Origin of the sequence: Pseudomonas sp. NPDC090592 (genome assembly GCF_044769185.1) — a bacterium.
In the GTDB taxonomy this organism is placed as follows: Bacteria; Pseudomonadota; Gammaproteobacteria; order Pseudomonadales; family Pseudomonadaceae; genus Aquipseudomonas.
In genome coordinates this window covers 168,547-226,217 of sequence record NZ_JBIVXJ010000002.1, presented here as the reverse complement: position 1 = coordinate 226,217, position 57,671 = coordinate 168,547, and the positions used below count along the sequence as shown (strand labels likewise).

The following is a 57,671-nucleotide window of genomic DNA, read 5'->3' as shown; positions in this document are numbered from 1 at the left end:
CCGCCAAACACCACCCGGTGCTCGAGCTGTTCCACCCCGCCGTCAGCACCTGGTTCCGCCGCCACTTCGCCACGGTCACCGAAGCCCAGGCCCAGGCCTGGCCGTTGATTCATTCCGGCCAGTCGATGCTGTTGGCCGCCCCGACCGGCTCGGGCAAAACCCTCAGTGCGTTCCTCGCCGTGCTCGACGAGCTGTTCCGCCAGGGCCTCGAGCACCAGGGCGAACTGCCCGCACAAACCCAGGTGATCTACGTTTCACCGCTGAAGGCCTTGTCCAACGACATACGCCTGAACCTGCAAGCCCCGCTCGAAGGCATCAGCCAGGCCCTCGCAGACCAGGGCCTGAACGCCCCACGCATCACCACGGCCGTGCGCACGGGCGATACGCCGCAGAAAGAACGCAGCGCCATGCGCAAACTGGCCCCGCACATCCTGGTGACAACGCCCGAATCGCTGTACGTGTTGATGGGCTCTGCTTCAGGCCGTGCAGGCCTGGGCAACGTGCACACGGTAATCATCGACGAAATCCACGCCCTGGCCGGCAACAAGCGTGGGGCCCACCTGGCGCTGACCCTAGAACGCCTGCAAGCCTTGTGCAAACGGCCACTGCGGCGTATCGGCCTTTCCGCCACACAACGCCCGGTCGAACGGGTGGCACGGTTTCTGACCGGTAGCGGGCGCCCCTGCGCCATCGTCGATGTCGGCCATGCGCGCCAACGCGACCTGGCCATTGAAGTACCGCCGGTGCCACTTGGCGCGGTGATGGCCAACGATGTCTGGGGCCTGGTCTACGACCGCCTGGCCAGCCTTGCCCGCGAACACCGCACCACGCTGATATTCGTCAACACCCGGCGCCTTGCCGAGCGCATCACCCGCCACCTCAGCGACCGGCTGGGCAAGGAGGCGGTCGCCGCGCACCATGGCAGCCTGTCCAAGGAGCTGCGCCTGGATGCCGAACAACGCTTGAAAAACGGCCAACTGCAAGTGCTGGTGGCCACCGCGTCGCTGGAACTAGGCATCGATATCGGCGATATCGACCTGGTGTGCCAGATCGCCTCGCCGGGTTCGATTGCCGCCTTCCTGCAACGGGTCGGCCGCGCCGGCCACCAGGTCGACGGTGTGCCCAAAGGGCGCCTGTTCCCCACCTCACGTGATGACCTGATCGAATGCGTGGCCCTGCTGGATTGCGTGCGCCAGGGCGAACTGGACGAACTGCACATCCCCCGGGCACCGCTGGACGTGCTGGCCCAACAGATCGTGGCCGAAGCCAGCAACCAGGACTGGCAGGAACAAGCCCTGTTCGACTGCCTGCGCCAGGCCACGCCCTATGCCGAGCTCGACCAGCGCCACTACCAGGCGCTGCTCAGCATGCTCGCCGAGGGCTATAACGGCCGCCAGGGTGTGCGCAGCGCCTATTTGCACCGCGATGCGGTCAGCGGCACCCTGCGTGGCCGGCGTGGCAGCCAGCTGACGGCGCTGACCAGCGGCGGCACCATCCCCGACAACGCCGACTACGCCGTAGTGTTGGAACCGCAGGCGCTGAACATCGGCAGCGTGAATGAAGACTTTGCCGTGGAGAGCATTGCCGGCGACATCTTCCAGCTGGGCAACGCCTCGTATCGCATCCTGCGCGTCGAGCCCGGCCGGGTACGGGTGGAAGATGCCCACGGCCTGCCGCCGACCATTCCGTTCTGGCTGGGTGAAGCGCCGGGGCGCAGTAACGAGCTGTCTGCCGCCGTGGCCCGGTTGCAGGCGCGAATCGACCAGCAACTGACCCAGACTGGCGGCGACATGCTCAAGGTACTGGCCTGGTTGCAGTCTACCTTTGAACTGGGCGAAGACAGCGCCAGCCAGTTGCTCGACTACCTGGCCCGCACCCGCGAGGTGCTTGGCGCCCTGCCCTCGCAGGACACGCTGGTGATGGAGCGCTTTTTCGATGAGTCCGGCGGTACCCAGCTGATCATCCATTCGCCCTACGGCAGCCGCATCAACCGTGCCTGGGGCCTGGCCCTGCGCAAGCGCTTCTGCCGCACCTTCAACTTCGAGCTGCAAGCTGCCGCCAGCGAAGATGCCATCGTCCTGTCGCTGTCGACCAGCCACAGTTTCGAGCTGGACGAAGTGTGGCGTTACCTGAATAGCCGCAGCGCCGAGCCAATTCTTGTTCAAGCCGTGCTCGATGCGCCGCTGTTTGGCGTGCGCTGGCGCTGGAATGCCAGCGTGGCCATGGCCTTGCCGCGCTTCGTGGGCGGGCGCAAGGTGGCACCGCAGATCCAGCGGATGAAGAGCGAGGACCTGGTTGCCGCGGTGTTCCCCGACCAGATCGCCTGCCTGGAAAACATCGCCGGCGAGCGGCAGATTCCCGATCACCCGCTGGTCGAACAAACCCTCGACGATTGCCTGCATGAAGCGATGGACAGCGAAGGTTGGCTGGCCCTGTTGCGGCGTATGGAAAGCGGCGCAGTGCGCCTGCTGAGCCGCGACCTGCCCGCGCCTTCGCCGCTGGCTGCGGCGATTCTGAATGCCCGGCCGTACGCCTTCCTCGACGATGCGCCTTTGGAGGAGCGGCGTACCCAGGCGGTGCTGAACCGGCGCTGGAACGAAGTGCAAAGCGGCGACGACCTGGGTGCACTGGACGCCGTTGCCATTGCCGCGGTCGCGGCCGAAGCCTGGCCACAGCCGGGCAATGCCGACGAAATGCACGAAGCGCTGATGAGCCTGGGCGCCATCAGCCAGGCGGAAGTCGAGGCTAATCCGGGCTGGGATCTGCTGCTGGGGCAATTGGCCAAGGCCGGGCGGGCCTTGCGCCTGGCCGATCACACACTGTGGTTGGCCCGCGAACGCCTGAACCTGATGCTGGCGCTTTACCCGGCAGCGCGCCTGGAACCTGCGCTGCAACTGCTGCCCGGTTTCGACCGGGCATTTGACCCGGACAATGCACTGAGCGAATTGCTGCGCGCCCGCCTGAGCGGTCACGGCCCGCAGTATCAGGCGCAAATCGCGGCGCCGCTGGGCAAGTCGGCAAGCTACATCGGGCAGGCCCTGGCCCGCCTGGAAACCGAAGGCTATGTGCTGCGCGGGCATTTCAGCCCCGGTGCAAGCGACCTGCAATGGTGCGAACGCCATCTGCTGGCGCGCATCCACCGCTACACGGTCAAACGCCTGCGCCGCGAGATCGAACCGGTCAGCTTGCAGGACTTCATGCGTTTCCTGTTCGACTGGCAGCATATGGCGCCCGACGAACGCCTGCGTGGCCCGCAAGCGGTGGCCGAGGTACTGGGCCAGTTGCAAGGCTTCCCCAGCGCGGCCGGGGCCTGGGAAGCCGAGTTGCTACCGGCGCGCATCAAGGACTACAGCCCGCACTGGCTCGATGATGCCTGCCGCAACGGGCAGTTCGCCTGGAGCCGGCTGGCCGCAACCGTGGCGAGCAGTACCTTGTCCAGCACACCGCTGGTGCTGCTGCCGCGTGAACACCTGAACTTGTGGCGCAGCCTTGCCTCTGTACCCGCCCCGGAAAGCCTCGGGGCGCGGGCGCAGCGCGTGCACGAGGTGCTGCAGGCACATGGCGCGCTGTTTTTTGACGAACTGACACAAGACGCACACCTGCTGCCCAGCGAGCTGGAAACAGCACTGCAGGAACTGGTAGGTGCCGGCCTTGCGGGCGCCGACAGCTTTACCGGCCTGCGCAGCCTGATTACCCCAGCGGCGAAGCGCACGTCACGCAACAGCCGACGCGGCCATGCGCCATTGTCCAGCAGCATGGCCCATGCCGGGCGCTGGGCATTGCTGCGCAGGGGCACAGTGGATGACAGCCAGCGCCTGGAACACATCGCCCGCACGCTGTTACGCCGCTATGGCGTGATCTGCTGGCGGCTGCTGGAGCGCGAGAGTGATGTGCTGCCGCCCTGGCGGGAACTGCTGCGCTGCTATCACCGGCTGGAGGCACGTGGCGAGATTCGTGGCGGGCGTTTCATTGCCGGGCTGGCAGGTGAGCAGTTCGCCTTGCCGGAGGCGGTGGGGTTGCTGCGCCAGGTGCGCCGCCGCGAGCCGGACGGGGCGTTGCTGGTGGTGAGTGCCAGTGACCCGCTGAACCTGATCGGCTCGCTGCTGCCGGGGGCCAAGGTGCCCGCGGTGAGTGGAAATCGCCTGCTGTACCGCGACGGGGTACCGGTGGCGGTGCGGGTGGCCGGGCGCTATTCGTATCTGGTCGAGGCGCCGGCACAAGAGCAGGAAAGCTGGCGGCAGAAACTGCTGCGCGACACGCTATAGGCATCTTTTGCTTTACCGGCCCTATCGCCGGCAAGCCAGCTCTCATAGAACTGCACATCACTTACTGATTTAGCAGGGACCTTGTGGGAGCGGGCATGCCCGCGAACACCGGCGCAGCCGGTGCCAAGCACCGCGCTGGACTCTTCGCGGCGGTTCGACGCCTCGACGCGCCCGCTCCCACAGAGTACGCGGTGCGCCCGGCATCAGTTCTCTGCGCGACAGCGCAGCCCAATGGGCTGGGCAATCTCCCACAGGAATATCACAAAGCCAGAAGGTGATGATGCACCTGTGGGAGCTGGCTTGCCGGCGATAGGGCCGGTAAGTCCGGCACATGACTTGGCGAGAATGATTTTCGCTACCCCGATTTTAATTTGCAGTGCCCGGCAACTTGGCTATGGTCGGGGTTTGCCCCCAGGCCCTGAGCCTGACCGCGCCATCGCAAGGACCCCGTATGAGCCTGTCACTTCTCAGCCGCTATGCCTTCTTCGCCGCCTGTGTACTGTTCACCCTGGCGAGCCTGCCCTTTACCCACCACGAATGGTTGTGGCCGTTCACCCTGACCACCGGCATCCTCAGCCTGCTCGGCCTGTTCGACCTGCTGCAGCAACGCCATGCGGTTCGTCGTAACTACCCGATCCTGGGTAACATCCGCTACCTGGTAGAGGCCATCCGCCCGGAAATCCGCCAGTACCTGCTGGAGTCGGACAGCGACGCCCTGCCGTTCTCCCGTGCCCAACGTTCGCTGGTGTATGCGCGGGCAAAGAACGAGGCGTCGGACAAACCGTTCGGCACCCTGATCGATGTGTATGAATCCGGCTTCGAATTCATCGGCCATTCCATGCGCCCTGCGCCGCTGGCCGACCCGGCCAGCTTCCGCATCATCGTCGGCGGGCCGCAGTGCAGCCAGCCGTACTCGGCATCGATATTCAATATTTCGGCCATGAGCTTCGGGTCGCTCAGCGCCAATGCCATCCGCGCCCTCAACCAGGGCGCCAAGCTGGGCAACTTCCACCATGACACCGGTGAAGGCAGTATCAGCCCCTATCACCGGGAGCACGGTGGCGACCTGGTCTGGGAACTGGGCAGTGGCTACTTCGGTTGCCGCACGCCGGACGGGCGCTTCGACCCCGAACGCTTCGCCACCCAGGCGCGCAGCCCGCAGGTGCGAATGATCGAAATCAAGATGAGCCAGGGTGCCAAACCCGGCCATGGCGGCATCCTGCCGAAACACAAGGTCACTCAGGAAATTGCCGAAACCCGCGGTGTGCTGATGGGTGAGGACTGCATCTCGCCTTCGCGCCACAGCGCATTCTCGACCCCGATCGAGATGATGCAGTTCATTGCCCGTTTGCGTGAGCTGTCCGGCGGCAAACCGGTTGGCTTCAAATTCTGCCTGGGCCACCCCTGGGAGTTCATGGGCATTGCCAAGGCCATGCTGGAAACCGGCATTCTGCCCGATTTCATCGTCGTCGATGGCAAGGAGGGTGGTACCGGCGCGGCACCGGTGGAGTTCACCGACCATATCGGTGTACCGCTGCGCGAAGGCCTGCTGTTCGTGCACAACACCCTGGTGGGCCTGAACCTGCGGGACAAGATCAAGCTTGGAGCCAGCGGCAAGATCGTCAGCGCCTTCGACATCGCCAGCGTACTGGCCATTGGCGCTGACTGGGCCAACTCGGCGCGCGGCTTCATGTTCGCCATCGGCTGCATTCAGTCGCAAAGCTGCCACACCAACAAGTGCCCGACCGGCGTGGCAACACAAGACCCGCTTCGCCAGCGTGCGCTGGTAGTGCCGGACAAGGCCCAGCGGGTGCTTAACTTCCACCACAACACGTTGCGAGCCTTGGCTGAAATGCTCGCTGCGGCAGGTCTGGAGCACCCGGCACAATTGGAAGCCAAGCACCTGGTGCGGCGTATCTCGGCCACCGAGATCAAGCTGTTCTCGCAGATGCATGTGTTCTTGAAACCGGGGGAATTGCTGACCGGCGAGGTGAATGGCCAGTTCTATTCGCGCATGTGGCAACTGGCGCGGGCGGACAGCTTTGAGCCGCACAGCGAAGTGGCAGGCTGATAGGGAGCCGGGGCTGCTTTGCAGCCCATCGCCGGCAAGCCAGCTCCCACAGGTACAGCGCAAGGTTCCAGGGAAATGCGGTCGGGGTGGGAGCTGGCTTGCCGGCGATGGGCCGCAAAGCGGCCCCGGCAATTTCAGGTCAGGAAGCGGTACTGGCCACGCCCTGCGCTTCTTTCGGCGCCAACCGGAACGCGTAATACAGCACCGTCAGCAGCACCAGGAACGCCGGGCCGATGTACAGGGCCACGCGGGTATCCTCGAAGTACGCCATCAGGCCGACCACCAGCACCAGGAACGCCAGGGCCAGGTAGGAGCTCAGCGGCCACAGCCACATGCGGTACTTCAGCGCCTTGCGCTCAGCGGTGGTAAGGCCTGCGCGGAACTTGAGCTGCGCCAGCAGAATCATTACCCAGGTCCAGATCGCGCCGAAGGTGGCGATCGAAGTGACCCAGACAAACACCTTTTCCGGCACCAGGTAGTTGGCCAGCACGCCCAACAGCAGTGCGCCAATCGACAACAGCAGCGCATTGCGCGGTACACCGTTCTTCGAGGTACGGGCGAAGGCCGCCGGCGCCTGGCCGTTCTGCGCCAGGCTGTAAAGCATGCGCCCGGTGCTGAAAATGCCACCGTTGCACGACGACAATGCCGCAGTGATGACCACGAAGTTGATGATGCCCGCGGCGGTCTTGATACCAAGGCGCTCGAAGGTCATGACAAACGGGCTACCTTGGCTGCCGATTTCGTTCCACGGGTAGATCGACAGGATCACGAACAATGCGCCGACGTAGAACAGCAGGATGCGCCAGAACACCGAGCCAATGGCCTGCGGGATGGTCTTTTGCGGGTTGCGTGCCTCGCCGGCCGTCAAACCAATCATTTCCACGCCCAGGTAGGCGAACATCACCATCTGCAGCGACATCAACACGCCGGTCATGCCATTAGGCATGAAGCCACCGTTGCTCCACAGGTTGGAAATGCCCAAAGCGACACCGTCATTGCCAAAGCCGAAGGCAATGACGCCGATACCGCCCAGCACCATGGCGATGATGGTGACGATCTTGATCAGCGCAAACCAGAACTCGAACTCACCAAAGGCCTTTACCGCCACCAGGTTGACCGCGCCCATGCTGCCCAGCGCCGCGAGGGCCCAGATCCAGCGTGGTACATCGGGGAACCAGATGCCCATATAGATGGCCACCGCGGTAATTTCGGCAACGCAGGTCACCAACCAGAGGAACCAGTAGTTCCAGCCGGTAAGGAAGCCAGCCAGCGGGCCGAGGTAGTCTTGTGCATAGCGGCTGAACGAGCCGGCGACCGGGTTGTGCACGGCCATTTCACCAAGGGCGCGCATGATGACCAGGATGGCCAGGCCGCCGATGATGTAGGAAAGCATGATGGCAGGGCCGGCCATTTCGATGGCCTTGGCCGAGCCCAGGAAGAGACCGACGCCGATACAGGCGCCCAGCGCCATCAGGCGGATGTGCCGTTCGCCCAGTTCACGCTTGAGCGGGCCGCCTTCAGTGGCAGGGCCGTGGGCAGGGTGGTTGCCGACTGGCATAGCAATACAACCTCATTTTGTTATTGGATTTGACCTTCGTGCAGCACCGGCCATGCCGATAGGCGTGGCGTTGGCTTGCCAGGCTGGCCTTGTGGGCCGGCCCGTATGCCGGGTTAGAGCGCCCGGCAGGGCGAAGGGGGCGAGCAGTATAGGAAGACCGTTGTAGGGGTTTTCACTGTATATGTGCAGAAATTTGGCGAGAAATCCGGGGGCGTGAAGCTGTCGCCCCGCTCGCCTGGGCACCATAGCAACATCGTTGCCCGAATAAACCCACACCAAAGCCGCATAGCCCTACGCTACTTTTCTCCGCGTCCTACAAATTTTTCACCTCAGCCGCTCAACGTCTAAGCTTCAGACAAGCAACACGAAAATACCTGGCCGGATAGAAGACTATGGGCGCACTGTGGCAATCGGAACCAAGCAGAACGGAAGCACCCGAGATACCTCCGGCCGAGACGCCACAACCCAAGTCACCCCGTCAGCGTCGGCTATGGTGGCGCCTGATCATTCTCATCCTGCTGGTGGCGCTGGTGGCTATCGGCTTTGCTGCGTATGACGAATTCCGCACGTCCGAACTGCAATCGCGAGAATTCAGCAAACTGGCCAGCACCCTGACGTATTCGCTGCAGCCCGGCCCCAGCGACGCCATCGTCTACCCCGGTGAAGGCCCCTTCGACAAACGCCTGGGCTACAGTGCCCTGGGCGAATTCCTGCCGCGCCTGCTCAAACGCGACTACATGATCAGCGAGCAGGTGAAGTTCTCACCTGCGTTGATGAACTACGTTGATCACGGGCTGTTCGTGCCCTACATCGAGAAAATCCAGGCCGGCCTGTCAATCACCGACTGCCGTGGCGACATGCTGTACCAGTACAACTACCCGCAGCACCTGTACCCGGACTTTGCGGCGATTCCGCCAGTGATGGTCAACAGCCTGCTGTTCATCGAGAACCGCGACCTGCTCGATACCCAGGACCCTCGCAACAACCCGGCAGTGGACTGGCCACGCTTTGCCAAGGCCGCCTACAGCCAGGTGGCCAAGTACCTCGCCCTGCCTGGCCAGTCCGCCGGGGGCAGTACCTTGGCCACGCAGCTGGAAAAGTACCGCCACTCACCGGACGGCCTGACCGTTTCGGGCGCCGAGAAAATACGGCAGATGATTTCTGCCAGTGTACGCGCCTACCGGGGGGGGCCTGACACCACTGAAGCGCGCCAGCGCATCGTGCGTGACTACCTCAACAGCGTGCCGCTGTCTGCGGTGCCTGGGCATGGCGAAGTGCACGGCATGGCGGAAGGTTTGCGGGTGTGGTACGGCGCCGATTTCGACCAGGTCAACCAGGCCCTGACCTCCACTGCCAGCGACCCGGAGAGCATGGCGGCACGCGGCCTGGCCCTGCGCCAGGTACTGTCGCTGATGATCGCCCAGCGCCGCCCCTCACATTACCTGTCCAAGGGCCGCGTCGAGTTGGCCGAACTCACCGACTCGCACATCCGCGTGCTCGCCGCCAACAAGGTGATCGAGCAGCCGCTGGCCGATGCCGCGCTGGCCAGCAAGGCGGTGTACCGCGACTGGGTGGCACAACCGACCATCGTGCCAATTGTCACCAACAAGGGCATCAGCCTGGCGCGCAACCGCATGGCGGCCATGCTCAACCGCCCACTGTACGACCTCGACCGCCTTGACGTGTCTGCCACCAGCACCCTGCAGGCGGACTTGCAGTTGCAGGTGAGCCAGTACCTGAAGAACCTTGCCGACCCCGCGTTCGCTGCGCAAATGGGCCTGATCGGCGAGCGCCTGCTGACCAGCAAGACCACCGACCAGGTGAGCTACAGCTTTACCCTGTTCGAGCGCACTGCCGACGGCTCCCGGGTGCGGGTACAGACCGATAGCACCAACCAGCCCTTCGACATCAATGAGGGCAGCAAGCTGGAGTTGGGCTCCACCGCCAAACTGCGGGTACTCACCACGTATCTGGAGATCATCGCCGAACTGCACGACAAATACGCCGGCAAGCCCGCTGCCGAACTGAAAAAGGTCGAGGTGGCGGAGCTGGACCGCATCACCCAGTGGTCGCTGGAATGGCTGGCGCAAAACAGCAAGAACCAAAGCCTGGATGCCATGCTCGACGCCGCGCTGGAACGCAAGTATTCCGCCAACACCGGCGAAGCCTTCTTCACCGGCGGTGGCATGCATGTGTTCAACAACTTCCGCAAGGAAGACAACAACCGCAACCCAACGCTCAAGGATGCCCTGCGCGAATCGATCAACCTGCCGTTCATCCGCCTGATGCGCGACCTGGTGCGTTACGTGACCTACCAGCAGCCGTTCAACCGCGTGCCGCTGCTCAAGGACGACGCCGACCCGCGCCGCCAGGAATACCTGGCCCGTTTCGCCGACAAGGAAGGCACCAATTATCTGATGCGCTTCTGGAAGAAATACCAGCGCAAGACCTCGCAACAACGCCTGGACACGTTCCTCGACAGCATGCGCGTGACCCCGCAGCGGCTGGCTGCGGTGCATCGCTACCTGTTCCCGGATGCCGGGCAGGAAACCTTCAATGCCTTCGTGCGCGCCCACCTCAAGGGTGACAAGGTTGCCTTGCGCAAGCTGACCGATGGGCGCCTGTCGGAGATGTACGACGCTTACGGCCCAGGCAAGTACGACCTGCCCGACCAGGGCTACATCGCCAAGGTTCACCCGCTGGACCTGTGGCTGCTCGGCTACCTGCTGAAGAACCCCAGTTCAAGCCTGACCGAAATGGTCAACGCCAGCCGCTTCGAGCGCCAGGAGGTCTACGGCTGGCTGTTCAAGAGCCGCTACCAAGGCGCCCGCGACAGCCGTATCCGGACCATGGTCGAAATCGAAGCCTTCCTCGACATCCACCAACGCTGGAAACGCGTGGGCTATCCATTCGACCACCTGGTGCCCTCGCTCGCCACCGCCATCGGCAGCTCGGGCGACCGCCCTGCCGCCCTCTCGGAGCTGGTCGGCATCATCCAGAACGACGGCATTCGCCTGCCAACCCTGCGTATCGACACCCTGCACTTTGCTGCCGACACACCTTACGAAACCAAGTTGATCAGCGACCCGGACCGGGGTGTGCGGATTCTTCCGGTTGAAGTGGCGCGTGCGCTCAAAGGCGCCATGTCGCAAGTGGTAGATGCAGGCACAGCGCGGCGCATTTCCGGCAGCTTCAAGCTGCAAGACGGCACCCCACTGGTGATGGGCGGCAAGACCGGTACCGGTGACAACCGCATCGAGAGCTTCGGCGCCGGCGGTCGGCTTATCGGTTCGCGCTCGCTCAACCGTACCGCCACGTTCGTGTTCTTCCTGGGCGACAACCACTTCGGCACCCTCACCGCCTTTGTGCCGGGGCGCTCGGCAGAGGCATTCAAATTCACCTCGGCACTGCCGGTACAGGTGCTCAAAGGCATGGCCCCGATACTCATGCCGTACCTGCAGCCGGGCAATCCGAATGAATGCAAGCCGCCGCAGGTAGCGGTGAACACCACCGCACCAAAAGGGGATGCATCGAAAGACTAGATGATAATCATTCGCATAAAAGGGCTTGTCTTTAGATATATCTTGAGTAATATCTTACGATATATCGCAAACGACGGAGCCCTGCCCCCATGCGCGAACACACCCCCCATGACCCCTTTGAGCGGCGCCCCGGCCGCGGCGAACGCGGCCCACGCGTGTTTGCCCCCGGAGACCTCAAGCTGCTGATGCTGGCCATGCTTGCCGAGCAGCCTGGCCACGGCTATGACCTGATCCGCCAGATCGAAAACCTGTTCGACGGCAGCTACAGCCCAAGCCCCGGGGTGATCTACCCCACGCTGAATTTTCTTGAAGAAGCCGAGTTGATCAGCGGCCAGGTGCAGGGCAGCAAACGCCTTTACGCCATTACCGATGCCGGCCGCACAGCCCTGGCTGAACAGGCCGTCGCGCTGGACGGCGTGCGCATGCGCATTGAAGTCAGCAAACGCGCCCTGCGCGGCCATGACCGCCCACCAGAAATTCATGAAGCCGTCGGCAACCTGCGCCACGCGCTGCACATGCACAGCGGCCGCTGGACGCCGGAGGAAATCGAACGGGTTCGCGACTTGCTCAACCAAACTGCCAAGGCCATCGCCTCAGGGCCGGCTGAACCTGCAAGGGAGACCTCCCATGAGTGACACCATCCACCGCGTCAACCACGAGATCCGCCAGCGCCGCCTGCAGGTACTGCGGGTCACCGACCTCACCCCGCGCATGCGCCGCATCACCCTCGGCGGTGCCGAATTGCAAGGCTTCACCAGCGTAGGCAGCGACGACCATATCAAACTGCTGTTCGCCGAAACGCCGGAGCAACAGCAGGCCATCGAGGCCCGGAACATGGGCCGGGACGGTGGTGCACGGCCCACCATGCGCGAGTACACGCCACGGCGCATCGACCTGGTGGCCAATGAGCTGGATATCGATTTTGTACTGCACGGCGATGGCCCCGCCTCCACCTGGGCTGCGCAGGCCGCGCCGGGGCAAACCTTGAACATCGCCGGGCCACGGGCATCGCTGGTGGTGCCGGATATGTTCGACAGCTACCTGCTGATCGGTGACGAAACGGCCATTCCGGCGATTGGTCGTCGACTGGAAGAACTGCCGGCAGGCCGCCAGGTGCTGGCGGTGATCCAGGTCGAAGACGAACAGGAGCGCCAGCCACTGCCGAGCAAGGCCCAGGTGGAAGTGATCTGGGTACGCCGCCAGCAGGAAGATTTGCTGGCGCTGGTGAAAAACCTGACGTTGCCGCAAGGCCGGTTGTACGGTTGGGTGGCGCTGGAAAAGGCACTCACCCGCCAGGCCAAGGCGTTGTTGCTTGAGAAAGGCGTGCCGGAAGATGCGCTGAAGGCTGCGGCCTACTGGCGGGCCGACGGGACTGCGGACGACGAGTGATTGTTTTTTGCCTGTTCCGGCCTCTTCGCGGGCACGCCCGCTCCCACAGGTACTCCACTGCCCTCGGGATAAGTGCAGTACCTGTGGGAGCGGGCATGCCCGCGAAGAGGCCAGCACAGGCTAAGCAAATTTCCGCACCCCGCGCCACCGGTCCAGCCCCAGCAACACCAGCCCTATCCCCCAGAACCCCGCCAGCACCCCAAGGGCATTGAGCATCACCTGCCCATACCCCAGGCTCGCCACATCGATGAACGGGTAGGCATACACGCCAATCTCGCTCCCCCGCCACAGCGCATAGCCGAAGTACACCGCCGGGTATATCGCCCAGACCGCCAGGTGCCATAGCCGCAACCTGCCCTTGGGCACCGCGCACCACCAGTACAAGGCATACAGCACCGGCATCACATCGTGCAGCAGTTCATCCGCCAGCCACTGCCAGCCTTGCGGCTGCCACAAATGGCGCAACAACACGCTATAGGCCAACCCAACCAGCAGGATGCTGGCAGCAATTGCCGAACTCACCGAGGGCGACAGGAAGAAACGCTTGCCACGCCCTTCCCGCCCAAATGCCGCATAGCTGAGCACCGTCGCCACCAGGGTATTGCTCAGTACGGTGAAATAGCCGAACACATTGATCAGGCCGCCAATCAGGCTGGCCTGCTCCTGCCAGCGAGCCACCAGCACCAGGTAGACCTGAACGGTCAAACCGAACCAGCCCAGCACGGCCATGCCAGTCAGCCAGGGACGTTGCGGCATTTCAGGCCTGACGCTGCAGCTTCACATACAGCTGCTCGACCTTTTCCCGCGCCCACGGTGTTTTACGCAAGAAGGTCAGGCTCGACTTGATGGTCGGGTTGCTCTTGAAGCAGCGCACATCGACGCGCTCGGCCAGGCCCTGCCATTGGTAGTGCGTTACCAGCTCAGTGAGGATCTGTTCAAGGGTCTTGCCGTGCAGCGCGTTGTGGTGGGCCGTGCTCATGCTGTGCTCCGTAGGAAAGATGCGCACCTTACACGAGTGTAGTGGTGGGTGGGATCAGTGCTGTCGACAGAAAAACCACTGGCCATGGGCAAAACCTCTGTGCTGAAATAGATATGTTATGTTGTAACATTACAAAAGCATCTGCCAAGGAACGCCCCATCCCATGTTGTACGCACCGCTTCGCCTCTCCCCCCTTGCCGTCGCGCTCTGGCTGGCTGCCTCACCCAGCCAGGCCGTGGAACTCGAACCCCAGGTCATCACTGCCAACCCGCTGGGCAACCATCAGCTGGCCGCTCCCAGTACCGTGCTTGAAGGCGACAACCTGTTGCAGCAACAGCACGGCAGCCTCGGTGAAACCCTGAACAAGCAGCCCGGTGTCAGCTCCACCTGGTTCGGCCCTGGTGCCAGCCGCCCGGTAATCCGCGGCCTGGACGGCGACCGTATTCGCATTCTGCGCAATGGCGTCGGCGCCCTGGATGCCTCGTCGCTGTCCTACGACCACGCCGTGCCGCTGGACCCGGTCACTGTCGACCGCGTCGAGATCGTTCGCGGCCCGGCCGCCCTGCTGTACGGCGGCAACGCCATCGGTGGCGTGGTCAATACCTTCGACAACCGCATCCCGGATGCGCCCATCGACGGCATCCACGGTGCCGGCGAACTGCGCTACGGCGGCGCCGACACCACCCGCAGCAGTGCCGGCAAGCTCGAGGCCGGTAACGGCACCTTCGCCCTGCACCTGGATGCCAACAGCCGCCAGTTCAACGACCTGCGCATCCCCGGTTACGCGCGCAGCGCCAAGGTACGTGACGCCGATGAGCCCGGCCGCAAACACCGCCTGGAAAACAGCGACGGTCGCCAGGACGGTGGTGCAATCGGTGGCGCCTACCATTGGGATCACGGTTACGCCGGCCTGTCGTACAGCGGCTACGACAGCAACTACGGCTCGGTGGCCGAATCCGGTGTGCGCCTGGACATGAAACAGGACCATTACGCCTTCGCCTCCGAGGTGCGTGACCTCGACGGCCCGTTCAGCTCGGTCAAGGTCGATGCCGGCTATACCGATTACGAACACAGTGAGATCGAAGAAGGCGAGGTGCACACCACCTTCAAGAACAAGGGCTACGAAGCCCGCATCGAAGCCCGCCATCAACCGCTCGGGCCAGTGGAAGGGGTGATCGGTGCGCAGGTCAGCCGCAACGAATTCTCCGCCCTGGGCGAGGAAGCTTTCGTCCCGCACACCAATACCGACAGCCTGGCCCTGTTCATGCTGGAGCAGTGGCAGGCCACCGAGCGCCTGAACCTGAGCCTGGGTGCACGCCTGGAGCACACGCGGGTCGACCCGGATGCCAAAGGCAACGAGAATTTCGTCGATGCCGACAGCGCCAGCAGCTTCAACGCCTTCAGCCTGTCTTCCGGAGCGGTGTACCAACTCGACCCGGTCTGGTCGCTGGCTGCCAACCTCGGCTACACCGAACGCGCCCCGACCTTCTACGAGCTGTACGCCAATGGTGCCCATGTGGCTACCGGTGCATTTGAAGTCGGTGATGCCAGCCTGAACAAGGAAAAAGCCATTTCCGCCGACCTGGCGCTGCGCTTCGACAATGGCACCCACAAAGGCAGTGTCGGAGTGTTCTACAGCCACTTCCGCAACTACATCGGGCTGATTGGCACCGGCAACATCCGAGAAGGCGGGCATGACCACGACCATGACGAAGAAGACCACGACCACGATCATGACCACGACGGATTCCCGGAGTACCAGTACCAGGGCGTCCGGGCGCGCTTCTACGGCATCGAAGCCCAGGACCGCTGGCAGCTGGTCGAGAACCGTTACGGCAGCTTTGCGCTGGAACTGTCCGGTGACTACACCCGCGCCAAGAACCTCGACAGTGGCGAGCCGCTGCCACGCATTGCCCCGCTGCGCCTTAACAGCGGCCTGGTGTGGGAGCTGGACCGCTGGCAGGCACGGGTCGATGTGCAGCATGCAGCATCGCAGCACCGCAAGCCGGCCAACGAAACCAGCACCGATGGCTACACCACACTGGGGGCGAGCGTTGGCTACCGCTTCGACATCGGCCAAAGCCAGTGGCTGGCGTTTGTCCGCGGCGAGAACCTGACCGACCAGACCGTACGCTACGCCAGCTCGATCCTGCGCGATATCGCACCGGCGCCGGGGCGTAGTGTGGAAGTGGGCCTGCGTACCACCTTCTGATTGCGAACGAGCATCTGTGGGAGCGGGCATGCCCGCGAAGAATCCAACGCGGTGGATGGCACGGGCTTCGCCCGTGTTCGCGGGCAAGCCCGCTCCCACAGGGATTCGCGCCAGCCTTTAGAAGTTGAGCAAGACAATTGCTCCCACAGAGCACTGGCAAACTTTCAGGTTTGAGCGCCGGTATTGACTGTTGCCCAATCCGCAACAATCAACTGCGACAATTTGTCTTTTTTTCTTACAACTTCCGCTATATCCTCCTCGCCTCAAGCTGAAACGCTTCACCGAAACCATCTTGTCGCCATATCCATTGAAGGGCCTGCCCTTCGATGCGCTTGTCGTTTTTTCAATAATCAAAAGATAGCGCTATCTCATGCTCCAACTGCCCAAAACCTGCTACATCGGCCTTGCCCTCAGTGCCCTGGCAACCTCAACCGCCGCCAGCGAAATGTTCGCCAGCGACTCCCCATGGATGCTCGGCGACTGGGGCGGCACCCGCAGCGAATTGCTGGAAAAAGGCTACGACTTCACCCTCGGCTACACCGGCGAGATGGGCAGCAACCTGCACGGCGGCTACGACCACGACCGCACTGCACGCTACAGCGACCAGTTCACCTTTGGCAGCCACCTGGATCTGGACAAGATCCTCGGCTGGCATGACGCCGAGTTGCAGCTGACCATCACCGAACGTCACGGCGACAACATCAGCAACGACCGGATCAACGACCCACGGGTCGGCGGCTTCACCTCGGCCCAGGAAGTATGGGGCCGTGGCGAAACCTGGCGGCTGACGCAGATGTGGATCAAGCAGAAGTATTTCGATGGCGCGCTGGACGTGAAATTCGGCCGGTTCGGCGAAGGCGAAGACTTCAACAGCTTCCCTTGCGACTTCCAGAACCTGGCCTTCTGCGGCTCGCAGGTGGGCAACTGGGTCGGCGGCATCTGGTACAACTGGCCCGTCAGCCAGTGGGCCCTGCGCGTGCGCTACAACCTCACCCCCGAACTGTACGCACAGGTCGGCGTGTTCGAGCAGAACCCCTCCAACCTCGAATCCGGTAACGGCTTCAAGCTCAGCGGCAGCGGCACCCAAGGCGCAGTAATGCCAGTCGAACTGGTATGGACCCCACGTATCCAAGACCTGAAAGGGGAATATCGCGCCGGCTACTACTACAGTAATGCCAAGGCACAAGATGTTCTCAAGGACAGCAACGGTCAGCCGGCAGCCCTCAGCGGCGCCGCCTACCGCAGCAGCTCGAGCAAGCACGGCATGTGGCTCGGCGCCCAGCAGCAGGTGACCTCGCTGGCGTCAGACCAGTCGCGTGGCCTGAGCCTGTTCGCCAACGCCACGGTGCACGACAAGAAGACCAATGCCATCGACAACTATGTGCAGGCAGGACTGGTATACAAAGGGCCTTTTGACGCCCGCGCCAAGGACGACATCGGTTTCGCCCTGGCTCGCGTGCACGTCAACCCTGCCTACCGCAAAAACGCCCGCCTGGCCAACCAGGCCGCCGGCCTCGACGACTACGACAACCCCGGTTTCCTGCCGGTGCAGGACACCGAGTACAGCGCTGAGCTGTACTACGGCATCCATCTGGCCGACTGGCTCACGGTACGCCCCAACCTGCAGTACATCCGCCACCCGGGCGGGGTGTCGCAGGTCGATGGCGCGCTGGTCGGCGGCCTGAAGATCCAGAGCAGTTTCTAACCCCTTTTTGACCTGACGGAGAACCTACGATGAGCACTGAAAGTGCCAACAATGGAAGCCGCTGGCTACCGCGCCTGGTCGGCGCGTTGCTGTTGCTGATGGGCCTGGCCCTGCTGGCTGGCGGCATCAAGCTGAGCCAGCTGGGCGGATCGCTGTACTACCTGATCGCCGGTATCGGCTTTGCCCTGTCGGGCATCCTGCTGCTGGCCCAGCGTCGCATTGCCCTGGGCCTGTACGGCCTGGTGCTGCTGGGCAGCACGGTATGGGCCTTGCTCGAGGTGGGCCTGGACTGGTGGCAACTGGTGCCACGCCTGGCCATCTGGTTTGCCATCGGCGTAGTGCTGTTGCTGCCATGGGCACGTCGCCCGCTGATCGGCCCAGCTGTCAAAGCCAATACCGCTTTGCTCAGCGTTGCAGTGGTCGCTTCGGGGGCTTGCGCAATCGCCAGCCAGTTCACCCACCCCGGTGAAGTGTTCGGCGAACTGGGCCGCGAAAGCAGCGAAATGGCCAGCGCCGCCCCGGCCATGCCCGATGGCGAATGGCAGGCCTATGGCCGTACCGAGCATGGTGACCGCTATTCGCCACTGCGCCAGATCACCCCGCAGAACGCCTATCGCCTGGAAGAAGCCTGGCGTATTCGTACCGGTGACCTGCCCACCGAAAACGACCCGGTGGAGCTGACCAACCAGAACACCCCGCTGAAGGTCAACGGCATGCTCTATGCCTGCACCGCACACAGCCGCCTGCTGGCCCTGGACCCGGACACGGGTGCGGAAATCTGGCGCTACGACCCTCAGGTGAAAAGCCCGGTCGGCACCTTCAAAGGCTTTGCCCACATGACCTGCCGTGGCGTTTCGTATTATGACGAAAACCGCTACGTCAGCCGCGACGGCAGCCCGGTACCGAAAATCACCGACGCAGGCCAGGCCGTGGCCCAGGCCTGCCCGCGGCGCCTCTACCTGCCAACCGCCGATGCCCGCCTGATCGCCATCAACGCCGACAACGGCAAAGTCTGCGAAGGCTTCGCCAACCAAGGCGTGATCGACCTGACCACCGGCATCGGCCCGTTCACTGCCGGCGGCTACTACTCCACCTCGCCGGCTGCGGTCACCCGCGACCTGGTGATCATCGGTGGCCACGTCACCGACAACGAGTCGACCAACGAGCCGTCCGGCGTGATCCGCGCCTACGACGTGCACGACGGCCACCTGGTGTGGAACTGGGACAGCAACAACCCGGACGACACCAAGCCATTGGCCCCCGGCAAGCAGTACAGCCGTAATTCGGCCAACATGTGGTCGATCGCCAGCGTTGATGAAGACCTTGGCATGATCTACCTGCCACTGGGCAACCAGACCCCGGACCAGTGGGGCGCCGACCGCACCCCAGGCGCGGAGAAGTACAGCGCTGGCGTAGTGGCCTTGGACCTGGCCACTGGCAAGGCCCGCTGGAACTACCAGTTCACCCATCACGACCTGTGGGACATGGACGTCGGCAGCCAGCCGACCCTGGTCCACCTGAAGACTGACGATGGCGTGAAACCGGCAATCATCGTACCGACCAAGCAAGGCAGCCTGTATGTGCTCGACCGCCGCGACGGTACGCCAATCGTGCCGATCCGCGAAATCCCTACCCCGCAAGGCGCGGTGAAAGGTGACCACACCTCGCCGACCCAGGCCCGCTCCGACCTCAACCTGCTCGGCCCGGAACTGACCGAACAGGCCATGTGGGGCGCCACGCCGTTCGACCAGATGCTGTGCCGTATCCAGTTCCGTGAACTGCGCTACGAAGGCCAGTACACCCCGCCGTCCGAGCAGGGCTCGCTGGTCTACCCAGGCAACGTCGGCGTGTTCAACTGGGGCAGCGTGTCGGTTGACCCGGTACGCCAGCTGCTGTTCACCTCGCCCAACTACATGGCCTTCGTGTCGAAGATGGTGCCGCGTGAGCAGGTTGCCGAAGGCAGCAAGCGCGAAAGCGAGACCAGCGGCGTGCAGCCGAACACCGGGGCGCCGTACGCGGTGACCATGCACCCGTTCATGTCGCCGCTGGGTGTACCGTGCCAGGCCCCGGCCTGGGGTTATGTCGCCGCCATCGACCTGTTCACCAACAAGGTGGTGTGGAAGCACAAGAACGGTACCACCCGCGACAGCACCCCGGTGCCAATCGGCCTGCCGGTTGGCGTGCCGAGCATGGGCGGCTCGATAGTCACCGCCGGTGGCGTCGGCTTCCTCAGCGGCACCCTGGACCAGTACCTGCGCGCCTATGACGTGAACAACGGCAAGGAGTTGTGGAGTGCCCGCCTGCCGGCAGGTGGCCAGGCCACGCCAATGACCTACACCGGCAAGGATGGCAAGCAGTATGTGCTGGTGACTGCCGGCGGCCATGGCTCGCTGGGCACCAAAATGGGCGATTACATCATCGCTTACAAACTCGCTGAGTAAGCTGCAAGTCATAAGCTACAAGCTGCAAGTAAAAGCGGGGCCAATGCGGTCCCGCTTTTTTCTTGCAGCTTGAAGCTTGAAGCTTGAAGCTTGAAACCCAATCCCCCCCGCCCCATCTAAGCACCATAGTCATTCACGCAGGTGCCCCATGAGCGACCAGCAGGATTTCCCGGAACACCCCGACGAACACAGCGAAGTCGAGCACACCACTACCCAGGCCGAAACCGGCCACGCCCTCGCCCTGCCCGGCCAGCAGTTGCCGGACAAGGTCTACGTGATCCCGATCCACAACCGCCCGTTCTTCCCGGCCCAGGTACTGCCGGTCATCGTCAATGAAGAACCCTGGGCCGAAACCCTCGACCTGGTGGCCAAGTCACCGGACCACTGCCTGGCACTGTTCTTCATGGACACCCCGCCAGAAGACCATCGCCATTTCGATACCTCGGCGCTGCCGCAGTACGGCACGCTGGTCAAGGTGCACCACGCCAGCCGCGAAAACGGCAAGCTGCAATTCGTCGCCCAAGGCCTGACCCGGGTACGCATCCGCAGCTGGCTCAAGCACCATCGCCCACCCTACCTGGTCGAAGTGGAATACCCGCGCCAGCCCGCCGAACCGACCGACGAGGTCAAGGCCTACGGCATGGCGCTGATCAACGCGATCAAGGAGCTGCTGCCGCTCAACCCGCTGTACAGCGAAGAACTGAAGAACTACCTCAACCGCTTCAGCCCCAACGACCCGTCGCCGCTCACCGACTTCGCCGCCGCACTCACCTCGGCCACCGGCAACCAGTTGCAGGAAGTACTCGACTGCGTGCCCATGCTCAAACGCATGGAAAAGGTCCTGCCGATGCTGCGCAAAGAGGTGGAAGTCGCGCGCCTGCAGAACGAGATCTCGGCCGAGGTCAACCGGCAGATCGGTGAACACCAGCGTGAGTTCTTTCTCAAGGAACAGCTCAAGGTCATCCAGCAGGAGCTGGGCTTGACCAAGGACGACCGCAGTGCCGACCTTGAACAGTTCGAACAGCGCCTCGAAGGCAAGACCCTGCCGCCCCAGGCGCAAAAGCGCATCGATGAAGAGATGGGCAAGCTGGCTATCCTCGAAACCGGCTCGCCGGAATACGCCGTCACCCGCAACTACCTCGAATGGGCCACCGCCCTGCCGTGGGGCGTGTACGGCAAGGACAAGCTCGACCTCAAGCATGCGCGCAAGGTGCTCGACCAGTACCACGCGGGCCTCGACGACATCAAGGAACGCATCCTCGAATTCCTCGCCGTGGGCGCCTGGAAAGGCGAGATCAGCGGCTCGATCGTACTGCTGGTAGGCCCGCCCGGGGTGGGCAAGACCAGCATCGGCAAGTCCATTGCCGAGTCGCTGGGCCGGCCGTTCTATCGCTTCAGCGTTGGCGGCATGCGTGACGAAGCCGAGATCAAGGGCCACCGGCGTACCTACATCGGCGCCCAGCCCGGCAAGCTGGTGCAGGCGCTGAAAGACGTCGAAGTGATGAACCCGGTGATCATGCTCGACGAGATCGACAAGATGGGCCAGAGCTACCAGGGCGACCCGGCTTCGGCGCTGCTGGAAACCCTCGACCCGGAACAGAACGTCGACTTCCTCGACCACTACCTCGACTTGCGCCTGGACCTGTCCAAAGTGCTGTTCGTGTGCACCGCCAACACCCTCGACTCGATCCCCGGGCCGTTGCTCGACCGCATGGAAGTGATCCGCCTGTCCGGTTACATCACCGAAGAAAAGCTGGCCATCGCCAAGCGCCACCTGTGGCCCAAGCAGCTGGAAAAGGCTGGCGTGGCCAAGACCAGCCTCAGCATCAGCGACAGTGCCTTGCGCATGGTGATCGAAGGCTATGCCCGCGAAGCCGGCGTGCGCCAGCTTGAGAAGCAATTGGGCAAGCTGGTGCGCAAGGCCGTCATCAAGTTGCTGGAAGACCCTGAAGCCAAGCTGAAGATCGGCACCAAGGACCTGGAGGCCGCGCTCGGTACGCCGGTGTTTCGCAGCGAGCAGGTACTGGCTGGCAAAGGCGTGATCACTGGCCTGGCCTGGACCAGCATGGGCGGCGCCACGCTACCGATCGAGGCGACCCGCATCCACACCCTCAACCGTGGCTTCAAGCTGACCGGCAAGCTGGGGGATGTAATGAAGGAGTCGGCCGAGATTGCCTACAGCTACGTCAGCTCCAACCTCAAGCAGTTTGGTGGTGACACCGGGTTCTTCAATGAAGCGTTCATTCACTTGCACGTACCTGAAGGCGCCACGCCCAAAGACGGCCCGAGTGCCGGCATCACCATGGCCAGTGCCCTGCTGTCGCTGGCCCGTGACCAGGCCCCGAAAAAAGGCGTGGCCATGACCGGCGAGTTGACCCTCACCGGCCAGGTGCTGCCGATTGGCGGTGTGCGCGAGAAAGTGATTGCGGCGCGGCGGCAGAAGATTTTCGAGTTGATCCTGCCTGAGCCAAACCGTGGGGACTTCGACGAACTGCCCGATTACCTGCGCGAAGGCCTGACCGTGCATTTCGCCAAGCGCTTTGCCGACGTGGCCAAAGTGCTGTTCTAGCCTGCACCGGCCACTTCGCGGCTAAAGCCGCTCCCACAGGGATGTCACTGCCCTTGAAGGCGTCGGTGACCCTGTGGGAGCGGCTTTAGCCGCGAAGTGGCCGGCACTGACAACACAAAACTCATCGATCATCGGTTATCCTCAGGCCATCGCCAGCCCCCGGAGCCAACATGACCGCCCCTCGTCTGCTCGTTCCCCTGAGCTTCGCCCTGCTTTCTGCCTGCGCGCAACAACCCACACAGCCCGTCGAACTGGACGCCGAAAGTGAATGCCCAACGCGGCTGCAGGTTGGCCAGGCACTGACCCTGAGCTTGCCCAGCAACCCGTCAACAGGCTATCGCTGGCGCGTAGAAAACCCCGCCTCTAGCGTATTGCGCAGCCTCGGCCCAGAGGTTTACAGCGCCCCCGAAGAGCAAGACGTGGTCGGCAGTGCCGGGGTCTCAACCTGGCGCTTCCTCGCCAGCAGCACCGGGGAAGCACAACTGGTGCTGGTCTACCAGCAGCCTTGGGCAGCAGACGTCGCCCCGGTGCAAAGCTTCGACTGCAAGATTATCGTCCGCTAAAGGCGATCAACTGCGGTCGTACATCAGCTGTACCGCCTTCAGGTATTCGCACAGATCTTTCAACGCGACCGTAGCGGCTTCCAGGCCCATCGTTGTGCTGAGCCTGGAGGCCTGAGAATGCCACTCCAGTTCCACCTTGCGAAGCTCGTGCAGCCACGCGTTCTTGAGTGGCACAATGCCCGATAATGCTTTGACCGCTTCCAGTTCATCTTGCGCAGCTTGCAATGATCGCTGCACCTGCCGTTGGTCGGCCACTGCAGCTTCGATTTTTGTATCAAGCCTGGAACGGGCCTTGCTCAGGTCGGTGAAAGTCTTGGCCCCTTCCAACGCATCAGCGTGCTTGGAGAGTTTCTGCGTTACAGCCTTGAGCAACCCAGCATCGAATTTCGGATCAGTGATCAATCCTGCTATCTGGTCGATTTCGGCATCACTCGGGATCAAGCCCTTCAGTGCGCTTGCAATTGAAGGCTTCTCAAATACTTCGATCGCCTGAACAATATCTGCCCGTTGTTGCCGCAGCTGTTCCAATCGTAAATCGAACGCAGCGGCCTGTTCTTGAAGGCTGGCAGTGCGATTTACCAACTCTGCCAATGACTCGACCAAGGCCGATAACGAAAACAGCTCCAACCGTAGAAGCTTCCCAGCCAAGCGGACATGATGCTGGTTCAAGCGTTCCAATACACTGGCAAGCCTCGGGTGCGTATCTGCTTCCTGTACACCCGGTATGAAATCCCGGTCTTCCAGCAATGTGATACCGCCAATCAGGCTCTCCTTGAACGCACGTTCGACAAGTAGCAGCAGTGCGCGCAGTTCTCCCAGTTGCTCTCGTGCGCCTGGAAGCACTTTCATCTCCCAGTCTTCCATCAGCAGGAATATTTCATCTTGTACTGCCTGCATCTGCACAAAATCAGGTGTTCTGGCGTTAATATACGTAACGTCCATATCAGGCATCCTCATACTCCTCAACCAGCTCGTTGAACAATTCAGACAACGTATGGCAAATATTACTTATCTTGCTCCACGGCTTGATGACTTCAGAGAAGTCGTGAACAAATGACTCAAGTTGAGTGATAGTGCTCAGTTCCTGCGCTTCATTGACAGACGTACTGGCATACGAGGCAAGGAACAGCCAGACGTCTGCCAATCGCTTGGTGGCCGCCGACAGGTCCTTGCACCTGAATTGCAAATCCCTGACCAACGTCGAGACACGCTCGAAGTCATTGAGGGCGGGTGCAATTTTTCCCAATGCACCGGCCAGTTCGTCGCGCTTCTCGATCAGCGCATTCTTTCTAGCCCTGATTTTTTCTGCCTTGCTGCCAAACACACCACCGGTTATCACCAGCCCTACCGGCCCCAGCACAATGCCTGTGAACGCATATCCCACGTTGGCATCGTATTCGGATTTCAACTGATCAATCTCTTCATCCCACTGATCCAGTTGCTCGCGCTTTTTCAGCGTATCCTCATGAGAGACCTTTTCGTCGAAGTGCTTTAGCAGCCGGGCCATGCGCGGTTTCAGCTCACGCTTGATTTCACCATTAAACCAATTAGCGCGAGCATCGACGTCATCGATCCGTCGCCGGGTGCCTTCAATTTCCCTGACCAAATCGTTAATGCCAACTGTCAGCACGCTGGCAATCTGAGCTTGCTCTTCTTCGCTCAACTCCAGGGTATAGACATCCTCGCCCTGCTCGGCCTTGCGACTTTTAATCGCCATGAAAACTTCGCTGCTTTCAAGATTCTCCAACAGGCTGCCGCCACGCTGCACCAGGCTCTCGGCGAACAGCTCAATCTCAGGTCCTAACTGCTTTATGCTGCGCTCCAGTATGTCCCACTCATAGACATGCCGGTGCAACGCCACATACAAATCGTTAACCATCGAGGCATTAACACCCAGCGCCGCATAATCGACATCCCTTTCGATGTCTGCCTGAGTGCGGGGCAACTGGTTTACGACATTGACATACTTCTTGATGACTTTCAGGTTATCAGCCGTCAGCAAACTACCAACTTGTTGACCGCTGCCCAATCGGCTCTCGATGAATGAAAAGTAGCGCTCTGGCAACATTTTCACCCTGAGCACGGGGTCCAGTTCATCTACGGGTAGTTCTTCCCGTTCATTCATGGCATTCATTTCCCAATCCACAAACCCAATAAAGTAACGAGGGTGGAGTGTCCTCCCGAACCACATTAAAATCATTCGCCCAGATAACTTAACCGTGTAGGAAACTTCACTATCTCCGGCATGCCCCTCCGACCCTTCAAGCGTTGCCATGGCAAGATGCGTGGCCATTGGATAAAATGCGCCCCCGTTTCACCCTGTCTCGAGCCCGCCGTGAGCAAACAACCCGACCGCCTTTTCTCCCAACCCCTGGAGCAGGTCCCCGACTTCGTCTTCAACGAAGACGTGGTGCGCGTGTTCCCGGACATGATCAAGCGATCGGTGCCTGGCTACCCCACCATCGTCGAAAACCTCGGCGTGCTGGCCGCGCGCTTCGCCCAGCCGCACACTGCGCTGTACGACCTGGGTGCATCATTAGGTGCCGTCACCCAATCGCTACGCCGCCATGTGCGCAGTGACGGATGCCGGGTCATTGCCGTGGACAATTCTGCCGCCATGGTCGAGCGCTGCCGCCAGTACCTCACCGCCCAGGACTCGATGTTCCAGGAGCTGCTGCCGGTGCAAGTACTGGAAGCCGATATCCTGGCCCTGCCCTTCGAGCCCGCCTCGGTAGTGGCAATGAACTTCACCTTGCAGTTCATTGCCCCCGACCAGCGCCTGGAGCTGCTCGGCCGTATCCGCCAGGCGCTGTTGCCCGGCGGCGCGCTGATCCTCTCGGAAAAGCTGCGCTTTGCCGATGAGCAAGAGCAGGACCTGCTCAATGAACTGCACCTGGACTTCAAGCGTGCCAACGGCTACAGCGAACTGGAAATCGCCCAGAAACGCAGCGCCATCGAGAACGTGATGCGGCCCGACACCCTTGAAGCCCACCAGCAGCGCCTGCGTGCCGCCGGCTTCTCCAAGGTGGTGCCGTGGTTCCAATGCCTTAACTTTGCCTCGTTGATAGCCCTGCCATGATCGATCTGTCCCCCCTCGTCCGCCGCCTGGCGGGCACGCCCCTGGCTTGCTGGTCGCAAGGCCTGCAAGCACAACTGGAAGCCAAGCTGGAGAAAGGCCACGGTGACCTCGACCGCTGGCGCGGCGCGCTGCAAGCGCTGCCCGCCCTGCAACCCAGCGAAGTCGACCTGATCAACGGGCTGCGCCTGGACTGCGACTGCGATGACGCAACCCGCGCGCAGATGCGCCAGGCGCTCATGGGCCTGTCGCCCTGGCGCAAAGGGCCGTTCGATCTGTTCGGCGTGCATGTGGACACCGAATGGCATTCGGACTGGAAATGGTCACGGGTAAGCCCGCACCTGGACCTCAAGGGCAAGCGCGTGCTCGACGTCGGCTGCGGCAACGGCTACTACCAGTGGCGCATGCTCGGCGCCGGCGCCGACATGGTGATTGGTGTCGACCCCAACTGGCTGTTCTTCTGCCAGTTCCAGGCCGTGCAGCAGTACCTGCCAGAGCTGCCGGCCTGGCACCTACCCTTCGCCCTGGAAGACCTGCCTGCCAACCTGGAAGGCTTCGACACAGTGTTTTCCATGGGCGTGTTCTATCACCGCCGCTCGCCCATCGAGCACCTGCTGGCGTTGAAGGACTGCCTGGTCAAAGGTGGCGAACTGGTACTGGAAACGCTGGTGATCGAAGGCGACGAAAACCAGGTACTGGTACCAGAAGACCGCTACGCGCAGATGCGCAACGTGTGGTACCTGCCATCGGTGCCGGCCCTGGAACGCTGGTTGCGCCGTGCCGGTTTCAGCGATGTGCGTTGCGTCGATGTCAGCGTGACCAGCATCGAGGAACAGCGCAGCACCGAGTGGATGCGCTACCAGTCGCTGGGTGACTTCCTCGACCCGAACGACCACAGCAAGACCATCGAAGGGCTGCCTGCCCCACGCCGTGCCACGTTGCTGGCACGCAAATAAAAAAAGGCGCCCGGTTGGGCGCCTGAATACACCTGCGACGAGGAGCATTCGCAGCGCAGGTGCTGTTGCTTCAATCCTTGGCCAATTCCCGGGCCTTTTCCTGCGCTTTGCGCTCGCGTTCGGCAACGGCTTGTTGCTTGTCGCCATGCAGACGCTGCTGGTCTTCGCGGAACGCTTGCCAGAACTGTCTGGAGCGCTCCGCACCGCCCTCGGCGTAGACACTGGCACTGCCCAGGGCGAGGGTGGCCAACAGCAGGTATTTGGTCAGGTTCATCGTATTTGCCTCGTGATAACCGATCAGACACGGCCATCCTAGCGAGGGGCAGCTAACAGCAAGGTGAGACGGGGATTACAGTCCTGCAATGTGGGCTTCTATTGCCTGCACCGGCCTCTTCGCGGGCACGCCCGCTCCCACAGGTACTGCACAGTTCCAAGCCCTGTGATGATCCTGTGGGAGCGGGCGTGCCCGCGAAAGGGCCGGAACAGACAACCAGATAACTGCAGGATTACAAATCCGTTATCTGCACCGCCGGCCCTTACTCATGCCGTAACATCCTGCCCCTTGACCCTGATGTCACTACAGGGTCGAGAATCGCCCCCTTTCATCACACCGAGCCCCCAATGCGCCTACTGATCATCGAGGACGAACTGCGTACCGCCGACTACCTGCAACAGGGCCTGCGCGAGAACGGCTATGTAGTCGACTGTGCCCATACCGGCATAGACGGCCTGCACCTGGCCCGCCAGCACGCTTACGACCTGGTCATCCTCGACGTCAACCTGCCTGAACTTGATGGCTGGACCGTGCTGCAACGGCTGCGCGCCGGGTCAGCCACGCGCATCATGATGCTGACTGCCCACGGCCGCCTGGCCGACCGGGTCAAAGGCCTGGACCTGGGTGCCGACGACTACCTGCTGAAACCCTTCGAGTTCCCGGAGCTGCTGGCCCGCATCCGCAGCCTGCTGCGCCGCAACGACCAGCAAATGCTGCCCAGTACCCTGCGCGTCGCCGACCTGGAGCTTGACCCCGGTCGCCACCGCGCCTACCGCGCCGGCCAGCGTATCGACCTGACTGCCAAGGAATTCGCCCTGCTGCACCTGCTGATGCGCCAGACCGGCGAAGTGCTTTCGCGCACACAGATCATTTCGTTGGTATGGGACATGAATTTCGACTGCGACACCAACGTGGTCGAGGTCTCGATCCGGCGCCTGCGGGCAAAGATCGACGACCCGTTCGACGACAAGCTGATCCATACCCTGCGTGGGGTAGGCTATGTACTTGAGGCGCGCTTTTGAAAAACGCCAGCCTGTCGCTACGCCTGGGCCTGAGCGTGACGCTGATGGGGGCCGCACTGGTGCTGTTGCTGGCCTGCCTGGCCGTGTTCGCCCTGGATCACGAACTGGACAGCCGTGCACGCAAGGACCTGGCGCGCAAGATGCTGCAAGTCGAGCACAACCTGCGCGTCGACCTGCGCAGCGAGGACCTGGGCAGCCGCGCCCATCCACTGCTCGACCTGGTGATGGGGCATGACAACCTCAGCCTTAGCGTACTGGCCCTGGAAAGTCGCCACCCGCACCTGCTCAGCCTCGGCCCGGCCCTGGAGTCGCGGGTCGGCGACTTGCCCACCGCTGCGCGCCTGGCTTTTCATCAATGGCGCGACAGCAATGGCAACCAGATGCTCACCGTGACGCGGCTGATGCAGCTGCGTGACAACACCCCAGTCAAGGTGATGATGTCGCTCAACCGCGCCGACGACAACGCCCTGCTGCAGGCCTATCTGCATTCAACCTTGCTGGCATTGCCACTGCTGCTGGTATTGATTGGCGCAGGCGCCTGGTGGCTGATGCAACGCGGCCTGAAGCCGCTGCGGCGCTTCCGGCGGATTGCTGGGCAAGTGTCGGCCCAGCACCTTCAGCATCGCCTGCCCGCCACCGGCCTGCCACACGAACTGGCAGAACTGGCTACCAGCATCAACGTGATGCTCGACCGCCTCGATCAGGGTGTCAGCCAGTTGTCGCAGTTCTCCGACGACCTGGCCCATGAACTGCGTACGCCATTGAGCAACCTGATGGGCAAGGCGCAAGTGACCCTGGCCCGTGAGCGGGACAACGCCAGCTACCGCGAAGTACTGGAGGACAGCATCGAGGAACTGACCCGGCTCAATCGCATCATCAATGACATGTTGTTTCTCGCCCAGGTCAGCCAGCCGCAGACACAGGTCGCTCGCAAACCCATGGCATTGGCCGACGAGACGGCAAGGGTTGTCGAGCTTTTTGCCTTCAGCGCCGAGGTGAAGGAGGTTGAATTGCGTGTTCAGGGCTGGGGCACGGCGCAGGGTGATCGGCTGATGTTCCAGCGTGCGTTGTCAAACCTGCTGAGCAATGCAATACGACACTGCCCTGACGCTACGCCCGTCGAATTGCGTATCGAGCGCTCGGGCGGCGAAGTGAGGCTATCGGTGCAGAACCAAGGGCCTGGCATTGCTGCCGAACACCAGCCGCGCCTGTTCGAGCGTTTTTACCGGGTGGGCTCGGGGCGCTCGCGGCTGGAAGGCGGGACTGGTCTGGGGTTGGCGATCGTGAAGTCGATCATGCAGTTGCATGGCGGGCGGGTTGAGGTGAACAGCAGCCCTTTGGGTCCCACCTGCTTCACCTTGGTATTTCCTGCCGAGTAATGCACCGCCTGTACCGGCCCTTTCGCGGGCAAGCCCGCTCCCACAGATACAGCGCAACATTCAGAACTGGCGCGACACCTGTGGGAGCGGGCTTGCCCGCGAAGAGGCCGGTACAGGAGACCTTTAAATCAGCGCGAAGCCGCCACGATCAGCGCCTTCATCTCGGCCACTGCGGCCTTGAAGCCAACGAACAGGGCGTGCGCCACCAGCGCATGGCCAATGTTCAATTCGTTGATGCCCTTGATCGCTGCCACCGCCTCGACGTTGTGGTAATGCAGGCCATGGCCGGCATTCACGATCAGCCCCTGCCCCACGCCAAAGGCCACGCCATCGACAATACGCTGGAGCTCTTCAGCCACTTCAGTCGGGGTTTCGGCATCGGCGTAACGCCCGGTGTGCAGTTCGATAGCGGGCGCGCCGACCCGGCGCGAGGCCTCGATCTGGCGCTCGTCAGCATCGATGAACAACGACACCTCGGCACCGGTGCGCGACAACCGCTCCACGGCGGCCTTGATCCGCGCTTCCTGCCCTGCCACATCCAGGCCACCTTCGGTGGTCAGCTCCTGGCGGGTTTCGGGAACCAGGCAAATGTGCGCCGGGCGGATCTTCTCGGCAAAGGCCATCATCTCTTCGGTGACGCCCATTTCGAAGTTCATGCGCGTCTGCAGCACATCCTTGAGCACCAGCACGTCACGCTCCTGGATATGCCGGCGGTCTTCACGCAGGTGCACGGTAATGCCATCGGCGCCCGCTTCTTCAGCGTCCAGGGCTGCCTTCACCGGGTCAGGGTAACGCGTGCCCCGGGCCTGGCGCAGGGTCGCCACGTGGTCGATGTTTACGCCAAGAAGCATGCGGTTGCTGTGAGTCACGAAAGGCTCTCCTGAAGGTTGAGCCCCACAGCATACGTCGTGATCAGCGCTTGCGAAACAGTTCCCGGCTGACCAGCGGTTTTGCGCCCAGGTGAACGGCCAGGGCCTGGCGCATCAGGCGCTTGGCGGCGAGCAAGGCACCGGGTGCGTCCCAGTCGGCTTCCGCCAGCGCCAGGAGCTCGGTGCCGCGGAACAGCCCGGGTTGTACCAGTTCGACCCGCTCCAGGCCGGCATCCACACGCAAACGGTAAAGGCCGTCGAGGGTGATGGGATGATCGTTCACGTCATGGCTCAACGAAAACGCATAACCGAGTTCGTCCAGCAGCCGCCATTCGAACGAACGCAGCAGCGGCTCCAGCGGGCGCCCGGCTGCCAGCGCCTGCAAGGTCAGGGTGTAGTGCTCGAACAGGGCCGGGAACGGCGCCTCGGCGGGCAGCAGGCGCATCAGCAGTTCGTTGAGGTACAGCCCGCTGAACAGGGCATCGCCGTTCAACCAGGCAGCGATGCCGGCGCTGTCCATCCGCCCGACATTTTTCAGCTCGCCGCGGCCGCGCAGCTCCACTTCCAGCGGCACGAACGGCCGCATCAGGCTGCCGCCCTTGCCACGCGCACGGCGCAGTACGGCACGCATGCGGCCCTGCGGCGTGAAGAAGTCCACCAGTGCGCTGGTTTCCTTGTAGGCACGGCTATGCAGGACGTAGGCCGGTTGACCGACTGGCTGTTCCATAAAGTTCACTCGTTACCTGCGCCCCGGCAATACTGCTAATTGGGTCTGCTGTGCAGCCCATCGCAGGCAAGCCAGCTCCCACAGGTACTGCACATGACTTGAAGTCGATGCTGTCAGTGTGGGAGCTGGCTTGCCTGCGATGGGCCGCATAGCGGCCCCAAGAGCATTACTTAGAGGTCGCCATAGCCCAGCGAACGCAGGGCGCGCTCGTCGTCGGACCAGCCGCCTTTCACCTTGACCCACAGGTTGAGCATGACCTTGGAGTCAAACAGCACCTCCATGTCCTTGCGCGCCTCGGAGCCGATGCGCTTCACGCGCTCGCCCTTGTCGCCAATGATGATTTTCTTCTGGCCGTCGCGCTCTACCAGGATCAGCGCGTGAATATGCAGCACGTGGCCCTGCTGCTTGAACTCTTCGATTTCCACGGTGATCTGGTACGGCAGCTCTGCACCCAACTGGCGCATGATCTTCTCGCGCACCAGCTCGGCCGCCAAGAAGCGGCTGCTGCGGTCGGTGATCTGGTCTTCCGGGAAGAAATGATCGTTTTCCGGCAGATGCTTGGCGATCTGCGCTTCCAGCGCCTCCAGGTTATGCCCCTGCTGCGCGGAGATCGGCATCACCTCAGCGTTCGGCAGTTGCTCCTGCAGCCACTGCAGGTGCGGGATCAACTCGGCCTTCTCTTCCATGCGGTCGGTCTTGTTGACCGCGATGATCACCGGGCCGGTCACATACTGCACACGCTCCAGTACCAGTTGGTCCTCGTCGGTCCACTTGGTGCGGTCAACCACGAAGATCACCACGTCGACGTCCTTCAGGGCCGCCGACGCATTGCGGTTCATGTAGCGGTTCAGGGCCTTGTCATTGGCCTTGTGGATACCGGGGGTATCCACGTAGATCGCCTGCACGTCACCCTCGGTCTTGATGCCGAGCATGTTGTGGCGGGTGGTCTGCGGCTTGCGCGAGGTAATCGCCAGCTTCTGGCCGAGGATGTGGTTGAGCAGGGTCGACTTGCCCACGTTGGGGCGGCCGACAATGGCCACGTAGCCGCAGCGAGTCGGGTTGTTATCAGTCATTGCCATTCTCCACGCCCAGGGCGATCAGTGCAGACGCGGCGGCGACTTGCTCGGCAATACGCCGGCTAACGCCCTGACCACGGCTCTTGTTGTTCAGCAGCACGACTTCGCATTCTACGAAGAAGGTACGGCAGTGCGGTTCACCCTGGATATCCACTACTTCGTAACGCGGCAGCTCACAGCTGCGCGATTGCAGAAACTCTTGCAGGCGGGTTTTCGGGTCCTTGTTGGTATCGACCAGGGTCAGGCCTTCGAACTCATCAGCCAGCCAAGCCAGCACGCGCTCCCGGGCCGTGTCCATGTCGGCGTCCAGGTAGATGGCACCAATCAGTGCCTCCAGCGCGTCGGCCAGGATCGACTCGCGACGGAAGCCGCCACTCTTGAGCTCTCCCGACCCCAGGCGCAGGTAATCGCCCAAGTCGAAACCACGCGCCAGACGGGCCAGGGTCTCACCCTTGACCAGGCGCGCACGCAGGCGCGACAGCTGGCCTTCACGGGCCTGCGGGAAACGCTCGAACAGCGCTTCGCCGGCGACGAAGTTGAGAATGGCGTCACCGAGAAACTCCAGGCGCTCATTGTTGCGCCCGGCGTAGCTGCGATGGGTCAGCGCCAGGAGCATCTGGTCCTGGTTCTTGAAGGTATAACCGAGCTTTCGCTCCAGAGGGGCAAGGGAAGCACTCATGCGGCCACCCGTTCGTTGTTCAACGCGTTGTTCAAATCAACATCCTGAAAGACTGTTTGGCTGTGGTCCGCCGCGCGATCTGCGGCGAATCTCCCGATCCCTGAGAACACAGCCTATGTCAGAAATGCATTCGGCGCTGTCTGCTGGACAGCGCCGATGGGTATCAATGGATCAGGCCGACCCGCGACAGGTTGGGCAAGTGGCTGAGTTTGGGCTCTGGCCAGCTCATCCAGACTGCGAAGGCCTTGCCGACGATGTTCCGGTCCGGAACCATGCCGTGCAGTTCCTTGGGAATGTTCGGGTCATCCCAGTAACGGCTGTCGTTGGAGTTGTCGCGGTTGTCGCCCATCATGAAGTAATGGCCTGCCGGCACGGTCCACTGCTGGTCCGGCGGCATGCGATAACGGCTCATTTCCTTGCGGATCAGGTGTTCTGCCTCACCGAGCTTTTCCTTGTACAGCTCGGCGCTGCCCAGGGTGCCCGGCTCGGTGCCCACCAGTTGTTCGGCAATCGGCTGGCCATTCACGAACAGCCGCTTGTCGTTGGTGTAACGAATCTGGTCGCCCGGCAGGCCGACCACACGCTTGATGTAGTTGACGTTCGGGTCGCTCGGGTAACGGAACACCATCACATCACCGCGTTGCGGGTCACCGACCTCGATGACCTTCTTGTCGATCACCGGCAGGCGAATGCCGTACGAGAACTTGTTCACCAGGATGAAATCGCCCACTTCCAGGGTCGGCTTCATCGACCCCGAAGGGATCTGGAACGGCTCGACCAGGAACGAGCGCAGTACCAGTACGATGAACAGCACCGGGAAGAACGACTTGCCGTACTCGACCAGCAACGGCTCCTTGTTCAGGCGTTCGACCACGGCCATCTCGGGCTGGCTGACGCTGCCCTGGTAGTTGGCGATTGCCGCACGCCGGCGCGGGGCCAGGAACAGCAGGTCGATCAAGCCCAGCAGGCCGCAGACGAAGACGGCGATGACTAGCAACAGCGGGAAATTTAGCGACATAGGACCTAGCTATCCAACCTGAGCACGGCGAGGAAGGCTTCTTGTGGAATTTCCACGTTGCCGACCTGTTTCATGCGTTTCTTACCGGCCTTCTGCTTCTCCAGCAGTTTCTTCTTACGGCTGACGTCACCACCGTAGCACTTGGCCAGTACGTTCTTTCTGAGCGCCTTGACGGTTGTACGCGCGATGATCTGGCCGCCAATGGCTGCCTGGATCGCCACGTCGAACATCTGCCGAGGGATCAGTTCCTTCATCTTCTCGGTCAACGCACGGCCTTTGTAGGCCGCGTTGTCGCGGTGCACGATCAATGCCAGGGCATCGACCTTGTCGCCGTTGATCAGTACATCCAGCTTGACCAGGTTGGCCGACTGGTAGCGATCGAAATGATAATCCAGCGAAGCATAGCCGCGGCTGGTGGACTTGAGGCGATCGAAGAAGTCCAGCACCACTTCGTTCATCGGCATGTCATAGCGCACCTGCACCTGGCTGCCGAGGAACTGCATGTCGCGCTGCACGCCACGTTTCTCGATGCACAGGGTGATGACGTTGCCCAAGTGCTCCTGCGGCACCAGGATGGTCGCGGTGACAATCGGCTCGCGGAAATCTGCGACAGCAGAAACGTCCGGCAGCTTGGACGGGTTGTCGACGACGATGGTTTCGCCGGTTTTCAGCTCCAGCTCATAGATCACGCTAGGTGCGGTGGTGATCAGGTCCAGGTCGTATTCGCGCTCCAGGCGCTCCTGGATGATCTCCATGTGCAGCATGCCGAGGAAGCCGCAACGGAAGCCGAAGCCCAGGGCGTCGGAGCTTTCCGGCATGTACTGCAACGACGAGTCGTTCAGGGTCAGCTTCTGCAGTGCATCGCGGAAGTCCTCGAAGTCGTCGGAGCTGACCGGGAACAGGCCGGCGTATACCTGCGGCTGGATCTTCTTGAAGCCTGGCAGCACTTCGACCTCTGGGGTCGAGGACAGGGTCAGGGTGTCACCTACCGGGGCACCGTGGATGTCCTTGATGCTGGCAATGATGAAGCCTACTTCGCCGGCTTTCAGATCAGCGGTCTGGGTATGCTTCGGGGTGAACACACCGACGCTGTCGACCAGGTGCACCTTGCCGGTGGACTTGACCAGGATCTTGTCGCCTTTCTTGACGCGGCCCTGGCGCACGCGCACCAGCGAGACCACGCCCAGGTAGTTGTCGAACCAGGAGTCGATGATCAGCGCTTGCAGCGGGGCATCGATTTCGCCTTCAGGTGCTGGAATGGAGTGCACCAGGCGCTCGAGCACCTCGTCCACGCCCATGCCGCTCTTGGCGCTGCAGGCCACGGCGTCGGTGGCGTCGATGCCGATGATCTTCTCGATCTCGTCCTTGACGCGGTCCGGGTCGGCCTGGGGCAGGTCCATCTTGTTCAGGACCGGCATGACCTCAAGGCCCTGCTCGATGGCGGTGTAGCAGTTGGCAACCGACTGGGCTTCGACACCCTGGCCGGCGTCGACCACCAGCAGTGCACCTTCACAGGCCGCCAGCGAGCGCGAGACTTCGTAGGTGAAGTCGACGTGACCGGGGGTGTCGATGAAGTTCAGCTGATAGGTCTTGCCGTCCTGCGCCTTGTAATGAAGCGTGACGCTGTGGGCCTTGATGGTGATACCGCGCTCACGCTCCAGGTCCATGGAATCGAGCACCTGGGCTTCCATCTCGCGTGCCGACAGGCCACCGCACATCTGGATGAAACGGTCGGCCAGCGTCGACTTGCCATGGTCGATGTGGGCGATGATGGAGAAATTGCGGATATGACTCAAATCACTCACGGGTCAACACTCGAAAAGGCTGCGAGCCGGACGCCCGCCGAAAAATAGCCGGGAATTGTACCTTAAGCTGCTGGGATATGGGAGATTCCTCTGTCCGACTGTACACAGCAAACACTCCCACAATTGTGAATATTCATGAAAAAGGGCAGCCGAGGCTGCCCTTTTCTCCTCGCCAGACCGCTTATTCAGCGAGCTTGAAGGTGATGAAGCTGGCACGGCCCTGACGCAGCACGCGCATCGACACCGAACGGTTCTTCGGCAGTTCCTTGGCGATTTCGGTGAATTCCTTGGCCGAACCGATGGCCTGGTTGTTCAGGTGGCTGATGACATCACCCGGACGCAGGCCGATCAGCGCTGCCGGGCCATCCTGCACTTCCTTGATGACCACGCCGCCTTTGAGCTCCAGCGATTTCTTCTGCTCGGCGGTCAGGTCTGCGACCGATACACCCAGGCGGTTGCTGCTGCGCTCTGCACTGCCCTCGGCGCCGGTGCCAATGTCGGCGTCGTCATCCGGCATCGCACCCACGGCTACATCCAGGGTCTGGCGCTTGCCGTTACGGATGATTTCCAGCTTGGCCTTCTCGCCATCTTTCAGGCTGCCAACCAGGTGCGGCAGGTCGGCCGACATGACGATCGGCTGGCCGTTCATGCTCAGGATCACGTCACCCACCTGCAGGCCGCCCTTGGCTGCCGGGCCGTTTTCCAGCACCTGCGCCACCAGGGCACCGGCCGGTTTGTCCAAGCCGAAGGATTCAGCCAGGTCCTTGTTGACCTCCTGGATCACCACGCCCAGCCAGCCGCGGCTGACCTTGCCGTCTTTCTTCAGCTGGTTCGACACGTCGATTGCCACGTCGATCGGGATGGCGAACGACAGGCCCATGAAGCCGCCGGAACGGGTGAAGATCTGCGAGTTGATACCCACCACTTCGCCCTTCATGTTGAACAGCGGGCCGCCGGAGTTACCCGGGTTGATGGCCACGTCGGTCTGGATGAACGGCACATAGGTGTCGTTTGGCAGGGTGCGGCCCTTGGCGCTGACAATACCTTTGGTCACCGAATGGTCGAAGCCGAACGGCGAACCGATGGCCAGCACCCACTCGCCCACCTTGAGTTTCTCGGAATCACCCAGCTTTACCGTGGGCAGGTTCTTGCCTTCGACTTTCAGCAGGGCCACGTCGGTACGTGGGTCGGTGCCGATCAGTTTGGCCTGCAGCTCACTGCGGTCCGACAGGCGGACGATGATCTCGTCGGCATCGGCTACCACGTGGTTGTTGGTCAACACATAGCCATCGCTGGAAATGATGAAGCCCGAGCCAAGCGACATGGCCTCACGCTGGCGGTCGCCACGCGGCGATCGAGGCTGCTGCGGCATGTTGCGCTCGAAAAATTCTCGGAACATCGGCGGCAGGCCTTCCAGGTCGGGCATCTGCCCGGAAGCGACGCGGTTCGGCAGCTTCTGCTTGGTACTGATGTTGACCACGGCCGGCGAGGCCTGCTCGACCAGCGTGGTGAAGTCCGGCAGGGCTTCTTCGGCCTGGGCGGTGAGCACCTGGCCGAGCATCAGCACGGCGGCGAACATCGATAGGTAGGATTTCAAGCGTGGTGTTGACATACGGCTCCCGTCACAACGAGCGGTAGTTTAGAAAGGCCCCTGCACAACGCAGGAAAGGCCAGGCTCCTGAAAGCCTGACCTATAGAAAATTTGCCGGTGGATTGCAAATGACAATGCTTTAATTTCATTTCAGCCGCATGCCAGCCCGCCTTGGCATAGCCCGGTAAGGCACGCCATCACTGGCGCGCCTGGGCATCCTGAGGGCGCATCGACAACGCGACGCGTTCTGCCGTACCCAGCGGGATTTCGCCCACCACGGTGACCATGACCTTGCCCTTTGGCGTATTCAGGCGGCGCGAAACCGCGGAGGTCGGACCCAGCTGCGTACGCATGTCGGTACCGCCATCATCTTTCACAGGCTCGAGGAACACCGAGAAGCGCGCCAGGCCATCGTCGTACATCAGGCTGCTGACCGCACTGTCGAGTTTGGCATCACGACGTACCGAACTGTTGACCAACTCGAACCCGGGCGGCAGCCAGTCCGAACGCCAGCCGGCGACGGCATCATTGCTGGCAGCCGCAACATGCTGCACTGGCTTGCAGCCAGCACTGGGGCGCAAGTCAGCCTCGCTGGGCATCTGGTCGGTATCAAGGCGGGTCATCTGGAAGCGCTCCAGCAATTGCCCTTTGTCGTTGAGCATCAACGAGCGCAGTGGCAGGCCGGTATTGCGGTCCAGATGAAGTTCGAAGGCATAGCGGTGCTGGTCGCGGGGCGTGAGCGTCACGATCACGGCATCGCGCCCGGCGACCCGTGACTTGCCCGCCACGCTCAAATCGTACCAGCCCATCAATTTCAGCGGATCAAGCACACGCGGCGCAGTGTCTGGCGGTGCTGCCACACTGCTGACCAAGGCCCCACTGACACATTCCACATTCCCGTCCACGCGCACGATCTCCTGGGCGGCGCCATCGAGCTGCAACAGCCGCTCGCTGACCTTGCCGCCCTCGACCCGGTGCCAGATGTCATGGGAAGAGAAGCTGCCGTTGCGTTCGTAGACGAAAGAGCCTTGGTAGCTCTGCTTTTGCTCGGCCTGTGCCAGCTTGTTCAACCACTCACTCGCCTGGGGCGATGAGTTGGCCGCCAATGCTGGCACCGTCATGCAGCTGCCAATCAGCAGCGACAGGAGAGGTAGCGCGCGCATGATCCTCCTTACTTAGCGGTTTTCCAGGCTGGCAGCGCGGGCATACGGCAATGCGGTTTCAGTGCCCTTGAGCGCAGACTCCTGGGCATGCTGGCGCAGGTAGCCCGGCAGACGCTGATCCCAGCCGGCCTGGTTCTGCAGCACACCGTTGGCCATCGGCCCGGTCGGTTGCTCACTGCTCTCACTATAGCCTGCCAAAACAGCCGGGCCCTGTGCTTGTGGCACGCTCAAGCCTTGCTGGACCGGTTGCTGGGCAGCCAGCTCGGCGCCAGTGATCTCGTCCTGGTTGTACATGCGTACCCCAGCCAGCACGGCCACGGTAACCGACGCAGCGACCGCCAGGCGGCCAATGCTGCGCCACGGGCCTTTCTTGACCTTGGCCGGCACGGCTTCGTCAGCCAGCGCCGCAGACACCGCCGAGGCGATATCCAGGTTGGGCAGCAGCAGCTCCTTGTGCATGGCTGCACGGGCAACCTGGTAGCGCGACCAGGTGGCACGGGTTTCAGCATCGTCGACGGCGCTCAGCACCCGACGCAGTTCCAGTTCGTCCGCTTCGTTATCCATCACCGCGGACAGCGATTCCTGCAAAGCTTCACGACTCATGGCGGTTCCTCTCTTGGCTGTCGCCGCTGTCTCAGGTTTCCTGCAACAACGGCTGCAGGGCTTTATCTATGGCCTCCCGAGCGCGAAAGATTCGAGAGCGCACGGTACCCACCGGGCATTGCATGACGCTGGCAATGTCCTCGTAACTCAGTCCGTCAAACTCGCGCAGGGTCAGGGCCGTACGCAGGTCTTCGGGCAGTTGCTGGATGGTGCGATGGACAGTGCCTTCGATTTCATCCCGCAACAACGAGCGCTCTGGGGACTCGAGATCCTTGAGACCATGATCGCCGTCGTAAAACTCCGCATCCTCGGAGCTCACATCACTGTCTGGCGGCCGTCTTCCACGGGACACCAGGTAGTTTTTCGCCGTGTTGATGGCGATGCGGTACAGCCAGGTATAAAACGCACTGTCACCGCGGAAATTGCCAAGCGCACGGTACGCCTTGATGAAGGCTTCCTGTGCTACATCCTGGGCCTCGTGGGTATCGTGAACGAACCGCACGATCAACCCGAGAATCTTGTGCTGATACTTCAGCACCAACAGATCGAACGCTCGCCTGTCACCGCGCTGAACACGCTCGACAAGCTGCTGATCCTCTTCCTGGGTTAGCATGAACACTCCTCAGTGAACTCGAAGGAGCGTTGCAACAGCCATCGTTCAGGCTTGCAACCATAGACTCGGGCTTTTCGCAAAAGTTCTCCCCTCCAAGCAAGTTTCCTGCAGCCCTTGGTCGGCTTGCACGGAAGACGCGGCACGGTCACGGCCGGCTACGTCGATAATCAGGTTCTGAATACGCAGAAGCAGCCTGGACAGGCCTGCCACCCTGCGTCGCCGCGGCAAATTGTGACGTGCGGACAGCCTTCATAGGATTTCCGGCAATGTCGGAAAGTTCCCACAAAGGTTGTCTCGACCCGGCAAGTGGCATGGAAATTGGCCACCCGGGGCTGCTATAAAGGCATCCCGGCCAAGTTTAACGATAGTTTCACAATGCCATCTGCGCGTGACTATTGTGCCGCGCCCCCTCTGAAGATTACTAGTGTCCCGACATGAGCCAACAATTCCAACATGATGTCCTGGTGATCGGCAGCGGTGCCGCCGGTCTCAGCCTGGCACTTAACCTCCCCAGCCACCTGCGCGTTGCCGTGCTCAGCAAGGGCGACCTGGCCAACGGCTCGACCTTTTGGGCCCAGGGCGGCGTTGCCGCCGTGCTGGACAACACCGATACCGTTCAGTCGCATGTCGAGGACACCCTCAATGCTGGCGGCGGCCTGTGCCATGAAGACGCGGTGCGTTTCACCGTCGAGCACAGCCGCGAAGCCATCCAGTGGCTGATCGAGCAAGGCGTGCCCTTTACCCGCGACGAGCACTACAGCGTCGACGACGGCGGCTTCGAGTTCCACCTGACCCGCGAGGGCGGCCATAGCCACCGGCGCATCATCCACGCCGCCGACGCCACTGGCGCAGCCATCTTCACCACGCTGCTGGAACAGGCCCGCCTGCGCCCGAACATCCAGTTGCTGGAGCAGCGCGTGGCGGTCGACCTGATTACCGAACGCCGCCTGGGCTTGCCGGGCGAACGTTGCCTGGGGGCCTATGTACTGAACCGCAACACTGGCGAGGTGGACACCTTCGGTGCCCGCTTCACCGTACTGGCCACCGGCGGTGCGGCCAAGGTCTACCTGTACACCAGCAACCCCGACGGCGCCTGCGGCGACGGCATTGCCATGGCCTGGCGGGCCGGTTGCCGGGTGGCCAACCTGGAGTTCAACCAGTTCCACCCGACCTGCCTGTACCACCCACAGGCCAAGAGCTTCCTGGTTACCGAAGCCCTGCGCGGCGAAGGCGCGCTGCTACGCCTGCCCAATGGCGAGCGCTTCATGCCACGTTTCGACCCGCGCGAAGAGCTGGCGCCGCGCGACATCGTGGCCCGCGCCATCGACCACGAGATGAAACGCCTGGGCGTGGACTGTGTGTACCTGGACATCACCCACAAGCCCGCCGACTTCATCAAGGGCCACTTCCCTACCGTGTACGAGCGCTGCCTGACGTTTGGCATCGACATTACTCGCCAGCCGATCCCGGTGGTGCCGGCTGCGCACTACACCTGCGGCGGGGTGATGGTGGACGACCGTGGCCACACCGACGTGCCGGGCTTGTACGCCATTGGCGAAACCAGTTTCACCGGCCTGCACGGCGCCAACCGCATGGCCAGCAACTCGCTGCTGGAGTGTTTCGTCTATGGGCGCGCCGCAGCTGCCGACATCCAGGCGAATCTGGAGCAAGTGGTCATGCCCAAGGCGCTGCCCGGCTGGGATGCCAGCCAGGTGACCGATTCGGATGAAGACGTGATCATTGCGCACAACTGGGACGAGTTGCGGCGCTTCATGTGGGACTACGTGGGCATCGTGCGGACCAGCAAGCGGCTACAGCGGGCGCAGCACCGCATTCGTTTGTTGCTGGATGAAATTGACGAGTTCTACAGCAACTACAAGGTCAGCCGTGACTTGATCGAACTGCGCAACCTGGCGCAGGTGGCCGAGTTGATGATTTTGTCGGCGATGCAGCGCAAGGAGAGCCGTGGCTTGCATTACACCCTGGATTATCCAGGGATGCTGGACGAGGCCAAGGACACCATTCTCAGCCCGCTCTGAAATTTGCGGTGCCTGTGAGACCGAGCGCCGCCCGCGCGGCGCTTCGCGGGACAAGCCCGCTCCCACATTTGTTGCAACGTGCCAAACCTGTCAGGCCATGGTTGCCAGCCTTGTTGCCTTGACGCAATGTCTTGGCTGGCGATACTACCGCCTCATCCGTCTTCAGTCTTGCACCAAGGCAGACAACGCCTCTTCCACAGGCATGGCCACGTTGCAACAAATGTGGGAGCGGGCTCGTCCCGCGAAGCGCCGCGCGGGCGGCGCTCGATCTCACAGGCGCTGAAACTGTCAAGGCGAACACCTGTCAGCCCTGACTCGCCCCCACCTCGGCCCACCTGCGCCGACTGAACTTCAACCTTACCCGCAAACGCCGGTGCTCATCCGCCCCCAGCGCATCCCGCGGTATGCACTGGCTCTCCCCCACCCATAGCCCCGCCCGCTCGAAGCGCAACACCACCAACCCCGGCAACGCCACGCTATCCCGGCACAGCCGAACCGGCTGCCAGCCACGGGCAAGGCTGAACACCTGCCAGCCGCGCACATCACGGCGCAAGCCGACCACGGCATGTTCATGCGTTAACAGGATACGTCGGGGAATGGCCCAGCCAGCGTGGGCAATACAGGCGGCGGCAATGGCAAGGGCCAACCACCCAGGCAGCGGGCTCGCCCACACGGCAAGCCACGCCAGTACCTGGCAAGCCAGGTAGGCCGCTAGCAGCAGGCGCGAGCCTTGCCAGCGGCACTCGAAACACTCACTTGGGCTGGACACGGTCCAGGATGATGCGGACCATGCGCTGCAGTTCCGGGTCTTCGGACTCTGTGCGCTCCATGAACCAGCCGAACATGTCCTGATCCTCGCAGCTCAGCAGGCGCACGTACAGTTCGCGATCGGCGTCGTTGAGCGTCGGGTAGACTTCCTGGGTGAAAGGCACCAGCAGTACGTCCAGTTCCAGCATGCCGCGGCGGCTGTGCCAGAAAAGCCGGTTGAGTTCAGTTTGTTCGACCATGGGGCCCTCCTCGAATGGCCGGCCAGTATACAGCCAGGCGAGCGATGCGACACCGGGCGTTGGTCTAGTCACCTACCTATTTTGTTACTGGCGTTCTATGATGGCCGCCAGTCTTTAGCCACCGCGATGACCCATGGCCGATTCCGCTTTCTTCTGCCCCCTGTCCCACGAGGGCATCCTCGCCGTCCGCGGCTCCGATGCAGGCAAGTTCCTGCAAGGCCAGCTGACCTGCAACATCAACTATCTCAGCCAGGAACACGCCAGCCTCGGCGCCCGCTGCATGGTCAAGGGGCGCATGCAGTCGAGTTTCCGCATCCTGCCCGAAGGCAACGGCTACCTGCTGGCCATGGCCAGCGAACTGCTTGAAGCACAACTGGCCGACCTGAAGAAGTACGCCGTGTTCTCCAAGGCCACGCTGACCGATGAAAGCGCCGCCTGGGCACGTTTTGGCCTGCAAGGTGGCGAAGCTGCGTTGCAGGCGCTGGGGCTCGACGTGCCCGCAGCCGCTGGCAGCACCGTGCGCCATGAAGGCCTGATCGCCATTGCCGTTTCTACCGGCCGGGTAGAGCTGTGGGTACCGGCGGAAAAGGCCGACGCGGTACGCCAGGCCCTCGCCAGCGCCTTGCCTGAGGGCAGCCTCAACGACTGGCTGCTGGGGCAGGTGCGCGCCGGTATCGGCCAGGTCACGGGGCCGACCCGCGAGCTGTTCATCCCGCAGATGATCAACCTGCAGGCCGTTGACGGCGTCAGCTTCAAGAAAGGTTGCTACACCGGCCAGGAGATCGTCGCCCGCATGCAGTACCTGGGCAAGCTCAAGCGCCGCCAGTACCGCCTGGCACTGGACCAACAAGCCATTCCGGCCCCGGGTGCCGAGATTTTCTCGCCGACCCATGGTTCGTCAGTCGGTGAAGTGGTCATTGCAGCTGGCAATGGCGCAGGCTGCGAGTTGCTTGCAGTGCTCAGCGCCGAGGCAGTGGCAGACGACAACCTGCACCTGGGCAGCCTGGAAGGCCCGCGCCTTCAAGTGCTGACCCTGCCTTACGAACTGGACCGCGACCGGGAAATCCAGCGCTGACCAGCCTGCCCCGCCTGTGCGGCGGGGCGGCACCACCACTGCGGTAGACACGCCCATGAACAAGCTGGCCGAGATGGTTCAAGCACAGTTGCTCGATGCCATCGAAAAGGATGACCTGGTCCTGCCGACCCTGCCCGAGGTTGCCTTGAGCATCCGTGAGGCAGCGGAAGACAGCGAGATCAGCGTAGCGGCCCTGAGCAAGGTGATCGGTCGCGACGCGGCCCTTTCAGCGCGCCTGATCAAGGTAGTCAACAGCCCGCTGCTGCGTGCAGCGGTCGAGGTTACCGACCTGCACACCGCCATCACGCGGCTGGGCATCAACTACAGCTGCAACCTGGCCATCGGCCTGGTGATCGAGCAGATCTTCCATGCTCGCTCTTCAGCGGTAGAGCAAAAACTGCGGGACATTTGGGCCAACAGCCTTGAAGTTGCGGGCATCAGCTACGAAATATGCCGGCGCTACACCCAGCTCAAGCCTGACCAGGCCACCCTGGGCGGGCTGGTCAACCAGATTGGCGCACTGCCGGTGCTGATCTACGCAGAGGAGCACAATGAGCTGCTGTCAGACCCTGTTTGCCTGCATTACGTGATCGAGCAGATCCAGCCGGTGCTGGGGGACAAGATCCTCAAGGCCTGGGAGTTTCCAGAACAGCTGGTCAACCTGCCAAGCCAACTTCAGGACCTGGACCGGCAGACCGACAAGGTCGACTACATCGACATCGTGCAGATCGCCCGCTGCATCAGCCAGCGTGGGCGCCATCGACCGTTGGCGGCGCTGCCGGCGTACCGCCACCTGGGGTTGCCGTTTGGTACCGAACTGGAAGTGGATGAGCTGCTTGAGGCGCGGAGCATGTTGCGCTAAAGGGTCTTAGCCTTGCCGGCCTCTTCGCGGGCATGCCCGCTCCCACAGGGACCTCACTGCTTTAACGGGCTGCGCCGTCTCTGTGGGAGCGGGCGCGCCCGCGAAGAGGCCAGCACAGGCAACCCATCAGTCGGCAATGAAGCTCACCCGCACCCGCAACCCGCCATTGGCCCCATCATGCAGGCTCACCTGCGCCAGGTGCGCCCGGCAGATCTCGCCGACAATTGCCAGACCAAGCCCACTGCCCTGGGCACTGCGCCGGTAGAAGCGCTCGAATACCCGCTCGCGCTCGGCCTCGGGAATGCCTGGCCCATCGTCCTCCACCTCCAACACCGCTGGCGCCACCACCCGCAAGATCACGTTACCGCCCTCTGGCGTATGCGCCAGGGCATTGTCTACCAGGTTGCTCAGCAGCTCGTTGAGCAGCGTCGGCTCGCCCTTGAGCCACACCGGCGCCTCGGCTTCCAGCGCCAACGCCACCCCGCGCTTGTGCGCAAGAGGCGCCATCGCCATACCCAGCTCACGGGTCAGCTGGCTCAGGTCCAGGCGCTGTGCGCCACCTTCGGCAATCGCCCGTGCGCCGTTTTCGACCCGCGCCAGCGACAGTAACTGGTTGGCCAGATGGGTCAGGCGGTCAGTGCCCTGGACTGCAGATTCCAGTGTCTGCCGCCACTCCTGTGGCGCGGATGAGCGCAAGCCAAGCTCCACCCGCGCCTTCAAGGCAGCCAGCGGCGTGCGCAGTTCGTGGGCAGCATCGGCAATGAACTGTGCCTGGCGCTCGAACTGACCGCGCAGGCGCTCGGTAAAGTGGTTCAAGGCCCTTACCAGCGGACCCAGTTCACGCTGCACCTGCACCACCGGCAACGCCCGCAGGTCGTCCGGCTGGCGCTCTTCCACCGCCGTACGCAGCCGCTCCAGCGGCCGCAGCGCGGCACTCACGGCAAACCACACCATCACCAGCGCGCCCAGCGCCAGCATGCCCAGGCGCAGCAGGGTATCGGCCATCAGCCCACGGGCCATGCGCACCCGCGCCTCCTCGGTCTCGGCCACACGGATTTCCGCCATGCCGTTCATGTTCGGCTCGCTCACCGCCTTCAGCAGGCTGACCACACGCACATCCTGGCCGAGGTAGGTGGCGTTGTAGAACCGCGCCAATGCGGGGTAATCGTCGGTACGTGGGGTGCCCGGCGGCGATGGCGGCAGGTTCTCGTAACCGGAAATCAGCCGCTGCTTGATGTCCAGCACCTGGTAGTAGATACGCCCGGCACTGTCGTAGGCGAAGGTATCGAGGGCCACGTAGGGCACATCTGCGCTCAGCGATCCGTCCCGCTGCGACAGGCCGGCAGCAATGGTCCGCGCCGAGGCCAGCAGGGTGCGGTCGTAGGCAGTGTCGGCCGCCTCACGGCCATTCCAGTAAGCGCTCAGGCCACTGGCCAGCATCAACACCACCAGCAGCAGGGCCAGGTTGCCCAGCAGGCGCCCGCGCAGGCTGCCGTTGTCACGCATCGCGGTGCTCTAGCAGGTAGCCCAGCCCACGAAAGGTGACGATGGCCACCGGGTGGCCGTCGAGCTTCTTGCGCAGGCGGTGGATGTAGATTTCGATAGCATCGGGGCTGGCTTCTTCGTCCAGGCCGAACACCTGGGCTGCCAGTTGCTCCTTGCTCATCACCCGCCCCGGGCGGGCAATCAGCGCCTCCAGCACGCTTTGCTCGCGCGAGGTCAGGGTCAGGTTGTCGTCGCCGAGGGTGAAGCGCCGGGTGTCCAGGTCGTAGACCAGCGGCCCGCAGCGTTGCTGGCGCTCGCCACCCAGTACGCTGCGGCGCAACAGGGCCTTGACCCGCGCTTCCAGCTCGGTCAGTTCGAACGGTTTGGCCAGGTAGTCATCGGCCCCCAGATTCAGGCCATGGACCCGGTCCTTGACGTCGCTGCGCGCGGTCAGCATCAGCACCGGCACGGTCTTGCCACGACCGCGCAGGCGCGCCAGCACCTCGAAGCCGTCCATGCGCGGCAAGCCGACATCCAGCACAGCCACGGCATATTCCTCGCTGGCCAGGGCCAGGTCGGCAGCCACGCCGTCATGCAGCACATCCACGGTCAGGCCGTGGCTCTTCAAGGCCTGGGCCACGCTTTCGGCCAGTTGCAGGTGGTCTTCGACCAGCAGCACACGCATCGGATTCTCCCTGCTCGGGTGGGGCGGTGGCGCGGAGTGTACCGCTGTCGCCAAGCCTGTGAAGCCCCTTGTAACAAACCTTTCTCGCTGAAAGGTTAGCGAAAGGTTCGTTGCCTAGCATCGCACCACGGTCGCGCTTCGCGCCGAAAAAAGCACCAGCAAGGTGCAACGAATAAGAACAATAAACGGAGTCATCGACGATGCTGTCATCGCAGCCGCAGGCGCTCACGCCTACCCGTTCCTTTGCCGCACGCCCCTGTGCCATCGCCAGCGCCCTTGCGCTTGCCGGTGTCGCCCCGATGAGCCAGGCCGCCTTCTTCGAAGACAGCACAGCCACTTTCGAAACCCGCAACATGTATTTCAACCGCGACTTTCGCGATGGCACCAGCGCGCAGCAATCCAAGCGTGACGAGTGGGCCCAGGGCTTCATCCTCAACTTCGAGTCGGGCTACACCGATGGTACCGTAGGCTTCGGCCTGGACGCGCTGGGCATGCTCGGCATCAAGCTCGACTCCAGCCCCGATCGCACCGATACCGGCCTGCTGCCCACCCACGATGACGGCAAGGCTGCCGACGAGTACTCCAAGCTCGGCCTGACCGGCAAGGTGAAGATTTCCCAGACCGAACTGAAAATCGGCACCCTGATCCCGGAGCTGCCGACCCTGCAGCCCAACGACGGGCGCATCCTACCGCAAACCTTCGAAGGCGGCCTGCTCACCTCGAAGGAGATCAAGGGCCTGACCTTCACCGGCGGGCGCCTGGACAAGGCCAAGGACCGCAACGACACCAACTGGGAAGACCTGGCACTGAACAACAAGAACGGCCGATTTGGTGGCACGTTCAGCGCGGACAACCTGGCCCTGGGCGGGCTGGACTACCAGTTCACCGACCGCATCACCGGCAGCTATCACTTCGCCCAGCTCGACGACATCTACCGCCAGCACTTCATTGGCATGGTCGCCACCCAGCCGTGGGGCCCGGGCACCTTCGGCGCCGACCTGCGCCTGGCCGTTAGCGACGACGCCGGTGCCGCCAAGGCCGGCAACATCGACAACACCACCGTCAACGGCATGCTCAGCTACGCCCTGGGCGGGCACAAGGTCAGCGCCGCCTGGCAGCAGCTGTCCGGGGATAGCGCCTTCCCTTACGTCGATGGCGCCGACCCCTACCTGGTCAACTTCGTCCAGATCAACGACTTTGCCGGCGCCGACGAGCGCTCCTGGCAAGCGCGCTACGACTACAACTTCGCCGCCCTCGGCGTGCCCGGCCTGACCTTCATGACCCGCTACATCAGCGGCGACAACGTCAGCCGCGCCGCGGGTGGCGAAGGCAAGGAATGGGAACGCAACACCGAACTGAAGTACGTGGTACAAAGCGGCCCGTTGAAGAACGTCGCCGTGCGCCTGCGCAACGCCACCTTCCGCTCCAACTTTGCCCGCAATGCGGACGAGGTGCGGTTGCTGGTGAGCTATAGCGTCGCCCTGTGGTAACCCCATAACAACAATGCTCACGGAGATAGACGATGACCTTTTCACTGTGCCGCCTCGTCCTCGCTACCGGCTGCCTGCTGTTGGCCGGCAACGCCCTGGCTGCCGAACCGAAACGCCCTGAATGCATCGCCCCCGCCTCGCCCGGCGGTGGCTTTGACCTGACCTGCAAACTGGTGCAAAGCGCCCTGGTGCAGGAAAAGATCCTCAGCAAACCGATGCGCGTCACCTACATGCCCGGCGGCGTCGGCGCGGTGGCTTACAACGCGGTGGTTGCCCAGCGCCCGGCGGATGCCGGCACCCTGGTGGCGTGGTCCAGCGGTTCGCTGCTGAACCTGGCACAAGGCAAGTTCGGCCGCTTCGACGAAAACGCAGTGAAGTGGCTGGCTGCTGTCGGCACCAGCTACGGCGCCATCGCGGTGAAAAGCGATTCGCCCTACAAGACCCTCGACGACCTGGTCGCGGCACTGAAGAAAGACCCGAGCAAGGTGGTAATCGGCTCCGGCGGCACCGTCGGCAGCCAGGACTGGATGCAGACCGCCTTGATCGCCAAGGCTGCCGGCATCAACCCGCGTGACCTGCGTTACGTGGCCCTGGAGGGCGGCGGCGAAATTGCCACGGCGCTCCTCGGTGGCCACATCCAGGTCGGCTCTACCGACATCTCCGACTCCATGCCACACATCCAGAGCGGCAACATGCGCATCCTCGCGGTGTTCTCGGAAAACCGCCTGGACGAACCCGAGATGAAGAACATCCCCACCGCCAAGGAACAGGGCTACGACATCGTCTGGCCGGTGGTACGCGGCTTCTACCTGGGGCCAAAGGTGAGCGACGAGGATTACGCCTGGTGGAAGCAGTCGTTCGACAAGATGCTGGCCTCGGAAGACTTCGCCCAGCTGCGTGACCAGCGTGAGCTGTTCCCGTTCGCCATGACCGGCGAAGAGCTGGACGGCTATGTGAAGAAGCAAGTGGCTGACTACAAGGCACTGGCCAAGGAATTTGGCCTGATCCAGTAATTCGAGCACCCACTCGGTCCCTGTGGGAGCGGGCGTGCCCGCGAATGCGCCAGTCGCAACAGCATTGTTGTGTGATCAATCGCATTCGCGGGCACGCCCGCTCCCACAGGGAAGTCTCAAAGCTGCTTCCTTAGAGGATTCCTTCATGATCCTGCAACGCATCTTCGCCCTGGCCCTGCTGGCGGTGTGCGCCGCCCTGGCCGTGATGGCCTGGCCCTACCAGGCGGCGTTTTCCTATGAGCCGGTGGGCCCTCGCGCCTACCCGCTGCTGATGCTCGGCCTGATGAGCCTTGGCCTGCTGTACCTGGTGTTTCGCCCCACGCCTATCGTGCGCAAGGACGACGAACCGGAGCTGGACCGCGAAACCCTGACCAAGATCGCCGCCTGTGTCGGCCTGCTGGTCGTTTTCGCCGCTACCTTCGAGCCCCTTGGCTTCATCCTCAGCGCCATCCTGGTGGGCTTGCCCATGGCCCGCCTGTACGGTGGCCGCTGGCTGTACAGCGCCATCGTGGTGGTCGGCATGAGCATCTTCCTCTACTGGCTGTTCGACCGCGTCATGGACGTGCCCCTGCCCCTTGGCCTGCTGAGCGTACTGGAGAACTGACACATGGATACCTTGAGCTACCTGGGCCAGGGCTTCGGCGTCGCCCTGTCCCCTTATAACCTGGTCACCGCCCTCTCCGGCACGTTGATCGGCACCGTGGTCGGCCTGCTGCCGGGCCTGGGCCCGATCAACGGCGTGGCCTTGCTGATCCCCATCGCCTTCGCCCTGGGCCTGCCGCCGGAGTCGGCGCTGATCCTGCTGGCAGCGGTGTACCTGGGCTGCGAGTACGGCGGGCGTATCAGTTCGATCCTGCTGAACATCCCGGGCGAGGCCTCGACGGTGATGACCACCCTCGACGGTTACCCGATGGCCCGCCAAGGCCTGGCTGGCGTGGCGCTTTCGCTGTCGGCCTGGAGTTCGTTCATCGGTGCCTTCATCGCCACCTGCGGCATGGTGCTGTTCGCCCCGCTGCTGGCGAAATGGGCCATTGCCTTCGGCCCGGCGGAGTACTTCGTGCTGATGGTGTTCGCCATTGTCGCCCTGGGCGGCATGGCAGGTGACAAACCCCTGAAAACCTTCATTGCCGCGCTGATCGGCCTGTTCCTTTCCGCCGTCGGCATCGATGCCAACAGCGGCGTCTACCGCTTTACCGGTGACAGCGTGCACCTGGCCGACGGCATCCAGTTCGTGGTGTTGGTACTGGGCTTGTTCTCCATCAGCGAAATCCTCCTGCTGCTGGAAAAGACCCACCATGGCCATCAGGCGGTGAAAGCCACCGGGCGCATGCTGTTCAACTTCAAGGAGGCGGCTTCGGTGTTCGTGGTCAACATCCGTTGCGGCCTGCTCGGTTTCATCATGGGCGTGCTGCCCGGCGCAGGCGCAACGCTGGCCAGTGCCGTGGCCTACATGACCGAAAAACGCATGGCCGGGGAAAGCGGCAAGTTCGGCAAGGGCGATGCCCGTGGCCTGGCCGCACCGGAAACGGCCATAGGCGCGTCCTGCTGTGGCGCCCTGGTACCGATGCTCACCCTGGGTGTACCCGGCTCTGGCACCACCGCAGTGATGATCGGCGCCCTCACCCTTTACAACATCACCCCCGGCCCACTGCTGTTCGAGCAGCAGCCAGACATTGTCTGGGGCCTGATCGCCTCGCTGTTCATCGCCAACATCATGCTGGTGATCCTCAACATCCCGATGATCCGCATCTTCACCCGCATCCTTGCCGTGCCGAACTGGGCGCTGGTACCGGTGATCGCCATCATCACCGCCATCGGCGTGTACGCCGTGCATGCCACCACCTTCGACCTGTTCCTGATGGTCGGCATCGGCATCATGGGTTACATCCTGCGCAAGCTGGACTTCCCGCTGTCGCCGATCCTGCTCGGCTTCATCCTCGGCGGGCTGATGGAGCAGAACCTGCGCCGCGCGCTGTCGATCTCCAACGGTGAACTGGGCATCCTCTGGTCGAGCCCGATCAGCATGGGCGTCTGGGCAATGGTGGTGCTGATGCTCACCCTGCCGCTGCTGCGCATCTGGCGCAAACGCAGCCTGCAGCGCCGGGCCCTGGCCGATGCCTGACAGACCGTTGCCGCTGTTTATTGCAACCGGGCTGGTCGGCCTTGCTGGTGGTTACATCGCCAGCAAGGTCGGCTGGCCTTTGCCGTGGATGGTCGGCTCGTTGCTGGCAATCATCCTGGTGCGCTGCCTCACGCCCTGGCAGCTGTCGGAAATCCCCAACGGCCGCAAGTGCGGGCAGTGCATCATCGGCATCGGCATTGGCCTGCACTTTACCCCGGCCGTGATCGAGCAAGTGGGTAGCCATTTTGCGCTGATTTTCTTCGGCGCGCTGTTCACGACCCTGTCCAGCGTGATCAGCGTTTGGCTGCTGCGGCGCACCGGCGAAGACCGCGCCACGGCGTTTTTTGCCAGCATGCCTGGCGGATCGGGGGAGATGGTCAACCTCGGCGCACGTAATGGCGCAGTCCTCAGCCAGGTGGCCGCAGCACAGAGCTTGCGGGTGCTGGCGGTGGTGTTGTGCGTACCGGCGCTGTTCAAGTTCTTGCTGGGTGACGGGGTGCCGCTGAATCACGCCGGCAGCGTCAGCTGGGGCTGGCTGGCCTTGATCGCGCCGCTGGGCGTCGCCGTTGCGCTGCTGTGGCAACGGTTGCGCCAACCTAACCCTTGGCTGTTCGGGCCATTGCTGGTGGCGGCTACGGTGAGCCTGGCCGGCAACCTGCAAATCGCCCTGCCCAATGGCGCCAGCCAGATTGGCCAGTGGTTGATTGGCAGTGGCCTTGCCTGCCACTTCAACCGTGCGTTCTTCCGCCGGGCACCGTCATTTCTCGGGCGTACCCTGGTGGCCACGGCGCTGTGCATGGCGATTGCCGCCAGCGCCGCATGGGTGCTCAGCGTGATGACCGCGTTGGATTTGCGCTCGTTGACACTGGGGATGATGCCGGGAGGGATTGCTGAAATGAGCCTGACGGCGGAGACCCTGCAACTGTCGGTACCGCTGGTGACGGCGCTGCAGGTGATGCGCTTGCTGTTCGTGCTGTTTCTGGCGGAGCCGTTGTTCCGCTTGTGGAACACAACCCCGGAATAACCGTGTCGCCTGCTTCGCGGGCTTGCCCGCTCCCACAGGTTTGGCGCAAGCCGTGAGGGCGGCGCTGTACTTGTGGGAGCGGGCAAGCCCGCGAAGCAGGCGACGCGTTCTGTCAGGTGATCACAACGGCGGCAACGCCCAGTTGATCGGCGCCATGCCGCGTTGTTCGAGGAAGCTGTTGGTGCGGCTGAAATGCCCGCAGCCCAGAAACCCTCGGTAAGCCGACAACGGCGACGGGTGCACCGACTTCAGCACAAGGTGCTTGGTCCCGTCGATCAGCTTCTGCTTGCTCTGTGCATGCGCACCCCACAGCAGGAACACCACGTTAGGGCACTGCTCGCTGACCACCTGGATGACCCGGTCGGTAAAGAACTCCCAGCCTTTCTTGGCATGCGAAGCGGCATTGGCACGCTCCACGGTCATGGTGGTGTTGAGCAGCAGCACGCCCTGCTCGGCCCAGCTTTGCAGGTAGCCGTGGCTGGCAATCGGGATGTTCAGGTCGCGCTGCAGTTCCTTGTAGATGTTGACCAGCGACGGCGGCGTGCCCACGCCCGGTTGTACCGAGAAGCACAGGCCATGGGCCTGGCCCGGCCCGTGGTAGGGGTCCTGGCCAAGAATCACGACTTTCACCTGGTCCAGCGGTGTGGAATTGAGTGCGTTGAAGATCAGCGGCCCAGGCGGGTAGATCTCCTTGCCGGCAGCGTACTCGCCACGCAGGAACTCGCGCAGCTGATGCATGTAGGGCTGGTCGAATTCGCCGCGCAGTGCGGCCTTCCAGCTGGGTTCGAGTTTGATGCGATCGTCGTCAGTCATGGGGCCATCCGTAATCAATGGCGCGACACTAGGTAAGCCCTCCCCGCTTGTCAAACGATCCGACCGACGACCGGCATGTTCGGCCAGGCAGGCCATACTTGAGCGATGACTTGAGCGAGGTAGTCCATGGCCATTCACTGCGAGGTACTTACCGGCGCCGATGGCGCCCGCATCGGCATTGCCACCCTGGATGCACCCAAGGCACTCAATGCCATCAACTTGCCCATGATCGAAGTATTGGGCGAACAACTGCATGCCTGGGCACACGACCCGGGCATCGTCTGCGTGCTGCTGCGTGGCAACGGCGCCAAAGCCTTTTGCGCCGGTGGCGATGTACGGGCCCTGGCACAAGGCTGCCGTGACCACCCCGGCAGCGTACCGCCGCTGGCCGCGAGCTTCTTTGCCGCCGAATATCGCCTGGACTTTTCCCTGCATACCTACCCCAAGCCGCTGCTGTGCTGGGGGCATGGGCATGTGCTGGGGGGCGGCATGGGGCTGCTGCAAGGTGCCAATGTGCGCATCGTCACGCCCAGCAGTCGGCTGGCCATGCCGGAAATCAGCATCGGCCTGTACCCGGACGTGGGCGCCAGCTGGTTCCTGGCTCGGCTGCCGGGCAAGCTGGGTTTGTTCCTGGGGCTGACAGGCGCGCCGATCAACGCCCGCGACGCCCTCGACCTGGGCCTGGCCGACCGTTTTCTGGGCGAGCACCAGCAAGAGGCGTTGATCGAAGAGTTGCTGCAACTGAACTGGCAGGAACAGACTGCCCTGCAACTGAACAGCCTGCTCAAGGCCGAACAGCACCGCGCCTGCGCCGAGCTACCCGAAGCCCAGTGGCTGCCGCGCCGGCAGGTGATCGATGCGTTGCTCGACGTGGCCGATGCGGCGGCGGCCTGGCGGGCGCTGGAAGGGCTCAAGCATCATGACGACCCGCTGCTGGCTGATGCCGGCCAGCGGCTGCATCAGGGTTGCCCGCTCACGGCGCACCTGGTGTGGGAACAGATTCGCCGGGCACGGCACTTGTCGTTGGCTCAGGTATTCCAGATGGAATACAGCATGAGCCTGAACTGCTGCCGCCACCCTGAGTTCAGCGAAGGCGTACGCGCGCGCTTGCTGGACAAGGACGACCAGCCGCGCTGGCATTGGCCTGACGTGGCGCAGGTGCCCGCGACGGTGGTCGAGGCTCATTTTGCCAAGGCATGGGAGGGGCGGCACCCGCTGGCGGATCTGGGTCAGCTTCGATAATTTGGGGCTGCTTTGCAGCCCTATCGCGACACAAGGCCGCTCCTACAGGGGCCGCGATCTCGTTGTAGGAGCGGCCTTGTGTCGCGAAAGGGGCGCACAGCACCCCAGCTTTCACTCACCTACCGCTGCCAGTTGCCTCCTTGCCCCTGCCCACGCCGGCCATCCCAGCGCCCGCCGCCGTTCCCCGGCCCGTTGGAGTGCGAATCGCCATGCTGGTAACGCTGGCTGCCATCGCGATAGTCATGCCGGTCGCGATCCTGTCTGTAGTCTTGCCGCTGGCGATTGCCATAGTCATAGCGCGGGTTGCCGTGCCACCGGTTCATCCCCGGCTGTGGATACGGCCGGTATTGCGGCGCAGGCGCTGGCCGGTAGTAATAGCGCGGTGCCGGCTGGTAGTAATAACGCGGTTGCGGGGTCACGTAATAGCGGTCGTAGCGGTAATAGCCAGGCGAAACATAGCGGTCGGTGGAGTAGTAATCCGAACGATAATAGCCCCCGCTCTCGTAGTACGGGGCACAGGCGGAAGTCATCAGCCCCAGCAGGGCGATCAACAGGATTCGATAGGACATGGCGGCCTCCTGGACCGCTGGAGTGCCCGAACAGCGGCGCTGGCGAGCGTCGATGCGTAATGCGTTCATCGACATTGAATAAGACCGCAGCGCCGAGGTGCAGTGCCCTTTCTGCAAAAATTTGATACAGGTGCGATAACCCTGAAAAACTTGCAGTCATTTACCGGTCATCTCACTAGAATGAGCGGCCAGGCACACATCATGGGAAGATCATGCCCTTACGTTCCGCTCTGTTTTCGCAGCGCTCGCTGATCCTGACCCTGCTCGTGCTACTGGCCTGCGGTTTCCTCGCCACCTCCCTGCTCAGCTACTTCGCCTCGCGCAGTGCCATACGCGACGGCATCATCAATACCGAACTGCCGCTGACCTCCGACACGGTCTATTCGGAAATCCAGAAAGACCTGATCCGCCCGGTACTGATCGCCTCGATGATGGCCCAGGACACCTTCCTGCGTGACTGGGTACTGTCCGGTGAAAAGGACACCCAGCGCATGACGCGTTACCTTGGCGAAGTCATGGGCAAGCAAGACACCTTCACCTCCTTTTTCGTGTCTGACCGCACGCTTGTGTACTACCAGGCCAAAGGTGTACTCAAGCACGTAGAGCCAGGCACCTGGCGCGATGCCTGGTATTTCCGCCTGCGCGATCTCAAGGCCCCCTACGAAATCAACGTCGATCTGGACATGGCCAACCAGGACAGCCTGACCGTGTTCATCAATTACCAGGTGCACGACTACCAGCACCGCTTCATCGGCGCCGCCGGGGTGGGGTTGAGCGTTTCGTCGGTGGTCAGGCTGATCGATCAGTACCAGCGCCGCTATCAGCGTTCAGTGCTGTTCATCGATGCCAAGGGCAAGGTATTGCTCACCGGCTCCGAAGGGGGGCCGCATGGCTTGAGGGTTGGCCAGCCACTGGGCGATAACCCCGAGCTGAGTGACCTGCTGGCGCAGCAGCCAGTGCCCGCCGAAGGCAGCCACGAGTACCGTGACAGCGACAACCACAGCCACTTCCTGAACGTGCGCCACCTGCCCGAGCTGGACTGGTACCTGCTGGTGGACAAGCGCGAAACCGGCGCCCTCGACCGCATCCGCCACTCGCTGTACCTGAACCTGGCGATCTGCGCGATGATCACCCTGGTGGTGCTGGCGCTGGTGCATGCCATGGTCCGCCGCCATCAGGCCAGCATCGAGGCCTTGGCCACCCTCGACAGCCTCACGGGCCTGCCCAACCGGCGCAGCTTCGACCTGCTCGCTGCCCAAGCCCTGCATGAAGCCCAACGCGACAGCGGCCCGCTGGTGGCACTGCTGATCGACCTGGATCACTTCAAGGCACTGAATGACACCCACGGCCACCTGGCAGGCGACGAAGTGCTGCGCCAGTTCGCCAATGTGCTGCAAGCCAGCCTGCGCCAGTCGGATATACTGTGCCGTTGGGGCGGCGAAGAATTCATCGTGCTGCTGCGTGAAGCCGAAGGCCGGCAGGCCATCGAAGTGGCGGAAAAGATCCGCCGCCGTACCGAACAGCTCACCTTCAGCTACGACGAACAACCGCTGCGCCTGACCACCAGCATCGGCCTGAGCAGCCTGCAGCCAGGGGACACCCTGCATGCCTTGCTGACCCGCGCCGACCGTGCGCTCTATCGTGCCAAGCAGGCCGGCCGCAACCGCGTCTGCAGTGAAACCCAAGATGAATGACAGCCAACATTGCCCCGCTTGCGGCGCCCTCAACCAATGCAGCCTGGCCGACCCTCGGCGCGCCACCCAGGCCTGCTGGTGTTTCAACGTGAGTATCGACCCGGCCGTGCTCCAGGCGTTGCCCGCCGAACTGCGAGACAAAGCCTGCCTGTGCCCGCGCTGCGCCGCCGTTGAAGAACAACTCCGTTCAACCACTGCTCACTGACCTGTTGCAATGCGCCTCGACCGTTTCCTCGCCAACCTGCCCAATCACAACCGCCAGCAAGTCCGCCTGATGCTGGCGCAACGCCGTGTGCAGGTAGATGGCCAGGTGGTCAGCGACCCGCTGACCGAGGTGCGCGAATTCAGCCGTGTGCAACTGGACGACCAGTTGCTGCAGGCTGGCCGCCCGGCGCGTTACCTGATG

48 protein-coding genes (2 of these 48 only partly in view) are annotated in these 57,671 nt (G+C 62.7%); 26 read left to right on the top strand and 22 right to left on the bottom strand.

Annotated features, from left to right (window positions below):
• Positions 1–4,265, top strand: the 3' portion of a protein-coding gene (locus tag ACIQUI_RS02555; protein WP_403194706.1) for a DEAD/DEAH box helicase. Its footprint begins 10 nt before the window's first position; 4,265 of the gene's 4,275 nt are visible here — the last part of the coding sequence; the start codon falls outside the window, past its left edge; its stop codon occupies positions 4,263–4,265.
• Between the two features lie 451 nt (positions 4,266–4,716).
• Entirely contained in the window at positions 4,717–6,336 is a 1,620-nt protein-coding gene (locus ACIQUI_RS02550; protein ID WP_403194705.1) for an FMN-binding glutamate synthase family protein, read from the top strand.
• 139 nt (positions 6,337–6,475) lie between these two features.
• Here ACIQUI_RS02550 and ACIQUI_RS02545 read toward each other — a convergent pair whose 3' ends face one another.
• Positions 6,476–7,894, bottom strand: coding sequence for an amino acid permease (locus tag ACIQUI_RS02545; RefSeq protein ID WP_391132050.1), 1,419 nt, complete (start codon positions 7,892–7,894; stop codon positions 6,476–6,478).
• 392 nt (positions 7,895–8,286) lie between these two features.
• Between ACIQUI_RS02545 and ACIQUI_RS02540 the strand changes: the two genes are divergently transcribed.
• From ACIQUI_RS02540 to ACIQUI_RS02530, 3 genes are all read left to right on the top strand, one after another.
• Positions 8,287–11,436 (top strand): transglycosylase domain-containing protein, encoded by a 3,150-nt coding sequence (locus tag ACIQUI_RS02540; protein ID WP_403194702.1) that lies wholly within the window; start codon positions 8,287–8,289, stop codon positions 11,434–11,436.
• 89 nt (positions 11,437–11,525) lie between these two features.
• Entirely contained in the window at positions 11,526–12,071 is a 546-nt protein-coding gene (locus tag ACIQUI_RS02535; RefSeq protein ID WP_403194700.1) for a PadR family transcriptional regulator, read from the top strand.
• Complete coding sequence (locus tag ACIQUI_RS02530) at positions 12,064–12,825, top strand: siderophore-interacting protein (RefSeq protein WP_403194698.1); 762 nt, start codon at positions 12,064–12,066, stop codon at positions 12,823–12,825. Before ACIQUI_RS02535 ends, ACIQUI_RS02530 begins: the two co-directional genes overlap by 8 nt.
• Positions 12,826–12,945: 120 nt before the next feature.
• Here the strand turns inward: ACIQUI_RS02530 and ACIQUI_RS02525 are convergent, their stop codons facing one another.
• Both ACIQUI_RS02525 and ACIQUI_RS02520 read right to left on the bottom strand, forming a co-directional pair.
• On the bottom strand, positions 12,946–13,581 hold the full coding sequence (locus ACIQUI_RS02525) for a Pr6Pr family membrane protein (protein ID WP_403194697.1): 636 nt from the start codon (positions 13,579–13,581) through the stop codon (positions 12,946–12,948).
• A 1-nt stretch (position 13,582) separates the two neighbouring features.
• Entirely contained in the window at positions 13,583–13,804 is a 222-nt protein-coding gene (locus ACIQUI_RS02520) for a VF530 family DNA-binding protein (protein ID WP_403194696.1), read from the bottom strand.
• 163 nt (positions 13,805–13,967) lie between these two features.
• On the opposite strand from ACIQUI_RS02520, the gene ACIQUI_RS02515 reads away from it, so the two are divergent.
• From ACIQUI_RS02515 to ACIQUI_RS02495, 5 genes are all read left to right on the top strand, one after another.
• Positions 13,968–16,016: a TonB-dependent receptor gene (locus ACIQUI_RS02515; protein WP_403194694.1), complete on the top strand. Its 2,049-nt coding sequence runs from the start codon at positions 13,968–13,970 to the stop codon at positions 16,014–16,016.
• A 370-nt stretch (positions 16,017–16,386) separates the two neighbouring features.
• Complete coding sequence (locus ACIQUI_RS02510; protein ID WP_403194692.1) at positions 16,387–17,721, top strand: carbohydrate porin; 1,335 nt, start codon at positions 16,387–16,389, stop codon at positions 17,719–17,721.
• A 29-nt stretch (positions 17,722–17,750) separates the two neighbouring features.
• Entirely contained in the window at positions 17,751–20,162 is a 2,412-nt protein-coding gene (locus tag ACIQUI_RS02505; protein WP_403194690.1) for a glucose/quinate/shikimate family membrane-bound PQQ-dependent dehydrogenase, read from the top strand.
• A 148-nt stretch (positions 20,163–20,310) separates the two neighbouring features.
• A complete protein-coding gene (gene lon, locus ACIQUI_RS02500; RefSeq protein WP_403194688.1) occupies positions 20,311–22,731 on the top strand; it encodes an endopeptidase La in 2,421 nt (806 codons plus the stop codon).
• 170 nt (positions 22,732–22,901) lie between these two features.
• Positions 22,902–23,294: a protease inhibitor I42 family protein gene (locus tag ACIQUI_RS02495; RefSeq protein WP_403194686.1), complete on the top strand. Its 393-nt coding sequence runs from the start codon at positions 22,902–22,904 to the stop codon at positions 23,292–23,294.
• Between the two features lie 6 nt (positions 23,295–23,300).
• Here the strand turns inward: ACIQUI_RS02495 and ACIQUI_RS02490 are convergent, their stop codons facing one another.
• On the bottom strand, positions 23,301–24,245 hold the full coding sequence (locus ACIQUI_RS02490; protein ID WP_403194684.1) for an alpha-xenorhabdolysin family binary toxin subunit B: 945 nt from the start codon (positions 24,243–24,245) through the stop codon (positions 23,301–23,303).
• A complete protein-coding gene (locus ACIQUI_RS02485) occupies positions 24,238–25,569 on the bottom strand; it encodes an alpha-xenorhabdolysin family binary toxin subunit A (RefSeq protein ID WP_403194682.1) in 1,332 nt (443 codons plus the stop codon). The genes ACIQUI_RS02490 and ACIQUI_RS02485 overlap by 8 nt, the downstream gene beginning before the upstream one ends.
• A 60-nt stretch (positions 25,570–25,629) precedes the next feature.
• Between ACIQUI_RS02485 and cmoA the strand changes: the two genes are divergently transcribed.
• Together cmoA and cmoB are read left to right on the top strand one after the other, a co-directional pair.
• Entirely contained in the window at positions 25,630–26,373 is a 744-nt protein-coding gene (cmoA, locus tag ACIQUI_RS02480; RefSeq protein ID WP_403194680.1) for a carboxy-S-adenosyl-L-methionine synthase CmoA, read from the top strand.
• A complete protein-coding gene (cmoB, locus tag ACIQUI_RS02475) occupies positions 26,370–27,326 on the top strand; it encodes a tRNA 5-methoxyuridine(34)/uridine 5-oxyacetic acid(34) synthase CmoB (protein WP_403194678.1) in 957 nt (318 codons plus the stop codon). The genes cmoA and cmoB overlap by 4 nt, the downstream gene beginning before the upstream one ends.
• Before the next feature lie 70 nt (positions 27,327–27,396).
• On the opposite strand, the gene ACIQUI_RS02470 is transcribed toward cmoB, so the two are convergent.
• Positions 27,397–27,600, bottom strand: coding sequence for a hypothetical protein (locus ACIQUI_RS02470; RefSeq protein ID WP_286918920.1), 204 nt, complete (start codon positions 27,598–27,600; stop codon positions 27,397–27,399).
• A 347-nt stretch (positions 27,601–27,947) separates the two neighbouring features.
• Between ACIQUI_RS02470 and ACIQUI_RS02465 the strand changes: the two genes are divergently transcribed.
• Together ACIQUI_RS02465 and ACIQUI_RS02460 are read left to right on the top strand one after the other, a co-directional pair.
• Complete coding sequence (locus tag ACIQUI_RS02465; RefSeq protein WP_403194677.1) at positions 27,948–28,622, top strand: heavy metal response regulator transcription factor; 675 nt, start codon at positions 27,948–27,950, stop codon at positions 28,620–28,622.
• Positions 28,619–30,001 carry a heavy metal sensor histidine kinase gene (locus tag ACIQUI_RS02460; protein WP_403194675.1) on the top strand — a complete coding sequence of 461 codons (1,383 nt, stop codon included), beginning with the start codon at positions 28,619–28,621 and terminating at the stop codon, positions 29,999–30,001. Before ACIQUI_RS02465 ends, ACIQUI_RS02460 begins: the two co-directional genes overlap by 4 nt.
• Before the next feature lie 128 nt (positions 30,002–30,129).
• Here ACIQUI_RS02460 and pdxJ read toward each other — a convergent pair whose 3' ends face one another.
• From pdxJ to rpoE, 10 genes are all read right to left on the bottom strand, one after another.
• Positions 30,130–30,852 (bottom strand): pyridoxine 5'-phosphate synthase, encoded by a 723-nt coding sequence (pdxJ, locus tag ACIQUI_RS02455; RefSeq protein WP_403194818.1) that lies wholly within the window; start codon positions 30,850–30,852, stop codon positions 30,130–30,132.
• 61 nt (positions 30,853–30,913) lie between these two features.
• Positions 30,914–31,597, bottom strand: a complete 684-nt coding sequence (recO, locus tag ACIQUI_RS02450; RefSeq protein WP_403194673.1) for a DNA repair protein RecO — start codon at positions 31,595–31,597, stop codon at positions 30,914–30,916.
• Between the two features lie 170 nt (positions 31,598–31,767).
• A complete protein-coding gene (gene era, locus ACIQUI_RS02445) occupies positions 31,768–32,670 on the bottom strand; it encodes a GTPase Era (RefSeq protein ID WP_391132085.1) in 903 nt (300 codons plus the stop codon).
• A complete protein-coding gene (gene rnc / locus ACIQUI_RS02440; RefSeq protein WP_391132087.1) occupies positions 32,663–33,352 on the bottom strand; it encodes a ribonuclease III in 690 nt (229 codons plus the stop codon). Before rnc ends, era begins: the two co-directional genes overlap by 8 nt.
• Positions 33,353–33,515: 163 nt before the next feature.
• Positions 33,516–34,370 carry a signal peptidase I gene (gene lepB / locus ACIQUI_RS02435; protein ID WP_049276347.1) on the bottom strand — a complete coding sequence of 285 codons (855 nt, stop codon included), beginning with the start codon at positions 34,368–34,370 and terminating at the stop codon, positions 33,516–33,518.
• Between the two features lie 5 nt (positions 34,371–34,375).
• Positions 34,376–36,175 (bottom strand): translation elongation factor 4, encoded by a 1,800-nt coding sequence (gene lepA, locus ACIQUI_RS02430; RefSeq protein ID WP_025754588.1) that lies wholly within the window; start codon positions 36,173–36,175, stop codon positions 34,376–34,378.
• A 181-nt stretch (positions 36,176–36,356) separates the two neighbouring features.
• Entirely contained in the window at positions 36,357–37,754 is a 1,398-nt protein-coding gene (locus ACIQUI_RS02425; RefSeq protein ID WP_403194816.1) for a DegQ family serine endoprotease, read from the bottom strand.
• A 209-nt stretch (positions 37,755–37,963) separates the two neighbouring features.
• Complete coding sequence (locus ACIQUI_RS02420) at positions 37,964–38,929, bottom strand: MucB/RseB C-terminal domain-containing protein (RefSeq protein ID WP_403194670.1); 966 nt, start codon at positions 38,927–38,929, stop codon at positions 37,964–37,966.
• Positions 38,930–38,941: 12 nt separating this feature from the next.
• On the bottom strand, positions 38,942–39,532 hold the full coding sequence (locus ACIQUI_RS02415; RefSeq protein ID WP_201200935.1) for a sigma-E factor negative regulatory protein: 591 nt from the start codon (positions 39,530–39,532) through the stop codon (positions 38,942–38,944).
• A 31-nt stretch (positions 39,533–39,563) separates the two neighbouring features.
• Complete coding sequence (gene rpoE / locus ACIQUI_RS02410) at positions 39,564–40,145, bottom strand: RNA polymerase sigma factor RpoE (RefSeq protein ID WP_003252049.1); 582 nt, start codon at positions 40,143–40,145, stop codon at positions 39,564–39,566.
• A gap of 434 nt (positions 40,146–40,579) precedes the next feature.
• Here rpoE and nadB point away from each other — a divergent pair, with 434 nt between their 5' ends.
• Positions 40,580–42,184 (top strand): L-aspartate oxidase, encoded by a 1,605-nt coding sequence (nadB, locus tag ACIQUI_RS02405; protein WP_403194668.1) that lies wholly within the window; start codon positions 40,580–40,582, stop codon positions 42,182–42,184.
• Positions 42,185–42,488: 304 nt separating this feature from the next.
• Here the strand turns inward: nadB and ACIQUI_RS02400 are convergent, their stop codons facing one another.
• On the bottom strand, positions 42,489–42,953 hold the full coding sequence (locus ACIQUI_RS02400; protein WP_403194666.1) for a protein YgfX: 465 nt from the start codon (positions 42,951–42,953) through the stop codon (positions 42,489–42,491).
• Entirely contained in the window at positions 42,937–43,191 is a 255-nt protein-coding gene (locus ACIQUI_RS02395) for a succinate dehydrogenase assembly factor 2 (protein ID WP_391132098.1), read from the bottom strand. Before ACIQUI_RS02395 ends, ACIQUI_RS02400 begins: the two co-directional genes overlap by 17 nt.
• A gap of 133 nt (positions 43,192–43,324) precedes the next feature.
• On the opposite strand from ACIQUI_RS02395, the gene ACIQUI_RS02390 reads away from it, so the two are divergent.
• Both ACIQUI_RS02390 and ACIQUI_RS02385 read left to right on the top strand, forming a co-directional pair.
• A complete protein-coding gene (locus ACIQUI_RS02390) occupies positions 43,325–44,266 on the top strand; it encodes a YgfZ/GcvT domain-containing protein (protein ID WP_403194664.1) in 942 nt (313 codons plus the stop codon).
• A 55-nt stretch (positions 44,267–44,321) separates the two neighbouring features.
• Positions 44,322–45,128 (top strand): HDOD domain-containing protein, encoded by an 807-nt coding sequence (locus ACIQUI_RS02385; protein ID WP_403194663.1) that lies wholly within the window; start codon positions 44,322–44,324, stop codon positions 45,126–45,128.
• 126 nt (positions 45,129–45,254) lie between these two features.
• Here ACIQUI_RS02385 and ACIQUI_RS02380 read toward each other — a convergent pair whose 3' ends face one another.
• Positions 45,255–46,634 (bottom strand): sensor histidine kinase, encoded by a 1,380-nt coding sequence (locus ACIQUI_RS02380; RefSeq protein ID WP_403194661.1) that lies wholly within the window; start codon positions 46,632–46,634, stop codon positions 45,255–45,257.
• Positions 46,627–47,298, bottom strand: a complete 672-nt coding sequence (locus tag ACIQUI_RS02375) for a response regulator (protein WP_391132106.1) — start codon at positions 47,296–47,298, stop codon at positions 46,627–46,629. Before ACIQUI_RS02375 ends, ACIQUI_RS02380 begins: the two co-directional genes overlap by 8 nt.
• A gap of 200 nt (positions 47,299–47,498) precedes the next feature.
• Here ACIQUI_RS02375 and ACIQUI_RS02370 point away from each other — a divergent pair, with 200 nt between their 5' ends.
• The 5 genes from ACIQUI_RS02370 (at position 47,499) to ACIQUI_RS02350 (ending at position 52,947) form a co-directional block, all read left to right on the top strand.
• Complete coding sequence (locus ACIQUI_RS02370; RefSeq protein WP_403194659.1) at positions 47,499–48,788, top strand: OprD family porin; 1,290 nt, start codon at positions 47,499–47,501, stop codon at positions 48,786–48,788.
• A gap of 32 nt (positions 48,789–48,820) precedes the next feature.
• Positions 48,821–49,801 carry a Bug family tripartite tricarboxylate transporter substrate binding protein gene (locus ACIQUI_RS02365; RefSeq protein WP_403194657.1) on the top strand — a complete coding sequence of 327 codons (981 nt, stop codon included), beginning with the start codon at positions 48,821–48,823 and terminating at the stop codon, positions 49,799–49,801.
• Positions 49,802–49,946: 145 nt separating this feature from the next.
• On the top strand, positions 49,947–50,405 hold the full coding sequence (locus ACIQUI_RS02360; RefSeq protein WP_391132111.1) for a tripartite tricarboxylate transporter TctB family protein: 459 nt from the start codon (positions 49,947–49,949) through the stop codon (positions 50,403–50,405).
• 3 nt (positions 50,406–50,408) lie between these two features.
• Positions 50,409–51,923, top strand: a complete 1,515-nt coding sequence (locus ACIQUI_RS02355; RefSeq protein WP_403194655.1) for a tripartite tricarboxylate transporter permease — start codon at positions 50,409–50,411, stop codon at positions 51,921–51,923.
• Positions 51,916–52,947, top strand: coding sequence for an AbrB family transcriptional regulator (locus ACIQUI_RS02350; RefSeq protein WP_391132114.1), 1,032 nt, complete (start codon positions 51,916–51,918; stop codon positions 52,945–52,947). The genes ACIQUI_RS02355 and ACIQUI_RS02350 overlap by 8 nt, the downstream gene beginning before the upstream one ends.
• A gap of 120 nt (positions 52,948–53,067) precedes the next feature.
• Here the strand turns inward: ACIQUI_RS02350 and ung are convergent, their stop codons facing one another.
• Complete coding sequence (ung, locus tag ACIQUI_RS02345; RefSeq protein WP_403194653.1) at positions 53,068–53,760, bottom strand: uracil-DNA glycosylase; 693 nt, start codon at positions 53,758–53,760, stop codon at positions 53,068–53,070.
• 126 nt (positions 53,761–53,886) lie between these two features.
• Between ung and ACIQUI_RS02340 the strand changes: the two genes are divergently transcribed.
• Positions 53,887–55,002 carry an enoyl-CoA hydratase/isomerase family protein gene (locus tag ACIQUI_RS02340; protein WP_403194651.1) on the top strand — a complete coding sequence of 372 codons (1,116 nt, stop codon included), beginning with the start codon at positions 53,887–53,889 and terminating at the stop codon, positions 55,000–55,002.
• A gap of 119 nt (positions 55,003–55,121) precedes the next feature.
• Here ACIQUI_RS02340 and ACIQUI_RS02335 read toward each other — a convergent pair whose 3' ends face one another.
• Complete coding sequence (locus tag ACIQUI_RS02335; RefSeq protein ID WP_403194649.1) at positions 55,122–55,571, bottom strand: hypothetical protein; 450 nt, start codon at positions 55,569–55,571, stop codon at positions 55,122–55,124.
• A gap of 212 nt (positions 55,572–55,783) precedes the next feature.
• Between ACIQUI_RS02335 and ACIQUI_RS02330 the strand changes: the two genes are divergently transcribed.
• The 3 genes in view from ACIQUI_RS02330 to ACIQUI_RS02320 are tightly spaced (at most 9 nt apart) and all read left to right on the top strand, a layout consistent with a single transcriptional unit that may run on beyond the window.
• Positions 55,784–57,265, top strand: a complete 1,482-nt coding sequence (locus tag ACIQUI_RS02330; RefSeq protein ID WP_403194647.1) for a diguanylate cyclase — start codon at positions 55,784–55,786, stop codon at positions 57,263–57,265.
• The gene (locus tag ACIQUI_RS02325) at positions 57,258–57,470 is read left to right on the top strand and encodes a cysteine-rich CWC family protein (protein ID WP_403194645.1); all 213 of its coding nucleotides are present in this window, start codon (positions 57,258–57,260) and stop codon (positions 57,468–57,470) included. Before ACIQUI_RS02330 ends, ACIQUI_RS02325 begins: the two co-directional genes overlap by 8 nt.
• A gap of 9 nt (positions 57,471–57,479) precedes the next feature.
• On the top strand, positions 57,480–57,671 hold the 5' portion of the coding sequence (locus tag ACIQUI_RS02320; protein ID WP_403194643.1) for a pseudouridine synthase. The gene runs 501 nt beyond the window's last position; the window shows 192 of its 693 coding nt (coding positions 1–192); it begins with the start codon at positions 57,480–57,482; its stop codon lies off the right edge, out of view.

Coding starts and splice junctions, on each gene's coding strand:
- nadB (WP_403194668.1), top strand. CDS start 40,580: ATGAGCCAACAATTCCAACATGATGTCCTGGTGATCGGCAGCGGTGCC.
- ACIQUI_RS02425 (WP_403194816.1), bottom strand. CDS start 37,754: ATGTTCGCCGCCGTGCTGATGCTCGGCCAGGTGCTCACCGCCCAGGCC.
- ACIQUI_RS02470 (WP_286918920.1), bottom strand. CDS start 27,600: ATGAACCTGACCAAATACCTGCTGTTGGCCACCCTCGCCCTGGGCAGT.
- ACIQUI_RS02420 (WP_403194670.1), bottom strand. CDS start 38,929: ATGCGCGCGCTACCTCTCCTGTCGCTGCTGATTGGCAGCTGCATGACG.
- ACIQUI_RS02330 (WP_403194647.1), top strand. CDS start 55,784: ATGCCCTTACGTTCCGCTCTGTTTTCGCAGCGCTCGCTGATCCTGACC.
- recO (WP_403194673.1), bottom strand. CDS start 31,597: ATGGAACAGCCAGTCGGTCAACCGGCCTACGTCCTGCATAGCCGTGCC.
- era (WP_391132085.1), bottom strand. CDS start 32,670: ATGACTGATAACAACCCGACTCGCTGCGGCTACGTGGCCATTGTCGGC.
- ACIQUI_RS02465 (WP_403194677.1), top strand. CDS start 27,948: ATGCGCCTACTGATCATCGAGGACGAACTGCGTACCGCCGACTACCTG.
- ACIQUI_RS02520 (WP_403194696.1), bottom strand. CDS start 13,804: ATGAGCACGGCCCACCACAACGCGCTGCACGGCAAGACCCTTGAACAG.
- ACIQUI_RS02365 (WP_403194657.1), top strand. CDS start 48,821: ATGACCTTTTCACTGTGCCGCCTCGTCCTCGCTACCGGCTGCCTGCTG.
- ACIQUI_RS02535 (WP_403194700.1), top strand. CDS start 11,526: ATGCGCGAACACACCCCCCATGACCCCTTTGAGCGGCGCCCCGGCCGC.
- ACIQUI_RS02375 (WP_391132106.1), bottom strand. CDS start 47,298: ATGCGTGTGCTGCTGGTCGAAGACCACCTGCAACTGGCCGAAAGCGTG.
- ACIQUI_RS02380 (WP_403194661.1), bottom strand. CDS start 46,634: ATGCGTGACAACGGCAGCCTGCGCGGGCGCCTGCTGGGCAACCTGGCC.
- ACIQUI_RS02530 (WP_403194698.1), top strand. CDS start 12,064: ATGAGTGACACCATCCACCGCGTCAACCACGAGATCCGCCAGCGCCGC.
- rpoE (WP_003252049.1), bottom strand. CDS start 40,145: ATGCTAACCCAGGAAGAGGATCAGCAGCTTGTCGAGCGTGTTCAGCGC.
- ACIQUI_RS02485 (WP_403194682.1), bottom strand. CDS start 25,569: ATGGCAACGCTTGAAGGGTCGGAGGGGCATGCCGGAGATAGTGAAGTT.
- ung (WP_403194653.1), bottom strand. CDS start 53,760: ATGACTGACGACGATCGCATCAAACTCGAACCCAGCTGGAAGGCCGCA.
- ACIQUI_RS02540 (WP_403194702.1), top strand. CDS start 8,287: ATGGGCGCACTGTGGCAATCGGAACCAAGCAGAACGGAAGCACCCGAG.
- ACIQUI_RS02340 (WP_403194651.1), top strand. CDS start 53,887: ATGGCCATTCACTGCGAGGTACTTACCGGCGCCGATGGCGCCCGCATC.
- ACIQUI_RS02505 (WP_403194690.1), top strand. CDS start 17,751: ATGAGCACTGAAAGTGCCAACAATGGAAGCCGCTGGCTACCGCGCCTG.
- ACIQUI_RS02525 (WP_403194697.1), bottom strand. CDS start 13,581: ATGCCGCAACGTCCCTGGCTGACTGGCATGGCCGTGCTGGGCTGGTTC.
- ACIQUI_RS02545 (WP_391132050.1), bottom strand. CDS start 7,894: ATGCCAGTCGGCAACCACCCTGCCCACGGCCCTGCCACTGAAGGCGGC.
- ACIQUI_RS02390 (WP_403194664.1), top strand. CDS start 43,325: ATGGCCGATTCCGCTTTCTTCTGCCCCCTGTCCCACGAGGGCATCCTC.
- ACIQUI_RS02490 (WP_403194684.1), bottom strand. CDS start 24,245: ATGCCTGATATGGACGTTACGTATATTAACGCCAGAACACCTGATTTT.
- pdxJ (WP_403194818.1), bottom strand. CDS start 30,852: ATGCTTCTTGGCGTAAACATCGACCACGTGGCGACCCTGCGCCAGGCC.
- rnc (WP_391132087.1), bottom strand. CDS start 33,352: ATGAGTGCTTCCCTTGCCCCTCTGGAGCGAAAGCTCGGTTATACCTTC.
- ACIQUI_RS02550 (WP_403194705.1), top strand. CDS start 4,717: ATGAGCCTGTCACTTCTCAGCCGCTATGCCTTCTTCGCCGCCTGTGTA.
- ACIQUI_RS02395 (WP_391132098.1), bottom strand. CDS start 43,191: ATGGTCGAACAAACTGAACTCAACCGGCTTTTCTGGCACAGCCGCCGC.
- ACIQUI_RS02510 (WP_403194692.1), top strand. CDS start 16,387: ATGCTCCAACTGCCCAAAACCTGCTACATCGGCCTTGCCCTCAGTGCC.
- ACIQUI_RS02385 (WP_403194663.1), top strand. CDS start 44,322: ATGAACAAGCTGGCCGAGATGGTTCAAGCACAGTTGCTCGATGCCATC.
- ACIQUI_RS02415 (WP_201200935.1), bottom strand. CDS start 39,532: ATGAGTCGTGAAGCTTTGCAGGAATCGCTGTCCGCGGTGATGGATAAC.
- ACIQUI_RS02350 (WP_391132114.1), top strand. CDS start 51,916: ATGCCTGACAGACCGTTGCCGCTGTTTATTGCAACCGGGCTGGTCGGC.
- ACIQUI_RS02360 (WP_391132111.1), top strand. CDS start 49,947: ATGATCCTGCAACGCATCTTCGCCCTGGCCCTGCTGGCGGTGTGCGCC.
- ACIQUI_RS02370 (WP_403194659.1), top strand. CDS start 47,499: ATGCTGTCATCGCAGCCGCAGGCGCTCACGCCTACCCGTTCCTTTGCC.
- ACIQUI_RS02515 (WP_403194694.1), top strand. CDS start 13,968: ATGTTGTACGCACCGCTTCGCCTCTCCCCCCTTGCCGTCGCGCTCTGG.
- cmoB (WP_403194678.1), top strand. CDS start 26,370: ATGATCGATCTGTCCCCCCTCGTCCGCCGCCTGGCGGGCACGCCCCTG.
- ACIQUI_RS02335 (WP_403194649.1), bottom strand. CDS start 55,571: ATGTCCTATCGAATCCTGTTGATCGCCCTGCTGGGGCTGATGACTTCC.
- lepB (WP_049276347.1), bottom strand. CDS start 34,370: ATGTCGCTAAATTTCCCGCTGTTGCTAGTCATCGCCGTCTTCGTCTGC.
- lon (WP_403194688.1), top strand. CDS start 20,311: ATGAGCGACCAGCAGGATTTCCCGGAACACCCCGACGAACACAGCGAA.
- ACIQUI_RS02495 (WP_403194686.1), top strand. CDS start 22,902: ATGACCGCCCCTCGTCTGCTCGTTCCCCTGAGCTTCGCCCTGCTTTCT.
- ACIQUI_RS02355 (WP_403194655.1), top strand. CDS start 50,409: ATGGATACCTTGAGCTACCTGGGCCAGGGCTTCGGCGTCGCCCTGTCC.
- ACIQUI_RS02325 (WP_403194645.1), top strand. CDS start 57,258: ATGAATGACAGCCAACATTGCCCCGCTTGCGGCGCCCTCAACCAATGC.